The following is a 56,445-nucleotide window of genomic DNA, read 5'->3' as shown; positions in this document are numbered from 1 at the left end:
CGCCGCTATTCCGGAAAGCCTTGCAGAGAGCCAACTATTCGGCGTCAACAGCGGCGCCTACACGGGAGCCGTGCAGTCACGTGCGGGCTTTATCGAAGCGGCACATTTGGGCACCTTGTATCTGGATGAAATCGACAGCATGCCGCTTTCCATGCAAGCCAAGCTGCTACGTGTGCTGGAGTCACGAGGCGTCGAGCGGCTGGGTTCCACCCGATTCATACCGGTGGACATGCGAGTCATCGCCTCTGCGCAGCAATCCCTGCAGGAGATGGTCGAGCAAGGGAAGTTCAGACGCGACCTGTATTTTCGCCTGAGCGTGGTGAACATCAATCTACCGCCACTGCGCAACCGCCGTGACCGAATCGTCCCGATGTTCCTGAGTATGATTCAAGAGGAAGCCGAGCACTACAAGTGCCTGGCCCCAAACCCTTGCAGCGAGCTGGTTCAACAGTTGCTGTGCCACCCTTGGCTGGGAAATGTACGTGAACTGCGCTCCACCGCTAAACGTTTCGTACTGGGACTGGCGCCGCTATCAGGCTCCCCCTCCAACGCCACGAACGAGCCAACGAACCTGAAAGAGCGCCTGCAGCAGATCGAGAAGGCTCTGATTGAAGAGTCTTTGCGTCGCCATTCCTACTGTGTGGACGAGGTGGCGGCAGAGTTGGGCATGGCGAAGCGAACGCTCTACTATCGGATGAAACAGTTAGAAATACAGTAGCCGAACTGTCCAGCCGATATTCACCGAAGAAACCTCCAGATACATCCTCCAAGTAAACACCGGAACCATTTTCGAGCCTGAACCACATAAGTACGAGCCTGATATATTTAGTGCCTATTGGAAGTACCAATATTGCAACTAGAAAAACACGCTCACCTTTCATTCCTTAACTAGTGGAGTTTCACTATGGGCAATGTTTCTGGCGTCAGTGCAAGTACCTACCAACCCCCTATGGAAAGCTTCGGCGGAGGAGAAAACGAAGACCTTAAAAAAGAAAGGAAAGCAGCGGCCCGCGAATCTTTGAAGGATAGCATCGAGGCTTTCAAGATCACCGAGCAGAAAAAAAACATCGACGCAATACGTTAAAACGCTTGACCGCCCTTTTCATTAAAAGGGCGGTTTTCCCCAAGAGGTCTATATGAAAATAGAAGTCGACGTATTACGCGAATATCAAAGCGGCCTGACAACCCGTAGGTCCCCTACCCCGCCTACGCCCCAAGGCGAAGACGTGAGCTTTTTCAGCTCGCAATTGGAACCCTCGATGCAACGGGTTAGCGCCGCGCCGACATCGAATGCCCTGACCGACGCTTTGCAGCATCTGGACAAGGCGAAAAGTGGCATGAGCAAAGGCCTCAAGGACTTCAACAATGAGTTCAAGGAAAAAAATCGACTCAATTATGCCTCCCATCTTTCAGACTCCGTCCTGCTGACCCAAACCCTGGTGAAGTGCGTCGGCAAGGGCGCGCAATGCCTCGAAAAAGTCAGCAACCTGCAGTAGGAAAAAATGATTCGTTTTCTCTCGATCGGACTCGTTCTCTCGCTGTCGCTGATACTGGGCGGCTGCAGTGAAAGTGTCGAACTGCATCGCCAACTGTCCGAACAAGACGCCAATGAAGTCATCGCGGAACTGGCTGACAAACACATACGCGCACAAAAAGTGCCTGCCAAGGACGGTGTGGTGATCCGGGTCAATGTAGCCGACATCAGCCGCGCCGTTCGCACGCTTGAAGCCGTAGGGCTGCCCAAGGTCGCCCGCGCCACAATGGGAGATACTTTCCGCAAGGAAGGCGTCATCTCCACGCCGCTGGAAGAACGTGCCAGGTACATCTACGCCCTGTCCCAGGAGCTGGAGGCGACCCTGTCAAACATCGATGGCGTCATCGTCGCTCGCGTGCACGTCGTGCTGCCCGAACGCGTGGCTCCCGGTGAGCCCGTCCAACCTGCTTCCGCCTCGGTGTTCATCAAGCATGACCCGCGATTGGAGCCCGACAGTATCAGGGCCCGTGTACGCAGGATGGTAGCCAGCAGCATTCCCGGCATGAGCACTGCATTGGATAACGCGCAAAAGCTCACGGTCGTTTTCGTGCCGGCTTCGGTCTATCAGGAACAACAACGATTGATCTATTTCGGCCCTTTCCTGATCCCTGAGGAGGACGTCGGTTTTTGGCGCACCAGTGTCGGCCTATTGATTGCCGGCGCGATACTGACGCTGGTCGCTGTGCTGTTTTGGCGTATCAGAGTCCAACGGTCAAGGCCAGCTGTAGCCCCGGCTCAACTGTCGAATGAGTGATCACCTGGCTTGGGCACAATGGTGGGCCAACCCCTGGCAGTCTTCGCACCCGGACGCAACCAGCGCCCACGTCTATGACGCAGTGCTGCCCTTGTGTCGCAGCCGGCCCGGGCTGGCATGTGCCGCCTTGGGCATAGAGCCGTGCCTGCCTCCTGCCCCCTGTGCAACGGTGCTTGGATTGGCACTGGCATCACCGGAGCAGATTGATCTGGCGGTCGCGCTACTGGACTTAACGTGCCATCCCAACCTCCACAGCCCCCTGTGCGACGAACACCGCAAGTGGTGCGAGCGCCTTGCCAAGGCGCTGCACCCCGAGGCCTTGCTGCAACCGGACGATGATCCACTGCAACTGCTGCGGGCCTGGGTCAAACCAGCTGTATGGCAGCGTCTTCGGTTGCGCCTGGCCCCCGATCGTGTGCAGTCAATTGAAAGGACATACCTGTCACTTGACGACGCCCATGGCCGGCTCAATACGCTTTGGCAAGCGATTGCCTGGCGTATTGCCGCGACGAATAGCGAAGTCACGCATCATTAACCGCAACAAATCAGAGCCGTGTCCATGCTGACCCTACGCAAAATTGAGCTGCACAACGGTGCCCCCGGGCAGCCAAAGGTTTTGATCACCCGGCAGATGCTTGCCGATTGCTCACGGCACGGGCAGATACTGGGTAGCGCCCAGGCCCAAGCCGAAGAACTCTTGCGCCAGGCGGCCGAACATCGCGAAGAACTGCTTGAACAGGCCAGTCTCGACTTCTGGTCACGTGCCAACGCGCAACTCAGCGCCTGGGAGCGCCAGCGCCAGGAGATGTGCGACAACCTCGAGCACTACGCCACGTCCATCGCCAACCAAGCCTTCCACTGCCTGTTGGAGGAAGTGCCTCAGCCCCAACGCCTTTCGGCATTGATCAAACAGCTGGTAGCGACGCAAATCCCCCCGATCAAGGCAACGCTGGTTTGCCACCCCCTTGAGCACGATCACATCGCCCAAGCCCTGGCCAAGCTGAACGTTACGCTTTGGAGGCTTCGCCCTGATGAACAGGTCAAACCTCAAACATTGCTGTTGGAAACAGACGAAGGCGACTTTCGCATCGACTGGGCATCGATGCGCGAAATTTTGTTGGCGAGCGCGTAGGAAACATCAACGAAACGGCAGTGAAGGCAGCGATATCTTTAAAAAACATGTCCGCCGATGGAACTGGTAGCAAACAACCCGCCACACAGTTCAGACACATCTGGAGTAAAACTCATGGACTTCTACGGAAACCTGAACGCTCACCTGTTGAAACAGGTTCAATCTGATACCAAGCGTGTGAATACTGCCTATAAAGACACGGAAGCGTTCGATGGCGACATCGAATATTTCAGCGATCTCGTGAAACAACAGAAACTCTCCATCATCGCTTTCAACGAACAAGTTCGCTCCAGGCATACGCTGCTCAAGACAGCTCTGGATGGTGTGCAGTAAGTTGCACGCACTCATTGGCGGCTGGTTGAACGGCCAAGAAGAGCAGCTCACATTGTTCGAGAATGACGACGAAATCAACTTTCGGCGTGTCTCGAACAAACTGCTGATAGAGGTCCAGTTGACAAAGGCGGGCGCGGACAACGCCTCGCTACGGACTTGGATGCGCCTGGGGGGCCCCAGCCTGAGCTATTTTCACGGTGCTCTGGCGCAGTCACCCTTCACCGGTGCTCTTTGGCTTGTTCAATGTGTGGAGATGGGCCACGGCGAACAGCCCGTGAAGTGCCTCGAATCCCTTCTTAACCAACGCGACACTTGGCGCGCCATCGTTGCGCGCCAGGCCCGGCCTGCACGCGCATTCGTTCCCACGTCACTGCGCTCGATACCGCACTAACAAGAGACCTTCCCATGCCTGATAAAATCGACAAGCACAAATGCTTGCGCCCTCACCTATCTACTACCACACGTCGCGCCGCCTGGGGCTGGCTCATCATGCTACCCGGATGGCTGCTGCCGTTGGACAACACATTGGCCGCCATTCCGCCCGAATGGAAAAACACTGCCTACGCTTATGAAGCACAGCATAAGCCCGTACGCGAAGTGCTGGAGGATTTTGCCCAGACATTTGGCACGCAACTTCAAGTTGAGGGTCTGCTCGAAGGTAACGTCAATGGCAAGATACGCGCCAATACGCCGCAGTCATTGCTCGACCGGCTTGGGGTCGAGCACCGTTTCCAATGGTACATGTACAACAACACACTCTATGTCAGCACCCTCGACCAGCAAGAGTCCGCGCGCCTGGAGGTCTCGTCCGAGACCATTTCCGATCTCAAGCAGGCGCTCACCGACATAGGCCTGCTCGACAGTCGGTTCGGCTGGGGCGAGTTGCCGGAGGACGGTGTCGTGCTGGTCTCCGGCCCCAAGGTTTATATCGAACAGATCAAGCGATTCAGCAGCCAGCGCCGTTCCGCGGATGAAAAACAGAGCGTGTTGAGCTATCCGCTCAAATTCGCCAGCGCGGCGGATCGCCAGATGGAATACCGTAACGAAAAAATCATCATCCCTGGTGTAGCCACCATGCTCCGCGGGTTGCTGGAGCCGCGCTCACCCTCGACATCTTCGGCGCAGGCACAACGTTCCACCACCCAGCCCCCTTTCGTTACCCCGCTGGCTCCACGCCTGAACAACCCGTTGTTGGGGCAAATGCTCGGGTCGTCCGCGACAAACGGGGTGAACGGCTCGCCCGATGCAGGCATCTCAATCACCCCGCGGGCCCCCGTCAGCCCAGCCCGTATCCGCGTCGAAGCCGACTTACGCAATAACGCCATCCTGATTTATGACGTGCCGGAACGGCAGGCGATGTACCGAGAGCTAATTACCCAACTCGATGTGGCGCGTAAACTGGTCGAAATCGATGCGATCATCCTCGATATCGAGCGCACGCAACTACGCGAATTCGGGGTGAAGTGGGGCTTTCAGAACAGTCGCTTCAGTGGCGGAGCCGATGTGGCTCCCGGCAACACTCAGTTGACCATTAGAAACCGTGACCGCTTCGAGGCTGACATACGCGCACTGGAGGCCAAGGGCCTGGCAACCATGGTGTCCAATCCGTCAGTGCTGACGCTGGAAAACCAGCCAGCAGTGATCGATTTCAACCGAACCCAATACCTGTCTCGCGGCAGGGAAAACGCAACGATTCTACCGATTACCGTAGGGACCAGCTTCCAGGTAGTGCCACGCGTGATTACTAGCCGTGGAGGCCACCAAATCCAGCTGCTGGTAGATATCGAGGACGGTAACTTCGAAGAAGCCAACCCCACCCCCGACAGCTTCGATGTGCGCCGAGGCAAGGTCAGCACCCAGGCCATCATGGCGGAAAAACGCTCACTGGTAGTCGGCGGTTTCCATGTCACCGAAAGCACGGACAGACTCAGCAAGGTACCGCTGCTGGGTGATATCCCGCTATTAGGCAAGGCACTGTTTTCCTCGACTGAACGACAGAACAATCGACGTGAACGCTTGTTCATCCTCACGCCCCGCGTCATTGGCGACCAGGCCGACCCGTCACGCTACCTGCCGCAAGCCGACCAGGTCGAATTGCAGGCCGCTCTCGCGCCACTGGTCAGGCGCTATGACCCTCACCAGCCGGTGATCAAGCGCAGTGACATTATCAGCACCCTGGCGCACTTGGTCAGCGGTGAGGTGCCCAAGGCCTTCAAGGCAGCGCCGATGCCCCTGGGGCTGAACACCCTATGCAGCACTCGCAACTTGCTGGCGCTGAACACCGAACGCAGCCAGTGGTATACCGGCTCGCAGTACAACGTGGCAGTGGTCGTGCTGCGCAACCAGTTCAATCGCAATGTGCGCATCGACGAAAAGGAATGCAGTAATGCACAAACCCTGGCCGTCAGTGTCTGGCCACGGGCCTGGCTCAAGCCAGGCGAAGAAGCAGAAGTGTTCATCGCCATGCGCCCGGTGGTGAAGGATGAACACCTCAGCGTGCCCCGCCCCTCTCTGATCACTCCAACCCAGAAGGCTAAGCCATGAAACACCGCTTGCTATACGCCTCACTGATCGGCGCGGCACTGCTCGTCGTCGGCTGTACGCCCACCTGCAAGGGCGACTCCTGCTCACGCCCCCAATCGACCGAGGATAAGCTGGTGATCTGGTGGCCGCCGCAAATGCGCGTCGAACCCGGCCCCGCGGGGGAACGGGCGGACTATCAGACAGTGTCACTGGAACGATGAGCGCTCAAGGAATGCCGGACGATCAGCGCCAGGTCTTCCTCGACAGCCTGGTGGGCGGCTCTGCCGCTCACCTGACACTCGCTCCAGGCGTGACAGTCAGTGGCATGCAGGCCGGAGCCTGCCAAGGACTGGCCCTGCACGTGACACGCGAAACATTGCGACCGTTACAATTACAGCAGGTGCTGGAGCGTCGTTTCGAGCAAGCCGTGACATTCGATGGTTGCTTCATCTACATCGACGCGCAGGACGCCCTGGTGATCTGGCATGCGCTGCCCCCGCAGCGCACCCTGTTCGACAGGATCCTCAGCCGAATGTTGTCGCTGGCCAGCCTTGTAACCCTGGATGCACGCACCCCGCGCTAGTCAACGTAGATCAAGCTCTGGCAACTCCAGGGTCTCACGCTTGGCTTCATCATCAAGCTCGCGCAAGGTACGGTAGATCAACGCCACGGCTTGCAAGGTTTCGCGAGGAATATTCGCCCCCAGCTTCTTCGTATACAGCGTACGCGCCAGCCAGACGCACTGGATCACGGGAACATCCGCCCTCTTGGCCCGGGCGATCAACGCACGGGCGTTATCATCGGTCCCTTTCTCCACCAACAAAGGCAACGGCGTTTCGCCGGCACGGTAATACAAAGCCACGGCAAAGTGCGTCGGGTTGACCACCAGCATGTCGGACTCCTCCAGCTTGGGCAGCTTGACCTTCGGCTCCTCCTGGGCCAATTGCTGTGCCAAGGCGCGGCGTTGTCCCTTCACATGCGGGTCGCCTTCCATATCCTTGTACTCTTTGACGACTTCCACTTGAGTCATGCGCATGCGCTTGGCAAAGAAGTACTTCTGCATGGTCAGGTCAATAAGTGCCAGCACCAGCAATAACCCCAGGCAGGCATGCAGCAAATGGCGGAATAAAGCGATCAACGCCAGGATATAGCTTTGCAGGTCGCTGGTGGCCAGGTTGATCAATACTCCCAGTGAAGGCCAGATCACCACGTACAGGATCAGGCCCAGGAGCGTCGCCTTGATCACACTCATCAACAGGTTCATCAGTGACTGTACAGAGAACATTTGCTTGAGTTGATTGAGCGGATTGAGACGGTTGAAATCGAGCTTCAGGGTGTCCGGGGCGAACAGGATCCCAAACTGCATCCAACTGCTGACCAGCTTCGTAATAATCGCCACCCCGGCCATCAGCAGCGCGAATGAAAAAAACATCATCACGCCTTCAACCATCACTTCTTCCAGCGCCTGCGGGAAAGGCAGGGTCGAGCGTGAAATCGGCAGCAACATCAACTGCTGAAAACGTTGCAGGCTGGTCTCGGCGGTGAACAAGGCGATCTCAGTGATGGCCGTCAGCACCAGCAGCTTACCCACATCCTGACTTTGGGCGACCTGCCCTTTCTTACGCTGATCACGCAGTTTCTTGGCTGACGCGGGGTGCTTTTTTTCCCCTGAATCACTCATGGTACCGAGACCTTGAACATTACTCCCAGGGAGTGCTTGAGGTCGGTGAGCGAGCCCATGCGCCCGACGATCAGGTCCTGTAACAACGCAAAATACAGCAACAGGATACCAATACCCGCCAGGCACTTGAGGGGCGGCGCCAACGTACTCACCTGTAATTGCTGACTGTAGACCCCAAGCAGCGCAATGCCGAATTCCAACAACAGCAGTACCGCAACGAAGGGGGCGGCATAGAGCACCATGTGCGTAAAGGTGTCCCCGAGCAGGTCGACAAATGTACTGAACCCCTCGGCAGCGGGCAGCGGAAACCACACCGTCGGTGGCCACACCAGGTAGCTGTCCCAGATCACTTGGGTCAACGCTCCCAGCCCCAGGCTGGCCATCAACAGAAAGATCGCCAGTTGCTTGAACAAGTGCCCGACCGGCGTTGCATCCGGCCCCAACGAGGGGTTGAGCTGGCCGCCGGCCAAGGCGCCACGCTGGTTATCCAACAGCGCACCAACCGACTCGAACATCCAAAACGGCATCGACAGCAATACGCCGAGCAAAATCCCCAAGGCCAGCTCTTTCAGAACCAGCCCACCAAGCAGCAGCGCAGAGAGTTCCTGGCCCTCCAGCATCGCATGAACAGCCGGCGCCGGCAGCAGTGCCATGACCATCACGATGGTGTGCCGGGGCATGCCTCGTATATGTTGGAAACAGAATGCCGCCACGAGAAAGGCACAGGGGTAGATACGCGCCATGGCGACCAGCAAGCTGGGCAAATACTCAAGATAAAGCAGCACAGGCGAAACCTCAGTGCAGGGCCGAGCGACCGATCATGTCGAAGGTCACGTTCATCAACTGGACCAATTCCACACCGATCCAGCGACCCGTCATGATCAAAGTGATACCCACTGCCACCAGCTTGATACCGAAAGGCAGCGTCTGGTCCTGCACTTGCATCAGCGCCTGGACCAGGGATGTCATGACCCCTACCACCACCGCCACAATCAGCGGCGGCGCCGTCAACATAACCACCAGCAGCATGCCCTGCTTGAACAGTACGATCGGTTCCATAAGCCACTCAGAGATAGGAAAGGAACAGGCTGTCGAGCAATCGCGACCACCCGGAAACCATCACGAACAAGAGCAATTTGAGCGGCAGGGAAATGGTCATCGGCGACACCATTTGCATACCCAGCGCGAGCAGGAGATTGGAGACGATCAGGTCAATCACGATAAAAGGGATATAGATCAGAAAGCCAATTTCAAACCCCGCCTGCAACTGTGACAGTACAAAGGCCGGCACCAGCAGGATCAGGTCCTCACGCTGGACTTCCTGCGCCATCTGCGCCGGCCACATGCGTGCGGAGTTCTCCAGCAGGTGGGTCAGAATATCCGGGTCAATATTGCGCAACATGAACGTGCGCAACGGTTTGATCGCCTCCGTCCCCGTCTGTTGAAGGGCGCTCACGCTGGTCAGGTCCAGGGGCGAAACCTTGACGATCTCGGCCATCTCGTAACCCACAGGCGCCATGATGAACAGGGTGGCCGCCAGCGCAATGCCGTTGATCGCCATCCCCGGAGGCACCTGCTGCACACCGATGGCGTTGCGGGTGATCATCAACACAATCACGATCTTCAGGAACGCGGTGCAGACGACCAACAACATGGGCATCAACGACAACGCCCCGAGAAATATTGCCAGGACGACCGGATCTATTCCCTGGAAACTAGTCATCGAGAAAAAATCACGCGAGACATCTGCAGCCCCAGCCGCCCGTCCACTTCAACCAACTGGCCCAGGCCGAGAGGGCGGTCTCCGTAATAGAGTCCGGCTGTGCCAGGGGCGTACCCGGAGACACCCAACACCGCGCCTGGTGCAAGATTACGTAATTCGCCGAGCGTCAGATTCAACGTACCGCAACGCACATTGAGCGCCATGCTCAATTCATCGAAGGGTTCATGCCCGAACACATCCGTAACCGCCGTCTCATCCTCATGCCCTGAGTAGGGCTGTGCTGCAAAATCCTCGTCCACAAGCATGTCCTCGAAAGAAGTAAGGGTCAGGCGCATCGGCCCGGATTCGGCGTCAATCCAGCCCACCAGGCGCCGTTTGCCAACCTGTACGTGACCAGTTCCCGACGCACTGAAAAAGGCCTGTTCAAGCACAAGCACGTCACCGGCCCGCACACTGCGCAGCTGGTGCATGGGCAATTGCAGGCGCCCCAGCGTCACATCAATGGCCAGTTGAAACTGCGTCGGCATTGGCTTGGCCATGGAACGCCAAGGCCCCGCCTGGCATAACGCCAGAAAGCTATCGACAGATAGCCACAGGTAGCCGACAACACGGGACGCACCGAGCGTCACGCAGAATCGGCAACCAAAGTTCAAGGGGCGGGTGCCCGGCAGCAAACGCAAATGACCAAACAGCGCCTGCACCTGGGGGCTCAGATGATGCTGGAACAAGGCCCAGAACCAGGCATCCGGATCGTTGCCGGCCTGCGCCAGTGTCACCGGGCATTCCCCCATCAAACTGAACTGCGGTCCCGGCTCACTGAAGGCCAACACCCCGCAGGCGGTTTCAAAACAGAGCGGCTGGACGCCCACAGGGGCGGCACCAGGCTCCATTTTCAACTCGCCACTTGAACCGGCGACCTCGAACGGCATACTCATCCCGTGTCCCAACCGCTGCCGGGCGATCGCGATATCGGCCTTGAATGCAGGAAATATCAGAGGTGGCAGCATCATGCCTGCGCCGAACTGGCCAAGTGCAAACTGACGGGCTGACCCAGGCTCGCAGCCAGCCGCCGCTCACATTGTTGGCGTACACCACTGAGCCAGCGCGCCGAAGCGTCTTGTTCCGCGTCAAGCTCTACGCTCCAGCTGCCTTGCTCTCGACGAATATCGGCATTGATTCGCCCAAGGCGTCCGAGGTGAAAGACCGCCAGCAATGGCCACTGCGAACCGACGAGCATTCGCGGCGCCAACTGCTCGGTCAACGCCTCGATCATGGCGACATCGCCCGACGCTTTGATCCCGTTCAGAGAAGCTCCGTATCCGCCCCCGCCCTGACCGTCATCGTCAAACAACTGGCTAAACAGTCGCCGTTGCTCCCAAGGCACCAAGGCAGTGAACTCGGGGACACGTTCATCACGAGGCTCGCGCGGGCGCTGACGTTCAGGTGTAGTCACTGAAACTTGTTTCATATCGGCTCCTGCCGCAGTAAATCAGACAGCTCTTGAATTTTTTCCACTTGGCGCAAGCATAAGGTGACCTGCTTTTGCGCCTGGTCGACCTGCACCACTTGCGCTTGCTGCTGCCCTTGCAGCCGTAGCAATTGGTGTTCTTCGCGCTGCGTGCCCGCCGACAATTCCTGCTCCTTGGCGCTCCAGTTCTTCAGCGCCTTGAACGTCACCACCTGCCCCTGGTACTCGCTCAATAGTTGCGCACATTGCCGGACCTCTTCCTGGCGAGTCCGCTCGAGCGCCTCCTGCATTTCGCGGATGTGCGCGACCAGCGCTTGCTGAGTCCGTTTTGCTTCGCGCAGCGCACGCTCCGCGCGATCGGCACGATGGCGGCGCAGACGCCGCAAGGTATCAATTTCACCCGATATAACTTCAGAATGGGACATGGGCAGTCAGCTTAGTCAGTTGGTCCATGGTGACGGCTAGCGGTGAAGGTTCTCGCAAGTCCTGGCGCAGAAACCCGTCCACTGCCTGCCGGCTATCGACTGCCAGGTCGGTGAGCGCATCGTTGCCAGACTGATACTCTCCCAACTTGAGCATCAGCTCGATCTGCTGGTAGGCCGACAGCAGGCGCCGCAACGCCGTACCGGCTCGGATATCCGCGGGATCAGCGACATTGCTTAGAATCCGCGAAAGACTGGCCAGAACGTCGACCGCCGGGTAGTGGCCGCGCTCGGCCAACTTGCGTGACAGGACGATATGACCATCGAGCAGCGAGCGAACTTCATCCGCCACGGGATCGTTCATGGAGTCCTGTTCGATCAGCACCGTGTAAATAGCCGTGATCACACCTTCGCGGGTCAACCCGGCGCGCTCCACCAACCGCGGCAACAAGCTGTAGACCGACGGCGGCAAACCACCGCGCCCCAAGGGTTCACCGGCAGCCAGGCCGATTTCGCGTTGCGCCCTGGCGAAGCGGGTCAGGGAGTCGATCAGCAACAACACCCGCTGACCCTTGCGCCGGAAACCCTCGGCCAGCGCGGTTGCCGTGAACGCGGCACGCGCGCGCTCCATGCTTGAACGGTCAGAGGTTGCGCATACCAACACCGCCTTGGCCCGCAACTGTTCATCCAGCTCGTGATCGAGAAACTCGCGCAATTCCCGGCCCCGCTCACCAATCAGACCGAACACGATCACATCGCATTCCACGTTACGGGCGATCTCGGCCAACAAGGTGGTCTTGCCGCAACCGGCACCGGCGAACAGCCCGACACGCTGGCCCTCCCCCAGCGTCATCAGCCCATCAATCGAGCGCACGCCAGTGGCCAGTGCGCGGTTGATCCGCGGCCGTTCCGTAGGCAGGGGCGCCTCGCACAACACCGGGGTCGCATCGGGTACGTCCGCTTCAACGAACGCGCCGGCACCATCCCCCGCAATCGGGCGACCAAAACCATCCAGCACCTGTCCCAACAACTCATCACCGACCCGTACCTGGTGTGGCACCCCCAGCCGCTCAACGCTGGCACCTACGCGCACGCCTTCCAGATTGCCCAGGGCACTGAGCACCGCATCGCGCTGATCGAACCCGATAATCTCGGCCAGCATGTAGTCACCTGGTGTTTTCTCGACCTGGCACAGATCACCGATACGGGCCTGCGGCAATCGGCATTGCAGCAGCATGCCATTCACGCGCTGGATGCGTCCGCGCATCGTGACCGGGGCGAAGCTGCTCAGCGCCTGGGATTGGTTCAATTGCCAAGCCTCCAGGCGCTCCTGCAACGCCCCGTTCACCAGCCCACCTCATAACGTTGCTCGCCGTCGAACACCACTTTGCTGTTGTCGATTAATACCAGGCGCAGGCCATCCACTTCATCGCCCACAAACAGCCGGGTTCCCTCTTCCAGTACCACATGGCCGTTCGGGCCACCGACAATCTGCAAGATCTTGAACGGCAACGTGCCGTCGCGGACCCGCACGCGACTGATCACCGGCACGACGGTATCGAACTGCTCGGCAAAACGGTCGAGCATGCGCGCGATCAGTTCGACTTCTTCCTGGGAAACGACACCATTGAGGGCTATCTGGTCATTGACAATCTGCAAGTTGACACGCTGGAGCAGCTCACGCTCGGTGAGCATCTTCATTAGCTGCTGGCGCACCTCGGAGGGCGAGTCCAACCCTGGTTTCTGAATCACTCCCGGCATCAGCGATGCCTGAGCCTCGCGCTCGCCACTGAAGATAATACCGGCCGCCATGATGATCACGGCGCATAACAGAAGCAGGCTGACCAAGCCTTTTTGCTGCGTCGACGAAATGGACGATAGGGTCAATGGCAACGGGGTCTGGGACTCAGGCTCCGCTACCTGCCTGTCCTGCTTGGGTGCCGGAGCTTGCAGCCAGGGCTGATCGGCCTGGCTGACACACAAGCGGACACTACCAATTACAAACGCAGTGTTGAGCGCCAGATCCCCGATCTGCGCCAACAGTTGCCCATCGCTGCCTTTCAGCAGCCCAGCTTCGGCCTGCACCGACCACCGGCCTTCGGCCAACAGCAGACGCGCGTGATGTTCGGCTATACCAGGATCATCCAGCAAAAGATCAGCATCCGCGTGGGCGCCAAGGCTCCATCGCTCGCCAAACAATGGCAGCGCAGCCCCTTGATGCAAACCGTCCAACACCCGGAGCTCGAACATCAGTACATCCCCCCATACTCTAGCGATGTGTTCATGCCAACGTCCCGTGCATCAACTCGTCCTGGCTGAGATCAAAACGCCCCAGCACCTTGACCTTGGAGTTGCTCCCCAGCTCGGCGAACGACAGCACCGGCACATGGTTGAATTCCTCAAGCAACAAGGTCCGCAAGGGGCTGCGCAGGTCTTGCGCCACCAACATCACGCTTTTAGTTTTGGCTCGGGCACTGAAGGCCTGGTTGAGCAGGCTGACCAGCGCCGCGCTGCTGTCGCTGTCGAGTGCAAAGAACACCCCTGTCTGGGTTTGGCGAAGAGCCTCGCGCAGGGTGTTTTCGGTTTGCGGCGATAACAACCAGGCGTGCAGGCCATCGGCCTCGCTGTACTGGTGAAAGATCTGCGACTTGAGGGCAATGCGCGCATAGTCGGCCAGCGCTTCCGGCTCGCGCTCATGCTGGCCGTATTCGATCAGCGACTCGACAATGAGCCTCACGGCGCGCAGTGGAACCCCTTCGCTGGCCAAGCGTTGCAACACCGCCGAAAAGCGCGATATCGGCATGATGCGTTGCAGTTCCTGCACCAACTCAGGTTGATTGTGTTCAAGCCAACTGAGGATTGCCTTGCTCTCCTGGATCCCCAGGAACTGTGGCCCGCTGAGCATCATCGCCTGCTTCATGCGCTCGACGATCAAGCTTGTCGCACTGAAACGCTCCAACTGCGAGTCATCGAGCAATGGGTCATCCGGTGGCAGCCAGAGCCAGTCCTGTTCATTGCGCTCGGCCAATCCCGGTACACCATGCTCAGGCTCAACCGTAAGCGCAGAGCGAGCCACGGCCACTCGCTGAACCACCGACGCCTTGACCATAGGCACTTCATGCACGCAGAAGCGCATTTCATCGTCGGCCAGTGAGTCATCAATCTCGACCTCAAACGGCGGCAATGTCAGGCCGATATTGGCAACCAGGGAGTTTCGCACCTGGCGGATCCCATGAATGAGGTCCGTCACCTCAGGGGTACCCCGCAAGGCCGAGGGAAACTGCAACAGATAAGGCCGGGACGGATCAAACCCGCGAAGATCCTCCCTGCCGTTTTCTTCGGGCCGCGGCGCCTCAACAGCTTCGGCTTCTGGCTGCGCTTGCCTACGGCGCCGACGGTCGAGGTAATAACCCAGGGCGCCTGTCATCATCGAGATCAGGATAAACACCAGGGTCGGCATGCCAGGCACGATCGCAAACACCAGCATCGCCACCGATGCGATCATCCAGCTCCTGGGTTCGCTGGTCATTTGCCGGGCGATTTCAGCCCCCATGTTCGTGACGCCCTTGTGCCTGTCCGGTGCCACACGGGTAATGATCATGCCGGCGGTCAGGGAGATCAGCAGCGCGGGAATCTGCGCAATCAAGCCGTCACCAATAGTCAATACCGAATACAGCGCCATCGAATCGCCAGCGCTCAATCCGTGCTGGAACATCCCCGTGGAAAACCCACCCAGCAGGTTGACCACCACAATGATCAACCCAGCGATAGCGTCGCCCTTGACGAACTTCATGGCGCCATCCATCGCGCCGAACAATTGGCTCTCGCGAGACAACTGTTCACGCTTGTCGCGCGCTTGCTCGCCGTCGATCAAACCGGCACGCAAGTCACTGTCGATGGACATCTGTTTGCCCGGCATAGCGTCCAGGCTGAAGCGTGCCGCCACTTCGGCAACCCGCTCGGAGCCCTTGGTGATAACCAGGAAGTTGACCAAAGTCAGGATCAGGAAGATGACCATACCCACCGCCAGGTTACCGCCTACCACGAAGTTGCCGAAGGCCTCGACGATATCGCCGGCGTCCTGTTCAAGCAGGATCAAGCGCGTCGTGGCGATCGACAACGCCAGGCGAAACATGGTGGTCAGCAACAGAATCGACGGGAAGGAAGAGAACGCCAAAGGGCCGGGCAAGTACAGCGCCAGCATGATCAACAGACAGGAAATACAGATATTCAGCGCAATCAGGATGTCCACCAGCCAGGTGGGCAGCGGTACGATGAAAATGAACACAATCGCCATGATCACCACGGCGCCCAAGACCTCGGCACGCTGCGCCAGCTTGAGCAGTACGCCATTGATACTGGACAGCACGTTCACGCCAGAATGCTCGAGTCGGTCAAGCGAGGGGTCATGCCTTCTTGACGAGCAAGCTCATCCATCACCAACAGGAAATTATGCAGCGCCTCTTGGCGAGACCGACTATCCGGCCATAGCGCCAGCGGCAGGCTTTGAAACAGCGGGTAAAGCATATTCAGAGACACCAGCGTGGACGTGTTGCCTTCCATGTCTTCGGCCAGGCGCATCACTTCATTTGAGGCAATGCCGGTGCTGGCGTAACCCAGCAGGCGCTGCAGCAGGTTTACCGCATGCAGCTCAGTCGCCAGGTTCTGGGTGAAGTCACGGCAGCTGCACAATACCCCGCTTAATGCCCCGCAACTACGCAGCCCCACCAACAGGGTGCGCAACATTGCCGTAGGCAGAGACGAAACATGGGCCGCGATGTCGGCGGTCAAGGCACTGGCCATCACATTCAGCCCATGGGCAAAACGGTCGTCGCCGTAAACGCCCAGCAGGGCCTGCATCATGCTCGCCAAGGATTGGCGCGTCACCACACTGGCGTAATAGAGCGCGCGCAACGCCTGGCGCTCCTGAGGATCGCCACCGGCCTGCTGCAAGGCCACGGCGATATTCAGGCCTGCCTGGATCTGCCCTTTGAAGCGGATTTCTAACTTGGCAATGGCATCCCGCGCCAGGGCAGCTTCGGACTTGCGCGCTTCAGAATCGGCCTGCTCCAACACCGATTTGAGTACCACAAAGGTACGGGCCGGGTCACCGCCTGTGGATTCCAGCAATGTTTCTACGCTGGGCTGCATCAGCAATTGCAGCCTGATCCGTCGCGCAATCGCCGAAAAACTTTCCTGGGCCGGATGACCCAGCTGCTCATACAACTGCGCGAACGCCTGGACCGGGGGCACACGCACCCCGATTTTGCGTTTGTCCAACGTGCGGCTGTTGGGTTCTACCTCCTGGCTGAATTGCAGAAAAAGCTCATCAACACCTTTGCTCGGCTCAGGCTTGGCGGCCGGGCTAAAGGTGTTCAGTTCCAATCGCGGAGTCGTTGACACTTCGTTGGTAGATTCGACTTTCATGGGCAGGCCAGTACAGGAAGAGATTGTCCCTGTGTGGCAGAGCCCGGACAGATGGTTCCATCGAAATCCGGTCCACCGATAGCGTGAAAAAATCTGCACGAGCCTCTGATGCCTTTTGCAAACTGCTGCACAAAATCGCCACCAACATAAAGTATTTATTCATATAAAACAGCTAGTTAGTAGCAGATTCTCCGTTGGCACAGGCGGTGCAAAAGAGGTAGCCGTCGAAATCATTTCGACAGCGTCTACCTTAAGGAAAACATCATGAATATCCCTATTGGAGCTTTAGCTCACCTTGTTGGCAGCTCGCCTCAATTCATGCTTCACCTGACAGACGACCAACAGAAAAAACTCCGTCGCTTCATTCACAAACGCGTGCTCAACCCGGAAGATGCGGATGACCTTCTACAACTGACTTACTTGGAGGCCTGGCGCAATCGCGAGCGCTTCAGTGGCACTGCAACGCTCAGCACCTGGATGTGCGGCATTGCGCAGAACCTGATCCGCAATCACTTTCGACGCTTGTATGCCAAGCCCGCGCATTGCGAGTTCGATGAGTCGCTGTGGCACGGCCAGGAAGAAAACAACAGTCTGGACTGGGAGTTTGAGATCAATCGTCGCCTGGAAAACACCTTGAGCGCTATTGATCACTTGCCGACCGAGATGCGCAAAACGTTATATGCCTCACTGGAGACCGATGGCAGCTACCAAGATACCGCCGACGTATTGGACATACCTATCGGCACCGTTCGCTCACGCCTGTCCCGGGCACGTGAGCAACTCAAGCGGGTCACGCACAACACAATGCCTCAGTAACCTGGTTTAACCGGTCAAGCGTTGGGCGACAGGGATATCTGCCCAACATCGTCAGGCCAGGCGCATTGCCGAACGAGCCAAAGCGTATCCGGCGCGGCCTCGGCAGCGACCAACACGATCCATGCCGCCTCCACGGATAATCAGAGCCGTGCCTGTAGAGAATTGGATTGACGAATGAGAGGCGCGCCCCCCTGCCGCCCGTCGCCAAAAGCGGCGCTTTCCTTTAAACAGTTGAAAGCGTAGAAAAATTTTCTATAAAAAGGCTTGACGCATTGCCGTTCCAGGCGAATAATGCGCGCCACTTGGCTACATAGCTCAGTTGGTTAGAGCATAGCATTCATAATGCTGGGGTCCGGGGTTCAAGTCCCTGTGTAGCCACCAAGTACTAAAAACGGCTTACCGAAAGGTAGGCCGTTTTTTATGCGTGCAAAAAAATTCCCCAACTGTGTTTTGACGCTCCACCACCCCACTGTTAGTGTCCAGCCTCTCTTCACACACGGAGTGCCTCACGGTGAAACTGGATATCTACCAGGTCGACGCCTTCAGCCAACACCCCTTCGGCGGCAACCCAGCGGCGGTGTGCCCGCTCACCGAATGGCTGCCCGATGAGCAACTGCAGAATATCGCTGCGGAAAATAACCTCTCCGAAACCGCATTCTTCGTCCCCCGTGGCGACTTCTATGAGTTGCGCTGGCTCACGCCCGAGGTCGAGGTGGACCTGTGCGGCCACGCCACGTTGGCGGCGGCATGGGTATTGATCCATAAGCTGGCCGATGCACCCGAAGTGCTTCGTTTTGCCACCCGCAGCGGCGAGTTGCGGGTGACACGCAATGGCGATGAATTGGCGATGGATTTCCCGGCCAAACAGCCTGAGTGCTGCGAGCCACCGAGCGGAATGTTGAGTGCGTTGGGAATTGAAAATGCCGAGGTGTTTGGCACCGATGACTACATCGTGCTGGTGGAAGATGAAGCGCAGGTGGCGGCGCTCACGCCGGATTTCGCACGACTTAAGGGCCTGCCTAAACGCGGGATTGCAGTCACCGCCAAAAGCACTCGGTTTGACTTTGTCTCGCGCTGGTTCGGGCCGAATGTTGGGGTCAATGAAGACCCGGTCACCGGCTCGGCGCACACCTCGTTGGCACCGTTCTGGGCCGAGCGCCTGGGTAAATCGCAGTTGACCGCCGAGCAAGGCGGCCAGCGCAAGGGCCAGTTGCGTTGTGAACTTAAGGGTGAGCGCGTGATTATTTCCGGTAAGGCCGTGCTGTATATGCAAGGCACGATTTATCTGTAAAAAGCAGTTCCCCAAGGACAACAGACCCTTCTCAAAATGAACGGAGTTCAGCGCGTGTTTTTGATTTCCCGCCGCCACCTGACGGTCATCGCGACAGCCCTGGCCCTTGCGGCCTGCCACACTGCCGTCAACGAACTACCACCGGCTCCGGAGCTGGGTTCGGGCTATCGCACCGACCTGAGCACCCGCCACGCCGAACGCCACATGGCCGCCGCCGCCAACCCGCTGGCCGCCGAAGCCGGGCGTGAGATGTTGCGCCAGGGCGGCTCGGCCATCGATGCGGCGATTGCCATGCAAGCGGTACTGACCCTGGTGGAACCGCAGTCTTCCGGTATTGGCGGCGGTGCGTTCATCATGCTGTGGGATGGGCAAAAGGTGCATGCCTACGACGGCCGCGAAACCGCGCCGGCGGGTGCGACCGAGCGCCTGTTCCTGAACGCCGACGGCACGCAGATGGCCTTCACCGATGCACAGATTGGCGGGCGCTCGGTGGGCACGCCGGGGGTATTGCGCGCGCTTGAGATGGCGCACAAAAAGAGCGGCCACCTGCAATGGGCCAAGCTGTTTGAGCCGGCGATTCGCCTGTCGGAGCAAGGCTTCGCTATTTCCCCGCGCTTGCACAGCTTGATCGCAGCTGACCGCTTTATCGCACAATCGCCGGAAATGGCGGCGTACTTCCTGAATGCCGACGGCTCGCCAAAAGCCACCGGCACGCTGCTGAAAAATCCAGCGCTGGCCGCGGTGTTCAAGCGCATCGCCAAGGAAGGGCCGGACGCGCTGTACCATGGGCCGATTGCCGATGAGATTGCACGCAAGGTGCAGGGCAATCGCAATGCCGGCAGCTTGTCCGTGGCCGACCTCAAGAGCTACAGCGCCAAGGAACGTGCACCGTTGTGTACCGACTACAAACAATGGAAGGTCTGCGGCATGCCGCCGCCTTCCTCGGGCGGGATTGCCGTGGCGCAGATCCTTGGGACTTTGCAGGCACTGGAAACCCGCGACCCTCGCTTGGCTATCGCACCGATGACACCGATCAAGAGTGCCTCGCCAGCCGGGCTTGAGCCGACACCCGAAGCGATACATTTGATTGCCGAGGCCGGGCGCCTGGCCTTTGCCGATCGTGCGCTGTACGTGGCCGATGCGGACTTTACCCCCGTACCGGTTGCCGGTCTCGTCGCGCCCAATTACCTGGCCCAGCGCGCCGCGCTGATCGGTGAACGCAGCATGGGCGTGGCCAAGCCCGGCCAACCCGCTGGCGTGCAGGTGGCCTATGCGCCAGACCGCTCGCCGCTGCGCATCTCCACCTCGCAAGTGGTGGCGGTGGACGATCAGGGCGGAGCGGTGTCGATGACCACCACGGTGGAAGCGGCGTTCGGTTCCCATGTGATGGTGCAGGGCTTTTTGCTCAACAACCAGATGACCGACTTCTCGTTCATTCCCGAAGAAAACGGCCAGCCTGTAGCCAACCGCGTGCAACCCGGCAAGCGCCCGCGCTCAGCCATGGCGCCGACCTTGGTGTTCGACCGCCAGACGGGTGAGCTGCTCGCTACCGTCGGTTCACCAGGCGGTTCGCAGATCATCGAATACGTGAGCAAATCCCTGGTAGCCATGCTCGACTGGAAACTTGATCCCCAAGCAGCCATCAGCCTGCCAAATTTCGGCAGCCGCAACGGGGCCACGGAGTTGGAAACTGGTCTGTTCAGCCCCGCGCTGAAACAGGCACTCAAGGACAAAGGTCATGCCCTCAGCGAAATCGAGATGACCAGCGGCGTGCAGGCCATCGTGCGCACAAGGGATGGCCAGGGCAAGGTGTCGCTGAGCGGCGGCGCCGACCCTCGGCGCGAAGGCGAGGCGCTGGGCGACTAGGGTGTTTTGATCAAAGGAGAATGCACGGTGCACAAAGCCCATAGCCTCAATGCCCTCCCCGGCGTCGATCACGGTTTTTGCTCGATTGATGATCCCCTGCGACCCGGTGACGTGTTCATTTGCAAACAAGTGCACAGCGCGTCGGCGATCGAGTGGCAACCGGGTCAGTTGGCCAACACGATTGAGGCCGACGGGGTGCTCACACACAGCCGCCAGCCGATTGCGGTCATCACGGCCGATTGCTTGCCCATTCTGATCGCAGGCGGTGAGTGGGTAGCGGCCATCCATGGCGGCTGGAAGGGCTTGCAGCGCGGAATCATCGACAATGCCGTGCAGCGCTTCATAGATAAAGGCATTAACGCAGACCAACTGCGAGTAGCGATTGGGCCGTCGATCAAACCGTGCTGCTATGAGGTGAGCGCGGCGTTTATTGCCGAGTTCCAAGCCGATCAAGGCCACGTTTGGCAGCACGGCCAGGCGCCCTGGAGCGTTGAGCAACCGACACCGCTACAAGCCCCGCACATTACACCGCCCCATGCCAGGCAAACAGGAAGTGCCTGGTTTGACTTGAGCGGATATGGGCTGCTGCTACTGCACGCGGCCGGGGTCAAGCGCGAACATATCGAGGTGAGTGACGTATGCACCTACTGCACCTCGCCGGCGTTTGCCAGCTATCGCAGGAGGACTCATCACCCGGCGGAGAACAGGACGTTGATCTATTCGTGGATTGCTCGTACATACCGATAAAAAAACGCCTACAAACCAACCTCTCAGGCCCCCTGCCTATCGCCCAAACTCAAAGTGGCCTGTCATTTTGCGATAAAAACCCTCTTGAGCAGTGCCTTCTCACCTGCGATTTTCTGGCCCGCCCTTTCTTGCCAGAGGCTACGTCAAAGACGTAGAGTTTCGCGTGTTGACCATCATAGAATCGCCTTTATTCAGCAGACTATGGCCCGACTATTGGACTGAAGAGGAAAAAGGTATTTTCATGGCTTTCCTTGCCAGCCATCCTGACTCAGGGAATGTTATTCCGCGTTCAGGTGGCTGCCGAAAGATACGCTGGAGCATGGAGGGCCGGGGCAAAAGTGGATCGGTGCGAATTATCTACACCACTCAATTGGAGTGCGGAGCAGTAGTAGCACTTCTGATTTATGGCAAGGGCACCACTGAGAGTATTCCGGCACGTGACGCCAAACGCAATATCGGCGAAGAATTACTGGCCGCCATTCAGGATGTCAAAGCGGGAAATTACGGTGCAGTGCACTACGTTGAGGTCACCCAAGCTGCCGAAGCAAGAAGCAAGACGGGGCTGTCGCAACAAAAATTTGCGGAGCTTCTGGGTGTGTCAGTAAGGACCCTTCAAGAATGGGAACAAGGGCGTCGGGCACCTTCTGGTGCAGCTCGCTCGCTACTACACATTGCGGCCATAAGGCCGGACGTTTTTCGCGAAGTTCTCAGTAACGCCTGATGGCGTTACTGACCCGGGCCTATGATCAGCGACTGATCTTCAACCCCTTGCGCCCCGCATGCCGCTCCAGCGCCAGTTCAATTAACCGGCTCACCAGCTCGCTGTAGCTCATGCCCGCTGCCTGCCACAGCTTGGGGTACATGCTGATGCGGGTAAAACCGGGCAGTGAGTTGACCTCGTTGATCAGGACTTCGCCGTCATCGGTCAGGAACACATCCACCCGCGCCAGCCCTGCACAACCCAACACTTCAAACGCTTCAATGGCCAGGCTGCGAATGCGCTCGCTGGCTTCATGGCTGATAGCCGCAGGCACGACCACCTGGGCTGCCTGGTCGTCGATGTATTTGCTGTCGTAGGAATAGAAGCCGTTGCTCACCACGATCTCGCCGCAACCGCTGGCAATGGGCTGGTCATTGCCCAGCACGGCGCATTCGATTTCACGGCCCTGGACGGCGGACTCCACCAGCACTTTTTCATCAAAACCCAGCGCCAGCTCAACCGCGGCGAGGTACTCGGCTTCGCTGCCGACTTTACTCACGCCCACTGAGGAGCCCTGGTTGGCGGGCTTGACGAACATCGGTACGCCGAGCGTGTTCACAGCCGCCTCAAAAGAGGTGCGTGCCGCGTTTCGACGCGTAAGGGTGATGAACGGCGTGACCGCGATCCCGGCGTCACGCAGCAGGCGTTTGCTGATGTCTTTGTCCATGCACACCGCCGAGCCGAGCACGTCGGAGCCGACAAAGGGCAAGTCAGCCATGCGCAGCAAGCCTTGCAGGCAACCGTCTTCGCCAAGGGTGCCGTGGACGATGGGGAAGATCACATCGATGTGCTCCAGCAGCCCCTGGCCGGAGGTTTCCACCACCTGCTGGCTGGCCTTGCCCGGCACCACCGCCAATTCACGGTTGGATTGATTGAGGGCGATCAGCGCCGGGTTTTCCTGGTTGATCAGGAAGTTCGACGTGTCGTTGAGATGCCAGTGGCCGGCCTTGTCGATACCGATCAGGATGGGCTCGAAGCGTGAACGGTCGAGGGCATCGACGATGTTGCGCGCCGATTGCAGCGAAACCTCATGCTCGGCCGAACGACCACCAAAAATAATCCCTACCCGCAACTTGCTCATAACCCGGCCTCACTGTTGAAAGTAAGGCTTCTTACCACGGGCGGTCAGCGATTCGCTACCAGATGTGCACCGAACAACAGGTAACAACTGCCGGCAAAGCGGTCGAGCCACTTGCGCGAACGGCTGTAGAGGTTGGCCATGCGCTCGCTGGAAAACACCAGGGCGACGCTGGTGTACCAACTGAACGACAAGGTCGCCATGGTGATGACCGCAAGAGTCAGCAGCGCAGGCGATGGGGACGGCGGCATGGTCGAAGCAAAAGCCGTAGCGACGAACAGCGCAGCCTTGGGGTTGGACAAATTGCCCAGCAAGCCGAAGCGCCAGGCGGAAAACAATGAGCGTCGTGGCTCGTCGGGCAACTGCACCGACGCCGGCGCCGAGCGCTTGAAAAGTTTCAGCCCAAGGTAGATCAGGTAGCAGCCGCCGATGATCTTGAACGCCAGGTACAACATCGGTGCGGCGGTAAACAGCGACTTGATACCAAGGCCACCCGCGAGCCCCCAGATAAGCGTGCCGGTCGCCACGCCCGCCGATGCCACCACGCCGTGACGTCGCGAACAGCTGGCGGCCAACTGCGCCGTATTGAAGAAGTTGGGGCCGGGCGTCACCACGGCGACCGTCCACAGCAACGCGAGCGCCACCAAGGGCGTTACATAGGCAGGGTTGAAAAAATCCATGGAAGGCTCCGCCAGCGCAGTAGACGAACCGCGATCATAGGCCTCGGCCGACGCCTGCACAATCGTACAAGACCCCAGGCAGACAAGCGCGGCAGACTCGGTTAACGTGTTTCCACCTCCTTTTGTGACAAGTCAACATGGGCAACCCCACCCACACCCTCGACTGGCTGCATCGCGCCCCGCACGCCAGTGGCCTGGACCGTATCGAGGCGTACTTTGCCGGCTTCGCGTTCGACCCCCATCGCCATGACACCTACGCCATCGGGCGCACCTTGTTAGGCGTGCAGAGTTTTCATTACCGCGGTGGCATGACCCACAGCCTGCCTGGTACCACCATGGTGATTCACCCGGATGAAACCCATGACGGCCGCGCGGGCAGCGATGAAGGCTTCAAGTACCGGATGATTTATGTGGAGCCGGCGCTGATCCAGCAGATTCTCGGCGGCAAACCATTGCCGTTCATCCCCGGCGGCTTGTCCACCGATCCGCGGCTGCACCGTGCCAGCGAAGTGTTGCTGCAGAACCTGGAGTGCTCGATTGACCCGATGCAAGAACAGGACGCCATGTACGACCTGGCCCAGGCGCTGAGCATGGCGTCCGGCGCCATCGTCAGCCGCAAATCCTTCGACTACATCGCTGCCGAACGCGCCCGTGAATTTATCCACAGCGCCCTGGGCCGCAGCATCACCCTGGATGAAATAGCCGACCACGCCGGCCGCGACCGCTGGGCGTTATCACGGGATTTTCGCTTACTGTTCGGCACCAGCCCCTACCGCTACCTGACCATGCGCCGGCTCGACCTGGTGCGCCACTTGTTGGCCCAGGGCCAACCCTTGGTGGATGCGGCGATGACCGCCGGCTTCACCGACCAGAGCCACATGACCCGTCAATTTCGCAGCACCTACGGCATGCCTCCATCGCGCTGGGTAAAGATGCTCGGCCGCTGACCCAAGGCTTGGAATGCATTCAAATGTGGGAGGGGGCTTGCTCCCGATGGCGGCGGTTCAGCTAATGCATCTGCTGGCTGACACTCCGCTATCGGGAGCAAGCCCCCTCCCACATTTGGACGGTGGTGTTGCTGGCATTTGGTCATGGTTTGTAAAGGGCCAGCAAGCTGTGTCTCTTTAAATTGCAGGACGTTTCCGAGACAATCCCCGCCGCCTTGTGCCTGTTGGAATCGATGGCTAGTCTTCGGTCCGTCACTGGAGTTCAGTGATCGGGTTTAGCAGCCCGAACTCAATAGGCACACGGTCCACATCTGCGTTTATGGTGGCTGTGCGCGGGGCATCTTCGGGTGCGCTGGTTTTCCTATTGACCGGTCTGCTAACCCGCGTACAGCTGCCACCTTACGTTTAGCAGCGTTGGTGGTTGCTCCCTTGTTCAATAGGAGTTACACCATGACCAAAGCACTTCCCGATCCACCCATGGACTGCCTCGTCGTCAACGAAGAACTCAGCTTCGAAGACGCCCAACTCTATATCTCCCACTTGATCCACAGCGCCTCAGCCACGGTGTGGGACTGCTGTGATCACCTGCAACCCCATGACCGCGCCAGAATCCATGCCGCGTGGCACTTGCTGGAAATGGCCAAGACCGTGGTAAACCGCACCATCGAGTGCATGCCACGGACCTGAAAATACTACAAAACAATGTGGGAGGGGGCTTGCTCCCGATGAGGGTGTGTCAGTAATACATCTATGACTGACCCACCGCCATCGGGAGCAAGCCCCCTCCCACATTGAGTTCTGTTGTATTCAAAACCGAGTTCAGCGTTGGAACATGCTCTTGAGCTAACCAGTTAACTCGACAGCTGATTGGCAAACTGCCCAACCGCACTCACCACTTTTTGCGCACCGTCCTGGATTTCCACAATCACCGTGCCGGCCTCCGCCGCCAGGGCCAGGCCTTGTTCGGCTTGCAGGCGACCGTCGGCCATCAGCGCAACCGCATCACGGGCCATGTCCTGGTTCTGGCGCACCACACCGACAATTTCTTCAGTGGCTTTGCTGGTGCGCGACGCCAGTTGCCGCACCTCATCAGCCACCACCGCAAAGCCACGCCCTTGCTCGCCGGCACGCGCCGCTTCGATGGCTGCGTTCAGCGCCAGCAAGTTGGTCTGTTCGGCAATGCCGCTGATGGTCTTGACGATGCTGCCGATCACTTGGGACTGGGCGTTCAGCGCCTCGATGCCTTCGCCGGCCTGTTGCATGTGCTGGGCCAAATCACGCATCACGTCCACCGCCTGGGTCACCACCGTGGTGCCGCGCTGGGCGCTGTCGTCGGTTTGCAGGGAGGTGCTGTAGGCAATGTTTGCAGCGTCGGCCACCGCCTGCTCACGGTTGACCTGGTCGGTGATCACCGTGGCGAACTTGACCACTTTGTACAGTCGCTCGTTGGCGTCCAGCACTGGGTTGTAGGTGGCTTCCAACCACACCAGGCGGCCATGGCTGTCCACGCGTTTGAAACGTGCAGCGACGAACTCACCGGCGTTCAGGCGTTTCCAGAACTGCTGGTACTCGGGGCTGTTGTATTCCTGCGGCTCACAGAACATGCGGTGATGTTTGCCCTGGATCTGCGCCAGGCTGTAACCCATGCTGCTGAGGAAGCGGTCATTGGCGGTGAGCACGTGCCCGTCCAGGTCGAACTCGATCAATGCCGTGGAGCGCATCAGCGCGGTGATCAGGTTTTCATGTTCTCGCGAACTCTCGATGGTGCGGGTGAGGTCGCTGGAGAACATGGAAAAATGCTTGAGGCGCCCCTGCGAACTGCGCACCGGCTGTACGATCGAGCGCAGCCACGCCTCCTTGCCATTGCCACGCATCAGGCGCACGGCACCGGCAAAATGTTCGCCGCGAGCCAACGCGTGCTTGAAGCGCAATTGGAACTCGTCCTGGCGCACATGAGCCGGCACCAAATCTTCAATCGCCCGCCCTACAATCTCACTCAGCGGATAAACCAGCTCCTGCAGGAAGTTGGCATTCGCCCACTCTACCCGCCCCTCGGCATCCAGCGTCAGGCACAACATCTCGTTCTCCAGGCTCTCCTTGACCTGCAACAAGCTCGACAATTCTTCGCGAAGAGCGGCCAGCTCCTGTTTCAAGCGGGTATTGAACATAGGGCACCGATGGGCAAATGGGCGGGACGATTACTGCTGCATCGGCGCTGCCGGCATTTTCTGAATAGCGCTTTAGCCCACGGCCTCATTATATTTTTTGATCCTTCAACCGCCCGTGTTTCGGCAAACACCCATCACCTGATACTCCAGGGTATTGAGCTTGCCGCTGGAATCCTCATAGGTCATGCGCGACGGCACGGCATTGCACGAGCGGACCGGCGGCGTCACGTTGACCACCTTGGCAATGTCCAGCTCCATGCCATAGCGATAGGTCTGCACCTCAGGCACTGGCTTGCCGTTTTTGATCGCGTAGGCGGCCATGGCTTTCTCGTTGCGCTCCATCATCAGGGCAAAGGTACGATCACCTCCGCCTTCGGCCAGTGCACCCAGGGATAAGACGGCGGTTAAAACACCTAAGGCCACTTTATAAAAGTTCATAACGGGTTCCTCGACTGAAAAGTTCAGTGTCGAGATTAACCAGCGAACCCTGACGGCATGTTCACCAGAACATTACTTATTTGTTAGACGGCCGCCAGTTTGCAGAATCGTAACCTTCATCAGCGTGTTACTGCACAGCATCTGCAGCAAATGACTACCGAATATCCATTGTTCGCGCTGTGAGCTTACATTCGCTCGCGGTTAACTAACATCTGTTCACAAATAGCCGTCTATCAAAATTGTAATATTGGCTCCAGCTTCTCGTTAAGTTGAAATTTCTATACTGGCTTCAACTTATTCACCGAGCACATTCATCTCTGAAGCTTTTGTGTAGCTCCTTTGGAAAGAGATGAGTTTTTAACGCCCCGCTTGGGGCGTTTTTTTTGCCCGTAGCACTGTGCGACCGAGGGTCGCAGTTGACCCTGAAGCTACTTCAGCGTTCAGACTTTTCCTACTCCCCTGAAAACAGCCGCCAAACGGAAATGGGCGCTTTCTCTCTCCAGACATTAGAGGTAACACCCCCATGCGTATCCTTGTGGTTGAGGACGAGCAAAAGACCGCCGACTACCTGCAGCAAGGCTTGAACGAAAGCGGCTATGTGGTCGACTGCGCCGCCAATGGCATCGACGGCCTGCACCTGGCCGGGCAGCATGCGTATGAGCTGGTGATTCTCGACGTCAACCTGCCCGGCAAGGACGGCTGGCAAGTTCTGCAAGAGCTGCGGCGCAATAGCACCCAGCGGGTGATGATGCTGACCGCCCGGGGGCGGCTGGCTGACAAGATCAAGGGCCTGGACATGGGCGCCGACGACTACCTGGTCAAGCCCTTCGAGTTTCCCGAACTGCTGGCCCGTGTACGCACCTTGTTGCGACGCAGCGAACACATTCCGCAGCCGGAAGTGTTCCGCGTGTCGGACCTGGAACTGGACCCGCGCCGCCATCGCGCCTATCGCGGCACTCGGCGTATCGACCTGACCACCAAGGAGTTCACCCTGCTCCACGTACTGATGCGCCAGAGCGGCGAAGTGCTGACCCGCACGCAGATTATTTCCCTGGTGTGGGACATGAATTTCGACTGCGACACCAACGTGGTGGAAGTGTCCATCAGCCGCTTGCGGGCCAAGGTGGATGACCAGAGCGAGGTCAAGCTGATCCACACCATCCGCGGCGTGGGCTATGTGCTGGAAGCGCGTCCATGAAGACCGGCAGCCTGTCGATGCGCCTGGGCCTGACCGTCAGCCTGATGGGCGCCGGCCTGGTGTTGCTGCTGGCCACCCTGGCCTACCTGGCCCTCACCCATGAGTTGGAAAAACTGGCGCGCAAGAATCTGGAAAGCAAGATGGAACAGATCCAGCACAGCCTGGCCCTGGGGCTCGATGCCCAGGCCATCCGCGCCCGCCCTCATTCACTGTTGGACCTGGTCATCGGCCATGACAATTTCTACCTGACGATCGTCGGCACCGCCCCCAATAACAGCGTGTTACTCAACATCGGTGCCAAGCCCCAGGAACCCTTGCTCACCGACTTCAAACCCCGGGAAACCCTCGGCTACCTGAACTGGACCGACAACTATGGCAGCCAAGTGCTCAGCGCCTCCAGCCTGATGCGCCTGGCCAGCGGTGAACGCGTGCGGGTGCTGCTGTCCCTGGACCGCATGGATGACCAGGCGTTGCTCAGCGCGTATCTGCGCGCCACGCTGATTGCGCTGCCGTTGCTGTTGATCCTGATCGGCATGGGCGCATGGTGGTTGGTGCAACGCGGCCTGGCACCGTTGAAGCAGTTCAGCCAGGTGGCGGCGAAAGTCACCACCCAAGACCTGACCCACCGTTTGTCCGTGGACAACTTGCCCCACGAACTGGGTGAACTGGCCCAAGGCTTCAACGTGATGCTCAACCGCCTGGATGCGGGCGTACAGCAGCTCTCGCAATTCTCCGATGACCTGGCCCACGAACTACGCGCGCCGCTGACCAACCTGATGGGCAAGGCCCAACTGACCCTGTCGCGCCAGCGACCGCCCGAGGAATACAAGGCGGTGCTGGAATCCAACACCGAAGAGCTTGAACGCCTGGCGCGTATCGTCAGCGATATGCTGTTCCTGGCCCAGGTCAGCCATCCGGCGGCGCGGGCATCATTCACTGAAGTGTCCCTGGCCCAAGAAGCCCAGCGGGTGATGGAGCTGTTTGCCCTGAGCGCCGAAGACAAAGAGGTCACCCTGAGCCTGCGCGGCGATGCCCGGGTGACGGGTGATCGGCTGATGATCCAGCGGGCCATCTCCAATTTGCTCTCCAATGCCATTCGCCACACGCCTGAAGGTTCGAGCATCTTGTTGTTGGTGGAGGCCTATGAACAGAGCGTGTCGCTGTCGGTGGGCAACCCGGGTCGAGGCATCGACGCGCACCACCTGCCGCACTTGTTCGAACGTTTCTACCGCGCCGACAGCAGCCGTACCCGCGCCGAAGGCGGCAACGGGTTGGGGTTGGCGATCGTCAAGTCGATCATGCATTTTCATGGGGGGCATGCCCATGTCACCAGCCAGCCGGGGCGCTTTACGCGGTTCAGCCTGGTGTTTCCCCTGACCCTGAAAACAACACAGGTTCAGTGTGGGAGGGGGCTTGCTCCCGATGGCGGCGGTTCAGCTAATGCATCTGCTGGCTGACACTCCGCTATCGGGAGCAAGCCCCCTCCCACATTGGTCTTTGTGGTGAGTTCAAGGTTTAGGCAGTCTCTTCTTCGCGGCGATGGGCCCACTGGTAAAGCGCCGGCAACACCAGCAACGTCAGCAAGGTCGAAGAAATAATCCCGCCAATCACCACCGTCGCCAACGGGCGCTGCACTTCCGCGCCGGTGCCGGTGGCGAGTGCCATGGGGATAAACCCAAGGGACGCCACCAGCGCAGTCATCAGCACCGGACGCAGGCGGGTCAGCGCGCCCTCATGGATCGCCACCGCTAACGAGCGGCCTTCTTCGCGCAGGTTGCGGATAAAAGCAATCATCACCAGGCCGTTGAGCACCGCCACACCCGACAACGCAATAAAGCCCACCCCCGCCGAAATCGACAGCGGAATATCGCGCAGCCACAGCGCCATGATCCCACCGGTCAGCGCGAACGGAATCCCGGTGAACACCAGCAAGCCATCCTTGAGGTTGTTGAACATCATGAACAGCAAGCCGAACACCAGCAGCAACGCCACCGGCACCACGATGCGCAGGCGCTCGGAGGCTTCTTTCAACTGCTCGAATTGCCCGCCCCAGGTGGTCCAGTAACCGGCGGGCACTTTCACCTGGGCCATGAGGGCGGCTTGGGCTTCCTCGACAAACGAGCCGATATCACGCCCGCGCACGTTGGCGCTGACGATCACCAGGCGCTTGCCGTTCTCGCGGCTGATCTGGTTGGGGCCGAGCACCAGGTCGAGGCTGGCAACCTGGGACAAGGCGATAAAGCCCAGTTGCCCCGACGTGTTGCTGTCCAGCGCCGGCACCGGAATCAACAGCCGTGACAAGCCTTCGATGTCCGTGCGCAACGCGTCGGACAGACGCACCACCATGTCGAAGCGCCGATCCCCTTCGTACAACGTACCAGCCTGGCGCCCACCGACGGCAACGGCGATGGTGTCCTGCACATCACCCACATTCAGGCCAAAGCGCGCGGCTTTGTCGCGGTCGATATTGATGGTCAGCACCGGCAGGCCGGAGGTCTGTTCTACCTTCACTTCCGAGGCGCCATTAAGCTTCTGCAAGGTCTCGGCGATTTCCCCGGCGGTGCTGTTGAGTACCGCCATGTCATCACCAAACACCTTCACCGCCACATCGCTGCGCACCCCGGAAATCAGTTCGTTGAAGCGCAGTTGGATCGGTTGCGACAGCTCGTACACGCTGCCCGGCACAATCGCACTGGCCCTTTGGATGTCAGCAATGATTGCCTCGCGGGACTTGTTCGGATCGGGCCATTGGGCCTTGGGTTTGAGCATCACGTAGCTGTCGGAGATATTCGGCGGCATCGGATCGGAGGCGATTTCCGCGGTACCGGTACGCGCAAATACCCGCTCGATTTCCGGCACCTCGGCCAGCAAGGTTTTTTCCAATTGCTGCTGCATCTGCACCGATTGCGTCAGGCTGGTGCCGGGTACGCGCAGCGCCTGCTGAGCAAAGTCGCCCTCGCTGAGGCTGGGGATGAATTCGCTGCCCATGCGGCTGGCCACCGCGCCCGACACGACTATGGTCAGCAGCGCCAGGCCGAACACCAGCGGACGGCGCGTCATCACCCAATTGAGCACCGGGTCGTACATCCGACGTGCGCTGCGCATGACGAGATTTTCTTCTTCCTTGACCTTGCCGGTGACGAACAACGCAATCGCCGCCGGTACGAAGGTCACCGACAGAATCATCGCGCCGAGCAAGGCAATCACCACAGTGAAGGCCATTGGGTGGAACATCTTGCCGGCCACGCCGGTGAGGGCAAAGATCGGCAGGTATACCACCATGATGATCAACTGCCCGAAGATCAGCGCCCTTCGCGCTTCCTTGGCGGCGGCAAACACTTCGTGCAGACGTTCACTGCGGGTCAGTAAACGACCATGGCGCTGCTGCGCGTGAGCCAGACGGCGGATGGCGTTCTCGACGATCACCACCGCACCGTCGACGATAATGCCGAAATCCAATGCGCCGAGGCTCATCAGGTTGGCGCTGACTTTGTTGCTGAACATGCCGGTAAAGGTAAATAGCATCGCCAGCGGAATCACCATTGCCGTGATCAGTGCTGCACGGATATTGCCCAAGAACAGGAACAGCACGGCGACCACCAGCAACGCACCTTCGAAAAGGTTTTTCTTTACGGTGGAGATGGCTTTTTCCACCAGGTTGGTGCGGTCATACACAGTGACCGCCACCACCCCTTCGGGCAGCGAGCGGTTGATCTCCTCGAGTTTTTTCGCCACCGCCTGGGACACGCTGCGGCTGTTCTCGCCGATCAACATGAACACCGTGCCCAGCACCACTTCACGGCCATTTTCCGTGGCCGCGCCGGTGCGCAGTTCGCGGCCTATATCCACCTGAGCCACATTGCGCACGCGGATCGGCGTGCCATCCGACGTGGTGATGACGATGTTGGCGATGTCGTCGATGGACCCCACTTGCCCCGGTGCGCGGATCAGCAACTGCTCGCCGCTGCGTTCGATATAACCGGCGCCGACGTTGGCGTTGTTGCGCTCCAGCGCGGTGACCAGGTCATTGAGCGTCAGGTTGTAGGCAGCCAGGCGCTTGGGATCTGGCGCAATCTGGTACTCCTTGGCGAAGCCGCCGATCGTATTGATCTCGGCCACGCCCGGTACGTTGCGCAGTTGCGGCTTGATGATCCAGTCCTGGATCACCCGTAAGTCGGTAGGTGTGTACGGCGTGCCGTCATCCTTGCGCGCACCGTCCTCAGCCTCCACGGTCCATAGGAAAATTTCCCCGAGCCCGGTGGAAATCGGCCCCATCGCAGTATCAATGCCATCGGGCAATTGCCCACGCGCCACTTGCAGGCGCTCGTTGACCAGTTGGCGGGCGAAGAACAGGTCGGTGCCGTCCTTGAAGATCACGGTAACCTGGGACAAGCCCGAACGCGACAGCGAACGCGTCTGCTGCAGACCGGGCAGGCCGGCCATGGCGGTTTCGATGGGAAAGGTGATGCGCTGCTCGGTTTCCAGCGGCGAAAACCCCGCCGCCGCCGAGTTGATCTGCACCTGCACGTTGGTGATATCAGGCACCGCGTCGATGGGCAGTTTCTGATAGCTGGCGATGCCGACACCGGCCATCAACAGCACCGCCAGCAGCACGATGATGCGCTGCTCAATGGCAAATTGGATAAGGCGCTCAAACATGGGAAATCACTCGCAGATCAATGGGCGTGTTCGGCCGAGCCTTTGCCCAGTTCGGACTTGAGGATAAAGCTGCCAACCGTCGCTACTTGCGCGCCGACCTCCAGGCCCTGGCGCACTTCGACGTAGCCGTTTTCACTGATACCCAGTTCAAGATGGCGGGTGATAAAACCGTTTGTGGTGCGTACGAACACCGAGGGTTTGTCCTCGACGGTCTGGATCGCGGCTTGCGGTACGGTGACCTTGGCCTGGTAGGTATCGGTGGCGAGCTCCACGGCCACAAACAAGCCTGGGCGCCAGGCGTCGTCAGGGTTGGGCACCGCCACGCGGACGGTGGCGGTGCGCGTCTGCTCACCGAGCAAATTGCCGACATAGGCCACGGTGCCGAGCACTTCGGTGCCCATTTCCGTGGAGCTGACTTTCACCGGCTTGCCCACGCGCACCTTGTTCAAGTCTTTGGGAAATACCCCGAAGGTGACCCACACCTGGGACAAATCCGAAAGCGTGAACGCGTTGCTGGTCTCACTGACCACCTCGCCCACGCCCAGGTGTTTTTCCACCACCACCCCGGCAAACGGCGCACGCAGTTCATAGCGATTGCCACCGGCCAAGACTGCGCTGCCGCTGAGGGCGGTCATTTTTTGCCGGGCATTGTTCAGGGCGATTTCGGCTTCTTGCAGGGTTTGCCGCGCCAGCAAGTAATCCTGCTCGGCGGAGATTTTGTCTTGCCACAATTGGCGCTCGCGCTGGAAGGTGGTGCGCGCCAGCTCGACCCGGCGCTGGCTGGCCGCCAACTCGCTGCGCTGATCGGAAATCTGCTGGCTGGCGATCACCGCCAGCAGCTCGCCCTTTTTCACTGACTGGCCAAGATTGACCTTCACTGCCTCCACCACACCCGCTGCGCGGGGCACGATGTGGGAGGTGCGGTCTTCATCGAAGCGCACCTCGCCCGGAAGCGTCAGCAGGGTACTGATCGAGCGCGGTTGAGCCTGGGCCAGTTGAATGCCGGCGGCCTGGATCTGCTGCTCGGTGAGTTCGAGCATTCCTTCTTCCTCGGCGCATGCGAAGCCCGATAGCAGCAGGCCCAGGGCGACGGCGAGCGCCATGCCATGTTTTTTGTTCATCAGGAGACTCCAGGAAAAAATCAAAACCGGGCGAGGTCGCCGTAAATGCGTTCGATGCGTACCCAGGCGTCGGTGGCTTGGGCAGTCGCGGTAAGATATTGGGTGCGGGCCGCGATCAAGGTGCGCTGGGCGTCGAGCACGTCGAGGAAGTTGAACTTGCCCATCTCGAAGCCACGGGTGGCGCTGTCGACCGCGCTTTGTGCGGCGGGCAGGATCTGCTGGTTGAATGCGCGCACCTCGGTAATCGCCGCTTGCCACAGATCCAGGGCCTGGCGGGTCTCGGTGCGCAGGCGCAGCTCGGCGGCGTTGCGCAGGTCGCGGGCCTGGTCGGTGCGGCGGCTGGCAGCGAGGATGTTGCCCTGGTTGCGGTTGAATAACGGGATCGGCATCGACACGCCCACCAGGTTGACACGCTCGCGCACGCTGGCGTCGTATTGGCTGCCGATGGACACATCCAGGTCCGGAATGCGCTGGGCTTTTTCCAGGCTTACGCTGGCTTCGTTTTGCACAATGCTCAGTTCGGCCAGGCGCAGCTCGGCGGTCTGCTCAAGGCGCGCCAGCAATTGTGCAGCGCCAGGTAACGCCGGTGCGGAGGTGTTTTGTGTGGCGACCGCTTCGAAGTCGATGGCGGCACTGCCGGTGCGGGCGGCCAGGCGCCGGTAGGCGTCACTCAGGCCAATCCGGGCGCGATTCAACTCCAGGCGAATTTCCGACACCTGCACCTGGGCGCGGGTGGCTTCCACCGGTGATGACTTGCCGGCGCTGACACGCCCATTGGCGACCACCAGGCCGCGCTCGGCCAGGGCCATTGAGCGTTGCGCCAGGTCGAGGCGTTCCTGGGCGCGCAGGGCGCCGTAATAACTCTCGATCACCTCGGCGCGCAGCACATTGCGGCGCTGCTCCAAGGTCAATGCGGCGGCATCCTGGGCGCGGGCGGCCACGTCGATTCGCGCACCGCGCTTGCCGCCCAGTTCCAGGGTCTGGCTGAGTTTGATGCTGGTGGTGCGGCTGTTACGGCGGGTGTCTTCGGCGTCCCAGGAGACCACCGGATTGGGAATCAAGCCGGCCTGCTGACGGCCGCCTTGGGCGATGTCGATTTCCCATAGTGCGGCCGCCAGGTCCGGGTTGTTGGCGAAGGCGGTTTGCAAGGCTGCATCGAGGGTGAGGGTCTGTGCCTGGGCGGCGTTTGCAGCTACCCACAACGCCGCCACCAACAGTGTTCTAACGGAGATTGCCATAACGAGAGTTCCACGCCCATGAAGTCGCTGAGGTTTCCCAGCGGGGGCAATGTAGCTGTCGGTACTTATCAGGGCCGTGGGGGGAAGATTACAAATCCGTTAGCCAGGCTCAGGCATGCACTTCTTCATGTTCGTCATGCTGGAAACCCTCGCCTTCGACCTGGATGGTGGCGTGGGCAATATCGAATTGCTCGTGCAGTAATTGCAGATCCACTGGCATGGTTTGCAAAATTGTCATCTATCCGCCAGCGCGTCGTTAGCTTCGGGCGCACCAAAATCGCCCATGGGCGCCCTGGGCCTGCTCTATCAGGTATGCTTTTCGCACCGAAACAAAAAGAAACATATTAGCCAACCTGCTCGATAAGGAGTCCTGTTTTGGGGTTATCGACTGCCGTATGGATGGTTCACGACACCCGTCTCATGCTTTGCGTCCTGATGGCCATCGTCAGCATCATCGTGCTGATCAGCGCGAGCAAATTGCCGCCCTTCCTGTCGATTCTGATTGGCACCTTTATCGCGGGCGTGGGCGCCGGCTTGCCACCAGAAGAAGTGGCGAAGGCATTCAGCAAAGGTGCTGGAGCAATTCTCGGTGAAGCCGGGATCATCATTGCACTGGGCGCGATGCTCGGCGCGCTGATGGCCGAATCCGGCGCGGCCGACCGTATCGCCACCACTTTGCTCGGGCTGGGCAAGGGCAAGTCATTGCCGTGGGTGATGGCACTGGTCGCCATGGTGATTGGCCTGCCGCTGTTTTTTGAAGTGGGCCTGGTGATGATGGTGCCGATCATCTTTGTAATGGCCAAGCGGTCGAACCAGCCGCTGCTGAAAATCGCCATCCCGGCGCTGGCGGGCATGACCACCCTGCACGCCCTGATGCCGCCGCACCCGGGGCCGCTGATTGCCGTGGGCGCGCTGCACGCCGACCTGGGCCTGACCATGTTGCTAGGCTTTTGCCTGGCGGTGCCGGCAGTGATCCTGGCCGGGCCGCTCTACGGCAACTGGCTGTCCAAGCGCCTGCACGTGGATGAACCCGCCGAGATCGGCGCGCTGTTCAGCGCACCGCCCAAGGCCCCACGCCAGCCCAGCTTTGGCGCGTCGCTACTGATCATACTGTTGCCGGTGATCCTGATGCTCGGCAGCACCTTGGCCAAAGTCGCGCTGGCGCCAGAAAGCACCTTTGGCCTGACTTTGAAGTTCCTCGGCGAGCCGCTGATCGCCCTCGGCCTGGCGGTTATCGCCGCCGTGATATGCCTGGGATGGGCCGCAGGCATGCCACGCGCCGACGTCGGCAATACCCTGCGCAAAGCCCTTGCCCCCATCGCCGTGTTGCTGCTGACCATCGGCGCCGGTGGCGGCCTCAAGCAAACCCTGCTGGACGCAGGCGTCAGCCAGACCATCAGCAAGGTCGCCGAAGGCGCACACATGCCTTACCTGCTGCTTGCCTGGTTGATCGCCGTGGCCCTGCGCCAAGCCACCGGCTCGGCGACTGTCGCCACCACCACGACAGCGGGCATCCTCGCGCCAATGATGGCCGGGTTGGCGGCGACGCAAAGCTCACTGGTCGCCCTGGCGATTGGCGCCGGCTCGGTGTTCTTCTGCCACGTCAACGATGCCGGGTTCTGGATGGTGCGTGAGTACTTTGGCTTGCAACTCAAGCAGACGATTTGGGTGTGGTCGGTATTGCAGACCATCGTTTCAGTCGTTGGGCTTGTGGGTACGTTGCTGCTCTGGCACTTCCTGACCTGATCTTCAGGCGGTCAAGGTGTGGCGCTTGCCAAACAACGCCACACTCGCCACCCCCACCGCCCCCATCACCACACAATACCCCACGCAGATCCACGGACTGGTCGGCATCAGCGCGATCAACAGCAAAGGCGTGGTACTCGCCCACAGCGCATAGGCGATGTTGTAGGTAAAGGAAATTCCCGACACCCGCACCTGCGCCGGAAACAGCCCGACCATCACCGACGGCACAGCGCCCACCACGCCACAGCTCAAACCTGCCACCGCGTACGCCGCGCCCAGCCATACGCCACCGCTGATCAGGCTGGCATACAGGATAAAAATCCCCACCGGCAACAGCAGACTGTAGACCAGCACCGCGCGCCAGGCGCCGATACGGTCGACCAGCAGCCCGGCGAGGACGCAACCGATATTCAGGAAGACGATGCCCAGCGCGCTTAGGGCGAAGGTGTGGCTGGGGCTCATGCCGAAGGTTTTCTGCATCATGGTCGGAGTGATGACCACCAGCACCACCACGGCAGATGTCAGCACGCAGGTGAGGATCATCGCCGGCAACAGTACGGCGCGATGGTCGCGCAGCACGGTACGCAACGGCAGTTCGGCGGCCGCTTGGCGGCGTGCCTGCATTTCCAGAAATACCGGGGTTTCGCTGAGCCAGCGGCGCAGCCATACGCCGATCACACCGAATACGCCGCCGAGCAGGAAAGGCAAGCGCCAGGCGTAGTCGAGGATTTCGGCGGGGGTAAAGACTTGTGCCAGCAAGGTGGCGGTCAATGCGCCCAGCAGGTAGCCGAAGGTCAGGCCGGCTTGCAAAAAGCCCAAGGCGTAGCCGCGATGGTGACGCGGGGCGTGCTCGGCAACGAAAGTCCAGGCGCTGGGCACTTCACCACCCACCGCTGCGCCTTGCAGCACGCGCAACGCCAGCAGGATCAGCGGGGCGAAATAGCCGATTTGCGCGTAGGTCGGCATGATGCCGATCAGCAGGCAGGGCAAGGCCATCATCAGGATGCTCAGGCTGAACACGCGCTTGCGCCCCAGGTGGTCGGCAAAGTGCGCCATCAGGATGCCGCCCAGCGGGCGGGCCAGGTAGCCGGTGACGAAGATGCCGAAGCTTTGCAGCAGGCGCAGCCATTCGGGCATTTCAGGGGGGAAGAACAGTTGGCTGAGAGTCAGCGCGAAGAACACGAAGATAATGAAGTCATAGATTTCCAGGGCTCCACCGAGGGCGGCCAAGCCCAGGGTTTTATAGTCGGAGCGGGAAAAACGCTGCGCCCGTGGGGAAATGGTGGCAGTCATGTGCAGGCTCGGCAGGCAAACAAAATGGCGTGCAGGTTATGAGCTGAGCCCATTGATGGCAATCGCGACGGATATATTTGTTTTACTCATCGATCGTTGAAGATAACTACATTCCCAAATCAATGGGTGTAGAGGAACATGCCGTAAAACTGCCAAAACCCATAATAACTACAAGAGGAAAGACTCGTGGCCGATGCTATCGAAGACAGCCGCTATGCCCAATTTGCCCTGCGCTGCTCCAACTTTGCAGAGCGCTGGTTCCCGGACTCCTGGGTGTTTGCCGCCCTCGCCGTGATCATCGTCGCCGTGGCGACCCTGGGCATGGGCGCCGCCCCGGCCGAAGCGGCCAAGGCGTTCGGCGACGGATTCTGGAGCCTGATCCCGTTCACCATGCAGATGGCCTTTGTGGTGATCGGCGGTTATGTGGTCGCCAGTTCACCGCCCGCAGTGAAGTTGATCGACCGCTTGGCGCGCATCCCCAAGAACGGCCGCTCGGCGGTGGCCTGGGTTGCATTGATTTCCATGGTGGCCTCCCTGCTCAACTGGGGGCTGTCCCTGGTGTTCGGCGGTTTGCTGGTGCGGGCCTTGGCCCGGCGTACGGATTTGCGCATGGACTACCGCGCCGCCGGCGCTGCGGCGTACCTGGGCCTGGGTGCCGTGTGGGCGTTGGGGCTGTCGTCGTCGGCCGCGCAATTACAGGCCAACCCGGCCAGCTTGCCGCCGTCGATCCTGTCGATCACGGGGATGATCCCGTTCACCGAAACCATCTTCCTATGGCAATCCGGCGTACTGTTGCTGGCGCTGATCGTGGTGTCGCTGATCATCGCCTACGCCACCGCGCCTGGCCCCAACAGCGCCCGCGATGCCAAGGCCTGCGGTGTCGACCCGGCCTTCAACCTGCCCAAGCCACAGGCTCCGACGCGCCCGGGCGAATGGCTGGAACACAGCCCGTTGCTGACCATTCTGCTGGCCTTGCTGGCGGCCGGCTGGCTGTTCCATGAGTTCTCGACCAAGCCGGCGATCAGCGCCATTTCGGGGCTCAACACTTATAACTTCCTGTTCATCATGGTCGGCGCGCTGCTGCACTGGCGCCCGCGCAGCTTCCTCGATGCCGTGGCCCGTGCGGTACCGACCACCACCGGCGTGCTGATCCAGTTCCCACTGTATGGCTCGATTGCCGCGCTGATGACCGTGGTCAAGGGCGGCGACGGCCAGACCCTGGCCCACCATATCTCGACGTTTTTCACCTCCATCGCCTCCCACGACACCTATGCGCTGCTGATGGGCGTGTACTCGGCGGTGCTGGGTTTCTTCATCCCATCGGGCGGCGGCAAGTGGATCATCGAAGCGCCTTATGTGATGCAGGTGGCCAATGACCTGCAATACCACCTGGGCTGGGCAGTGCAGATCTACAACGCGGCCGAGGCGCTGCCGAACTTGATCAACCCGTTCTATATGCTGCCGCTCTTGGGGGTATTGGGGTTGAAGGCACGGGATTTGATCGGGTTTTCGTTTGTGCAGTTGCTGGTGCACACACCGTTGGTGCTGTTTTTGTTGTGGGCGTTGGGGACGACGTTGAAGTATTTGCCGCCGGTTATGCCATAAGTCACGGGGGACCGCGCCTGCTGTTACAGTAGGTGTGGTCATGGTTTTGTAGGAAGACGCGCTAATAGATCAGGCAATGCGCTCTGTATCGTGTCCCAGACAACATCAAGGTTGATATCGAAGTAACCGTGAGCGATACGGTTGCGCATCCCCCGCATATTGCGCCAAGGAATGTGTGAATGGCCCGCAGCGAAGTCCGGATACTGGTCCATGATTTTAGTCGACGCTTCACCAATTATGATCACGGCTCGTTGTGTTCGTCTGTCCTCCAAAAAATCGTCTTTACTCAACCCCTCGACAAACGTCATAGCGTCAGTGGCCGCTTGCCCTATGTGCTCGAGATAATCCCCTAAGCGATTTTCTGTCATACAGGACGGGCCTCAGCCAACACCTTAGCGCGAAACTTCAAAGGCAAGTCGCCAGGCGTCAACAGGTCGACATTGACGCCTAACAAGTCCTCAAGCTCGACCTGCAACCCGCCAAGATCAAAAAGAGTTGTTCCCGGCGGCGCATCAACCAGCAAATCAAGATTACTGCCTTCTTGGTCGGTACCCGCTAATACAGACCCAAATATTCTTGGGTTTGATATTTGGAACCGTCCAATCACCTCTCTGACAGCTGCTCGTTGTAGATCAAGTGCAGTTGAAGGTTTCACGACTCACCTCGGTGATGTGCATTAGAAGCTCAGTCTAGCAGCGCTTACTCTGTGTAGACACGCCCCACCCATCACTTGTGTGCCTTCGTTCCGTCACATTCCATTGCTACCGTCCTGCGAAATATCTTGCAACATCTCGCCAAGGACTCTGCCTGCAATGAGTGACGAACACGAAGACCGCCCCTCCCCCGATTCAGCCACTCCACCGCCGGTAGACACCAGCCGCCGGCGCTTCCTTGGCGGTGCGGCGGTGTTGGGGGTCGGTGCGACCTTGAGTGCCTGCGGCAATACCAGCGAAGCACCCAGTACGCCGGTACCTCGACCACTTACGCCTCAAGAGTTGGACAAGGCGTTGCACGACCAGGTGAAGACCGTGGTGGTGGTCTATGCCGAGAACCGCAGCTTCAACAACCTGTTTGCCGATTTCCCAGGATTGGAGAAACCGCTTTCAGCGTTATCCGCCACGGACTTCCAGCAGCGTGACCGCGATGGCAGTGTACTGACCACCCTGCCGCCCACGTGGGGCGGTGTGTTGCAAGTCGGCCCGCAAACCGTGGATGGGGTGACCTATCCCAGCGAAGTGCAATTCCAGCAAAACCTGCCCAACGCGCCGTTCGCTCTCAAGGGTCCTAGCGCCGAAGACCTGCCATTGAGCCTGGTGACCCGCGACTTGTGGCATGTGTTCTATCAGAACCAGATGCAGATCAACGGCGGCAAAAACGACGGTTTTGTCGCCTGGGGCGATTCCGGTGGCCTGGTCATGGGCCATTATGCCCAGAGCCGTTATTCCTTGCGCCTGTGGGACGTGGCCAAGGAGTTTGTACTCTGCGATAACTTCTTCCAGGGCGCATTTGGTGGCTCGTTCCTGAATCATCAATACCTGATCAGCGCCACGGCGCCGTTCTATCCTGATGCCGCACAGTCGGTGGCCAAGGCACAGATCGCCACGCTGCAAAGCGATGACCCGACCGACACGCGCCTCAAGCCTTTGGACAAGTCCCCCGCCAGTGCCATGACCGGCCCGCCGCAATTCGGCCCCAGTGCGCTGACACCGGATGGTTACGGGGTGAACACCCTCGCCCCTCCGTATTGGCCCACTTGGATTCGCGACCCGGAAAATCCGGACTATTCCAAACCAGACCTGCCCAACGTACTGGTGCCGCAAACCCACGAGCACATTGGCGACAAGCTCTCGAAAAAGAACGTCGACTGGGCCTGGTACGCCGGCGCGTGGCAAGCCACTTTGGAGCAGTTCAAGGATTCCGGCGGCATCCCCAAGATTCCGAACTTCCAGTATCACCACCAGCCGTTCAACTACTTCAAGCAGCAAGGTCCGCAAAACCGCGCTGAACGTGACAAGCGCCTGCGTGACGGTGGCTTGGGCGATGAGTCGACGACCAACAAGTTCTTCGCCGATGCCCAGGCTGGCAAGCTGCCTGCCGTGAGTTTCTACAAGCCCCAGGGCAATCTGAACATGCACGCCGGCTATGCCGATATCGCCTCCGGCGACCGCCATATCGCCCGCGCCTTGAAGGTGCTGCAAGAAAGCCCGCAGTGGAAAAACATGGTAGTGGTGGTCACCGTCGATGAAAACGGTGGCTGGTGGGACCATGTGGCGCCGCCCAAGGGTGACCGCTGGGGCCCGGGCACGCGGGTGCCGGCCCTGGTGGTGTCGCCGTTTGCGCGCAAAGGCACGGTGGACCATACGGTGTATGACACGGCATCCATCCTGCGCCTGATCACCCGGGTGTTCCAATTGGAGACCCTGGACGGCCTCAAGCAGCGTGACGAAGCGATGATCGCTCGCGGCCAGCAACCCATGGGCGACCTGACCAACGCTTTGCAATTTCATCCGTAGGGGCTTATCCAATAACGACATGCCTGGCGATTTAACACGCGCATTTCCTGATCAGCCGCTACTGTGTGCAAGTGGGCTTTCATCCCGCGCAGACGGGCTTCGCTGACAAGGAACCAACTATGTTTAAACCGACCAGGCTGTCCTTCACCCTGGCCGCGCTGCTGGCGAGTGCGGTCGTACAGGCCGACATCGAGGTGCCACTGGGCAGTACGCAGCGTGTCACCCAGCTGTTTGCGTTCCCCAATAATTGCAATGTGATCTGCTTTCGGCCGTGGACGCTGGAACAGACCGCCGAGCACTATCTAAACCAGAGCCTGCAGCGTGACGGTTACAGCCGGGCCAAGGTCAGCGTGAAAACTCACGATGGCCAGGTCGCGGCGACCTTCAGCGGCGTACCGGATACCTACGGCCAATCCTTGACCTCCTTGCTCAACACTGCGGACCTGGCTTATCAAGGCGCCAGCCAACTCAATAGCGACGGCAAGTGGGCTTATAACTGGTATTTGTTCATGCCGCTGGGCATGGCCCTGGAGAACCGCAAGAGCATCGAACTTCTGCACTTCCCACCGGATTACTCGCTTACCCAGGCCCAGGACTACCTGGAGTCGGCCACCACTGACCGCTGGGCGGCGCTGCTCACCGACAACGGTATCCCGGCCAGCGAAACGCCGGCCTACCAGACCATCATCGATATCGCCCCCATCGCCGCGCCGTCCAATGCAGGTAAAGACCTGGAAAAAGTCTATAGCTATTTCACCGATTACCAGACTCGCATGGTCAAGGAACTGAGCCTGCGCGCCAACGGCTCGCTGCCGATGGTGGCATTCGGCGCGCCGGTGCGCAGCTGGATCAAGCAACAATACGGCCAGAATGTGGGCGTGCTGGAACTGGCACAAATCAGCCCGGCAGCCGGCAAAAACGTATCCGTGCTGGGCGCCAACCACCCCAGCTACATCTGGTATGCGGCGGACCCGGCAAGCTATGACGGCGATGAACAAAAGGCCGACGACGCCGGGTTGAAAGTGATGGGCCAGGATTTGAGCGTAGCCTGCTGGCAGGCCGGCATGGGCCAGAAACCCGCCAGCGATGCGAACGTGTTACTCAAGGCGTGCATGAACACCTGGCAAGTCACACGCAAGGAGCAGACCTGTGAGTTGTTCTACACCTCGGTGCGCCACCTGACGCCGGAGCAGGCCAATGCCAAGTGCGCTACACCGTCTATCAAAGCGCAGTTGAAACAGCTGAAAAATGTCGCCCCAGTGCCCACTATCATGGCGCCTGTGCTTTAACGCGAACAAACCGTCTCTACTGTCAAGATTGACAGTAGATATCGGGTCCAACTTCGGCGAATCTTAGGCCGCGCCCATTTGCTGCAAGACTGGCACTCAGGTAACACCCGCAGGTCCATGCAGTCCGTTCAGGAGAGTGATGAAAACTCAAGCCATGGATAAGGCTAAAACCGCGGTGAGCAGCTGCCTGTATCCCTTCAAGACGCTGCTCGTGGAGCAAGGATACCCCTCCACCGAGCACTTCCAGATCAAGCGAGGCGCCCATGGGAAGACGGCCGGTGTCATGGCGCGCATTGCCTTTGACAGCCGCGTGCGCATTGCCCAGGTTTCAGGCTATGCCGTCAGCGAGCGACGCACGCGTACGTTGCAGCTCTCGCCACGTATCCACTTGTACGATTGTTGGTTCTGCGGCCTGCTGCAGCACTCCTGCAACCCGAACGTGTTCCTGGACACCACGTACCTGGAGCTATGGACGGTGCAACCCATCCTCGCCGGTAGCCTGCTGACCCTTGATTACGCCATGACCGAAGACGCGCTGGCCCGACAGTTCGCTTGCCATTGCGGCGAGCTGAACTGCCGGGGTTGGATCACCGGCAGCAAGGAACCGCTGAACGCCGAAGGCCAGGTTTTCATGGCCTGGTGGCGCGAACACAAGCGGTCTTAGGCTTCGCCCAGCGGACGTAGGCGGTACTGCGGCGGGAGCTGCTCGAAACCACTGATGGTGGTGTTCAAGCTCTTCCAGCGGCCATCCTTGATGCCATAGATGCAGCCATGGATCGACAGGCTCTGCCCACGGTGCCAGGCATTTTGCACAATGCTGGTGTGACCGACATTGGCCACCTGCTGGATCACATTGAGTTCGCACATGCGGTCGACACGTTCTTCTTCCGTCGGCAACTGAGCGAGCAAGTCGCGATTCTCATAGTAGAGATCGCGAATAGTGCGCAGCCAGCCGTCGATCAGGCCGAACTGGCGGTCCTGCATCGATGCACGCACGCCGCCACAGCCATAGTGGCCGGTAACGAGGATGTGCTTGACCTTGAGCACGTCGACGGCGTACTGGATCACCGACAGGCAATTGAGGTCGGTATGCAGCACCACGTTGGCGACGTTGCGGTGCACGAACAGGTCACCTGGCAACATGCCGACGATCTCGTTGGCCGGTACACGGGCATCGGAACAGCCGATCCACAAGTATTCCGGAGTCTGCTGGCGGGCGAGCTTGGCGAAGAATTCGGGATCTTCCTGTTTGATCGCATCCGCCCAGCGTTCGTTGTTATCAAGCAGGTCTTGTAGTTCGTTCATCAGGGAAAGCCTCAGGAATGATGCGCAGTTTTGTGACTGACAACCCCTCGTTCAGGTCACGCCGAGTGCGAATTAGCTTGAATCTTTAGGGAGCCATGCCTGTCCACACACTATAAGCCCCACAGTATGAGGATTGGCCATGACTGAATCACGACGTCCCTACGGCGCAACGCAGCCGGAACCTATTGATGATAACGAAGACCGCATGGGTGAAATGCGCGAGCTGGATTTTGACCAGCAAGACCAGACCGCAGAAATCGGCGACGAGTTGCCTCGCCGTGAGCGCGATCTTTTAATGCCCGATGAACGGGTGCGCGAAGCCGGGCTTACCGGGGCTTCGACGGATGATCATGAATCGACCGATGATGATATGAGCCCGGAGACCCTGATCCATGAAGATGGCGCACGGGATGCCCGAGAAGCAGGTGAAGATGACCCGGCGGATTTTGACCTGAGTATCGTCGACGAGGATGAAATAGGCGGCGGCAATGGCCTGGATGAGGCCGAGCTGGCCGATATTGACCCTGTAGACGGTAACCGCTGAAAAAACGCGGTTCAACATGTGGGAGGGGGCTTGCTCCCGATGGCGGTGTGTCAGGCACTTAATAAGCCACTGACCCATTGCTATCGGGAGCAAGCCCCCTCCCACATTGCTCTGTTTGTTCAGTCGACCAGGGTGCAGGCCATGACGACAGCGTCTTCGCGGCCACCGACAGCCGGGTAATAATCCCGGCGGCGACCGATCTCGTTGAAGCCATAGCGCTCATACAACCGGAACGCCCCAGTATTGCTATCACGCACTTCCAGGAAACATTCCCGGGCATTGGCGGCATAGGCGCGGGACATCAGGTGTTCCAGCAGCGCCAAACCCAACCCGCGCCCCTGGTTTTCCGGTTTAACGGTGATATTCAGCAGGTGCGCTTCATCGAGAATGATCTGCACCACCCCATGGCCCACCTGCTGCTCGCCTTCGAACATCAGCCAGATCTGGTACTTGCCCAGCCCATCGAGGAAGATCCCCCGGGTCCAGGGGTGGCTGAACGCCGCATATTCGATTTTCAGCACGGCGTCGAGGTCGGCCTCGGTCATCGGGCGGAAGGATAAAGCCTCACTCATCAGTTGTTTTCCAGCGCGCCATCAGCCGGCGCATGGCTTGCCAGACATCAGCCTTACGCTGTGGCTCTTCCATTAATAATTCCAGGCCCGGCAGGGCCCACACCGAGCCCAGGCTGTCGACCTGCAGTTCGCGGTACCAGGACTCGGCATTGGCCTCGCCGGCAAACCGCACGGCGGGCAGGCCGATCAGCCATAGGCACACGCAGGGTTCGTCTTCCAGGCGCGCCGAGACAAAACCCTGGACGAAATCCCGTGCAGCCTCGGGGCCCTGGTCCATGGTGCCGCGCACCAGCAGCGGCCAGCGCACCGGCTCACCGATGATTTGCGGGCTGTCGGGCAGGCCGGCTGCGCGCAGCATGTCCTTGAGCAGAAGGTAGGCGGGGTCGCGTGACTGGAAACGCTCGCCGGTGGGCAGTTCCACCAGCAAGAGGCAACGCCCGGCCCGCAGCAATTGCAAGGCAAAGCGTGGCGGCGGCACTACCGGCGCCTTGACTACCGGGGCTGCCTCTTCGGCGACCTTGACCGCCTTGGTCACCGGCGAAGGGCGTGGCACTTCGATCTTGGCCCGTTCGACTGCAGGGCGCGTCTCGGGGGCAGGTTTGACCACTGCCACGGGCGCAGCCGCTTCCTCTCCCGAAGTCTCGAACACCTCATAGGGTTCGAGCGCCTGCAACAACTCGGGCCGCGACGGCGCGGCAAACGGCAGTTCGGTGCGGGGCAGCCAGTTGACCACCTGCATGGCGGTCAAGTAAGCGCGACGTCGGGACTCGATAAGCACAGCTCGGCCACTTGTGGATAAGTAAAGAACGGGATTCTACCGCTGTTCGGTCACAATCGCCCACTGCGCACTGACCGGCTGTGGATAAATCCCGCGCCTGATGCAGTACAATCGCGACTTTTAATCGCCAACCAGCCGGCCATTCCCATGATCGAACCCAAGCGCGTCCTGCGCGCCCTCGCCGAACACTGGGCCTTACTCGAGCCTCTGTGCGAACACTTCGACCAAGGCACACTGAGCCTTGCCGAGCTGCGCGCACAATTGGCCGCCCAACAACTGGACAGCACGCCCCAGGACATCACCAGCCTGCTGGACGTGTGGATTCGCCTGGATATCCTGGTGCCTGTGGCCAAGAGCCCGAACCGTTTCGAGCTCAACGCGCAGATCCACGATTTCCTGGCTTATCTGCGCAAGGAGCACCGACTTGGCCTGTGCCTGGAAATCGAAGCCTACCTGCGCCACCTCGAGCGTCTGGCCGGTTATATCCAGGACGCCTTCGACATCCGCGACGGCCACGACCTGGCACGGCAACTGCGCCTGCTGGACATGCGCGTACGCGATGTGCTGAAAAAGCTCGCCAACGACGAACAGGCCCTCGCCGCCGTGGCCGACCGCGCCAAGACCAGCGACCGCCAGATTCCGTTGCGCCAGCGCTACGCCGAGGTCTTGGCGACCTGGGACGAATACGTCGAGCCGATGATCCAGCTGGTGAACGCCGACGGTGCCTTCGAGCAAGGCGTGCGCAAGGTCGAGAACGTGCTGCTGCGCATGCTTACCGAACAACAGCGTCTCGGCCACCTGGTGGACGACGACATGCTGCTGCGCACCCACGCGCGCATCCTCGAAATGCAGACCAGCGCCCAGTTGACCTTGCGTCATGCACGGGAGCTGCTGTTGCCGCTGCGCGAAGAAGCGCGCCGGCACAACGCCGTGACCCGTGGCGCGGCACTGGCCCTGTCGGCGATTCGCCGCAAAGGCCTGGACGCGGTGCCGCAGGCTGCGATGCCGATGTTTACCCGACCACAAAGCACCTTCCTGGGCAGTGCCAGCCAGGTCGAGGCTTATGTGTATGCCTTGGCGAATTTCGAACCGAAACCGGCGCGTTTTCCCAAGGCGCACAAATCCCACAAGGGCGAAGCCCAACGCGCGCCGCGTACGGTCAAGGAAATGCTCGAGCGCTGCGAAGACGCACTGCCGATGCCCGACCTGATGACCTGGCTGCTGGAGCAGGAACCGGACGGCGCCACCGACGAATTGCTGTACTGGTTTTCGCGCCTGTCCCGGGAGAAACGCTTCAAGCGCGAACGCCTGGAACGTCGCGATTATCACACCCACGAGCACCAGGTCAGCCTGCGCTCCTTCGCCCTGCTCCCGGCCGGCAGCGACGCCACCGAGAATTCTGCGAGCACGCCTTATGCATCTTGATCTATCCGAACTGTCCCAGCTGGCGCCGATCTTTCGCGAGCTGTTCAAGGGTTACCACGTCAGCCGCCGTGATCCGGAGCTGTACGCGCAACTGTCGAACTTCCAGGACCAGTACCGCACGCTGTTCAAGGCCCTGGGCTTCGAGCTGGTCTGCGATACCCGCGGTTTCTATTACTTCGTGCCGGATTCCGCCATTGCCAGCGCGCAGGTCAACAAGACCGCCCAGCGCCTGGCCTTGTTTACCTTCATCCTCGTCGAGCATCTGGCCGATCAGGGCCGCGACCCGATTGCCGTGCTCGACGGCGGCAGCCTGGGCCGCGATGAATTGCCTTCGCTGCTGGAGAAGTACCGCGACCTGTTTATCCAGGCCGAGGTGCAGACCCAGGAAGAGCTCGAAGAAAAAATCATGCGCCGCATGACCCAACTGGGTTTTGCCAGCGAAGACAATGGCATCTACCGCTTCCTGCCGCCGATGCACCGTTTCCTCGACGTGTGCCTCTCCGTGCAGCAAGACCGCGACCTTGCCGCCAGCGTACACAGCGTATTGCCGCTGCCGGCACCGGTGATTATCGACGAAGACAGCGATGAGAAACTGCTGAAGACCGATGACCCGCTGGACCTGAGCGCCTTCACTGAAGAAAGCGAAGAAGATGCCCTGGCCCGTGCCATTGCCGAAGAACAGGAGACCGACGCATGAGTAAGGAACGCTACGGCATCCGCCGCTTCGCCCTATTGAACACCGCCGGTTACAGCCTGGGCTTGTTCCCGCTGGAAGAGCCGCTGTCGGTGTATGGCGCCAACAACCTGGGTAAATCCGCCTCGATCAATGCCTTGCAGTTCCCGATCCTGGCGCGCATGTCGGACATGAGTTTTGGCAAATACACCCTGGAACAATCGCGGCGCTTCTACTTTGCCACCGACACCAGCTACATCCTGGTGGAGGTCTCCCTGCCCCACGGCCCGCACGTCATCGGTGTGGTCGGGCGTGGGCCAGGCGGCGGTTTCGGTCACCAGTTCTTTGCCTATGCCGGCAAGCTGGACCTGGCCCACTACCAGAAAAACGACACCTGCCTGCGCCAGAAAGAATTGTTCACCAACCTTGAGCGCGAGGGTCTCAAAGCCTACGAACTCAAGCCTGATGAACTGCGGCGCTTGCTGGTGGGCGGCCATACATCTATCCCGCTGGACCTGACCCTGATCCCGCTGCGCTCCACCAGCGAACAGAGCCTGAAGACTTTCCGTGCGCTGTTTATCAACCTTCTGCACATGCGCGAAATCACGGCGGCCAAGCTCAAGCAACTGTTCCTTGATGCCTTCGAGCACAGTCTGCGTTCCGGCAGTGTCGACTACATCGCAGCGTGCGAAGAAGCCTTCCGCGATGTGAGGCGCATGGAGCAGGACTACAACTCGCTGGTGGCTGCCGGCCCGTTGGTTGAAGCCTTGGCCAATGGCGTGAAACAGCGCGACGCCTTGCGCGGCAAACTGCATCGCCTGTCGCCGCTGCTGGATTCATTGCTGGGCACCTGGTCGGACTACGCCAGTGCGCGCAAGGAAGAGCTGACCATCCAGGCCGAACACTACCGCAACGAACAGGATGCGCTGCAGAACGACCAGCGCGGCGGCACCCAGGAACTGATGCGCCTGGAACGGGAAATCAGTGGCATCCAGCGTTGGTTGGGCGAATTGTCGGTGCTCAAGCATCGCTTCGCGCTGGTGAATGACGTCAAGGTGCTGGAGCAGCAATTGCTGGCCGCTAAGGATGCCCACGATGAACTGGCGGGCGCCCTGGCGCAGTCGCGGCAGTTCAGCGCCGAGGACCTGGACGAGCGCCTGCGCGACCTGGAAAAACGTTTGAAGTCGGTCAAGCAGCAGCTTGATCACGCCGACAACAACAGCTACGCCAAGCTGCGCGAAGAATTCTCGCAGCAGGATGTCGAGCGCCTGATGCGCCTGTTCAACAGTTCGTTGTTCAGCCTGCCGCTGGGTGAGCATGGCATCACGCTGGACGAGGACGGCCAGTGGGTCAAATCCCTGGAACAGATCCTCGATGGTTTCAAGGGCGAACGCTTTGAAGTGCCGGGGCTGTCCATCGATATCTCGCACATCGAGCCTCCGGCCTTGCAGGCCCTGGCGGATCGCGCCGCGTTGCGTGACCAGAAAGAGCGCCTGGAAAAAGAACTCAAGCAACTGAAAACCCAGCAGGCCGTGGCGTCCGACCGCGCCGCGAGCAAGACCCAGACCGAAGCGCTGTACCAGCAGGTACTGGACGCCCAGAAGGCCTTGGAAGACTTCCGTCGCACCCAGACCCTGAGTGCCGAAGAAGGCGAGAAGCTCGAACAACTGGCGCAGATGGAAGCCGCCCAGGACGAGTTGAAGCGCTCCAGCGATGCGTTTACCGAGCGCGTGCAACAACTGTCGGCCAAGCTGCAATTGGTCGGCCGCCAGATCGGCGACATGGAAGCCAAGCAACGCACGCTGGATGACGCGCTGCGTCGTCGCCAGCTGTTGCCGGCAGACCTGCCGTTTGGCACACCATTCATGGACCCGGTCGACGATTCCATGGACAACCTGCTGCCGCTGCTCAATGACTATCAGGACAGCTGGCAGGGCTTGCTGCGCGCCGATGGCCAGATCGAAGCGCTGTATGCCCAGGTACGCCTCAAGGGGGTGGCCAAGTTCGACAGTGAGGATGACGTCGAACGTCGCCTGCAACTGCTGATCAACGCCTATGCGCACCGTACCGACGAGGCGCTGACCCTCGGCAAGGCACGGCGTGCGGCGGTCACCGATATTGCTCGGACCCTGCGCAACATCCGCAGCGACTACGACAGCCTGGAACACCAGCTGGCGCTGTTCAACCGCGAGATCAACAAGCGCCAGGTCTCCAACCTGCAAAGCTTCCGCATCGTGTTGGCGCCGAACAAGGAAGCCCTCAAGCATATCGACCAGATCATTCACAGTGCCGGCCAGTATGAAGAAGGCGAGACGCTGTCGGTGTTCGACCTCAGCCAGACCGCCGAGCAGGACAACAAGAACGAAGAGGCCAAGGAATACCTGGCACGCCTGGTGGCTGCCAATCATAACCAGTTGGGCCTCAAGGACCTGTTCGAGCTGGCGTTCGAGATCACCAAGGTGCATGGCCAGCCGGTAATTCATACCGACATCGACGGTGCGGCTTCCAACGGCACCACCATGACCATCAAGGCGCTGACCAACATGTACTTGTTGTTGCACCTGATGGACCGCGACCAGGCCGGCCGCGTGCGTTTGCCGTACTACCTCGACGAAGCGGCGGACATCGATGAGAAGAACCAGGCGGCATTGCTGGAAACCAGCCTGCAACTGGGCTTCGTGCCGATCCTGGCGAGTGTGAAGCCGCAGGTGTCCGCCCAGGTGGCGATCGACCTCGAGGGCGGCAGCGGGCCGAACGGAATCTACATCGATGAGGCGGACTGGAAGTACATCCGTCGCCATGATGTGGTGAAGGCGACAGTGAATGTGCAGGCGGACGAGCCGGAGCTGGATGAGGTCTGACGTGTTGCGCTGAAATGCAAAAAGGCCGCGATCTTATGGATCGCGGCCTTTTTTTAGCTTTGCAGTGATTTTGAGGGCCTCATCGGGGGCAAGCCCCCTCTCACACTCTGATTTGTGAATACAGTCAAAATGTGGGAGGGGGCTTGCCCCGATGGACGCGCCTCGGTCTATTTACCCAGCGGGATCTTAGGCGCCCACGTCAGCCACTCATCTTCAAACTTGTCGAACAGTGGGAACGTCTGCTGCGGCCGTGCGGGGTTGCCCATGCGCTCGCCATCAGGCGTGGCAAAGGCGATCCCGCCGGCCACCAACGTCTCCAGGGACTCGGTGCGCACCGTCGCACCTTTGAACAGGCCGAAGTCGAGCCCGAAGCCGCTGGTGTTCCAGAAGCGGCTGCCACTGCGTACCAGTGGCGCGTATTTGGGTTCGATCAGGATGTGCACCAGCACACGGTCGGCGGTTTGGCCCAACTCATAGCCGGTAACTTTGCCCACGGTGACTTCACGGTAGGTGACCGGCACGCCTTCCTTCAACGAACCACGGCGAGCGGCGCTGAGTGTCAGGCTCAGGCCCGCTGCCTGATGCACTGCTTCAGGTGGCTGGGCCAGGGCGACAAAACTCTTCTGCGGGCCGGCATTTTTCGTCGCCGGTTGCACCTCGATGTATTGGCCGGTGACCAGGGTTTCCAGGTTGGCCGTCTTCATCAGCCCCAGTTCAGGCTTGACCACCCAGAACTGGCTACCAGAACGAGCGATGCGATCCGCCACCTGGGTGATACGCGCTTTGAGCAGCACCGATTGCATGTCCGCACTGAGATCGACGCTCTCGATCTTGCCCACATCCAGGCCCTTGAAGCGTATCGGCGTGCCTGGGCTAAGGCCGTCGGCGCGGTCGACCTTGATGGTCACCAGGGTCCCGTGCTGGTTGGCGGCTTCACGGTCAGCAAACAGACGGAAGCGCGGGATGCGGCGTTTGAGCGGCGCATTCGGTTCCGGCGTTTCGAAGGCGATACCGCCCGCCATCAGGCTGGCCAGGGATTCACTCTTGACCTGGATGCCGCCGGTAAGCCCGCCGGTAAGGGTGACACCGCTGGCGTTCCAGAAGCGCGTGGAGCCGTTGACCAGGCTTTCATACTCTTTCTCGATATGAACTCCGATCACCAATTGCTTCTTCTTGCGCGAAAATTGGTAGCTCTGCACCGAGCCGACCTTGACCTGCTTGTACAGAATCGGGCTGCCGACATCCAGCGAGCCCAGGCTGTCGGTGAGCAACACCATATGCAGGCCCGGGGAGCGCAGGTCCAGCGGCGGTGCCTTGGCGCGGGCCACGTATTCCCGCTGGGGCGGCGTACCTTTGTCACCCGGACGGATGGCGATGTAGTTGCCTTTGACCAGTGCCTCCAGGCCAGTGATACCAGCCAGGGAGATGGACGGCTTGACCACCCAGAATTGCGTGTCCTGAACCAGGTAGTCTTCGGCCAGTGGGTCGAGGGTCAACTCGGCGCTGGCGCTGGACAGGTCCGGGTCGATCTTCAGGGTTTTCAGGCTGCCGACCTGAATGCCCTTGTACATGACCGGAGTCCGGCCGGCTTGCAGGCCTTCGAAGTCGGTGAGCTTGACCTTGACCTTGATACCCGCTGCGGCAGCATCGAAATCTTCGTATAGGCGGAACGGCAGGCTCGGGTCGGTGGGCGGGCTGTCTTTGCGATTCTCCGGCGTGGCGAAGGCGATACCGCCGGCGACAATGCTGGACAGCGATTCGCTGCGCACTTTCACCCCGGAGAGGTTGGCGTCGATGCTGATGCCGCTGGCGTTCCAGAAGCGCGTGTGTTTGCGCACGAGATTGGCGTAGGTCGGTTCGATGTAGACCTTGATCTCAACAGTGCTCTGGTCTTCAGACAGCAGGTAGCTTTTGACCTGGCCGACCTGGATCTGCTTGTAGAACACCGGGCTGCCGCGGTTCAGCGAGCCCAGGCGGTCGGCCTTGAGGGTCAGGTGCAAGCCGGGCTTGGCATCGGATAACGGCGGTTCTTCGGAGAGTGCCTTGAATTTGCGCGTGGGCTCGCCATCGCCTGGGCTGGCTGCGATGTAGTTACCCGAGACAAGAGTCTCCAGGCCAGTGATGCCGGCCAGGCTGACGCTGGGCTTGACCAACCAGAAGCGGGTGTTGGTCTTGAGGTATTGCTCGACATCCTTATTCATCTCGATGGTAGCAATCACCCCGCGATTGCTGCCCTCGTCATCCAGGGCCAAGGCTTTGACCTTGCCTACGGTCATGCCTTTGTAGACCACTTCGGTTTTGTTGACCTGGATACCTTCGCCGCTCTCGAAGCGAACCTGGATCTCGATGCCTTGCTGGGAATAGGCACGCCATCCCAGCCAGCCGCCGATGATCAGGGCAATCAGGGGCAACACCCAAATGGCCGACCAATTGGAGGCTGGGCGGGTTTTAGCTTTAGGCAATTCACTCATGGTCGTCGTCCGACTCCGTGTTATCCCAAATCAGTCGGGGATCGAAAGTTACTGCGGCAAGCATCGTCAAGATCACCACACTGGCGAATGCTGCAGCACCGAGATTGGCCTCGACACTGGCAAGTCGCCCAAAGTTAACGACCGCCACCAGGATGGCGATCACGAAGATATCCAGCATGGACCAGCGGCCAATGAATTCGATAAAGCGGTACATCACAATGCGTTGTTGCGCGGACAGCGGTTGGTGACGCTGCACCGAGAACAGTAGCAGGCCGATGCCTACCAACTTGAACGTCGGCACCAGAATACTGGCGATGAATACCACGGCGGCGATGGGAAACATCCCGTGCTGCACCAGCTGGATCACACCGGCCATGATGGTACTGGGATCGCCTTGGCCGAGGGAGTTCACGGTCATGATTGGTAACAAGTTGGCGGGGATATATAGAATCGCCGCGGTTACCAGTAATGCCCAAGTACGTGGAAGGCTGTTGGGACGCCGCGCATGGATCAACGCACCGCAACGGGTGCAGAGTTGCTCGTCGGCATCCGCTTCTTGTTTGTTCAATTCATGGCATTCGGTACACACCAGAATGCCTGCATCAATCGCCCGCATGATCATCCTCTCCTGAGAGTGCTCGCCAGACCTGGTGGGGCGACATCACCACCTCCAGCAGTACTTGAACCATTAATAGACTGATGAAACAGGCCAGGCCCAGGCCCACCGTAATAGAAGCCATGTCGGCAAGTTTTACGATTGCCACCAGCACGCCCATCAAGTAGACCTCCAACATCCCCCAATCCTTCATGTGGTGGTAGATGCGGTACAGCAGCAGCCCATAGCTGCGGCCGGTCCGCCAGCGAATGCTGAGCAGCACGGCTAATTGGCAGAGCAGCTTGAGCAAGGGAATGCCCATGCTGCACAGGAACACCACTACGGCAACGCTTTGCATGCCGGAATCGAACAGGCCGACGACGCCGCTCCATACAGTGTCCTCTGAGGTCTGTCCGAGCAGATTGAGCTGCATGATGGGCAGAAAGTTCGCAGGGACGTACAGCAGTAGGGCTGCGAGCACCAAGGCCAGGCTTCGCTCGACGACATTGTGGCGATGAGCGTACAGCTCGTAACCACAACGCGGGCATTGGGCTTTTTCGCCGCGGGCGAGCGTTGGCTTGCGCATCAGCAAGTCGCACTCATGGCATGCCACCAGGTCGTCCAGTGGTAAGTCTGACGCCTCAATGGCATCAACCGGATCGGGCATAGATAGGGCTCTGACTCTAAAAATGGTTAGGTGGCTATTCTAGTGGTCTGGTTCAGAAATAACTGTGCAATTTTGTCGGGGCTGGGTGGGAGGGAATGTAAGGC

The 56,445-nt window shown here is 59.7% G+C and carries 55 protein-coding genes, 1 tRNA gene and 3 pseudogenes (1 of these 59 only partly in view); 30 read left to right on the top strand and 29 right to left on the bottom strand.

Annotated features, from left to right (window positions below; translation table 11 throughout):
• The 11 genes from KVH01_RS26750 to KVH01_RS26705 form a co-directional block, all read left to right on the top strand.
• Positions 1-718, top strand: the 3' portion of a protein-coding gene (locus KVH01_RS26750; RefSeq protein ID WP_217883513.1) for a sigma 54-interacting transcriptional regulator. 200 nt of this gene lie to the left of the window's left edge; only the last 718 of its 918 coding nucleotides appear in the window; its start codon lies beyond the left edge, outside the window; the stop codon is at positions 716-718.
• A 186-nt stretch (positions 719-904) separates the two neighbouring features.
• A complete protein-coding gene (locus tag KVH01_RS26745; RefSeq protein ID WP_217883512.1) occupies positions 905-1,084 on the top strand; it encodes a type III secretion effector protein in 180 nt (59 codons plus the stop codon).
• A gap of 52 nt (positions 1,085-1,136) precedes the next feature.
• Positions 1,137-1,496 (top strand): hypothetical protein, encoded by a 360-nt coding sequence (locus tag KVH01_RS30135; protein ID WP_225924384.1) that lies wholly within the window; start codon positions 1,137-1,139, stop codon positions 1,494-1,496.
• Positions 1,497-1,502: 6 nt separating this feature from the next.
• On the top strand, positions 1,503-2,288 hold the full coding sequence (gene sctJ / locus KVH01_RS26735) for a type III secretion system inner membrane ring lipoprotein SctJ (RefSeq protein WP_217883511.1): 786 nt from the start codon (positions 1,503-1,505) through the stop codon (positions 2,286-2,288).
• 178 nt (positions 2,289-2,466) lie between these two features.
• Positions 2,467-2,823, top strand: coding sequence for a type III secretion protein (locus KVH01_RS26730; protein WP_225924383.1), 357 nt, complete (start codon positions 2,467-2,469; stop codon positions 2,821-2,823).
• A gap of 24 nt (positions 2,824-2,847) precedes the next feature.
• On the top strand, positions 2,848-3,420 hold the full coding sequence (sctL, locus tag KVH01_RS26725) for a type III secretion system stator protein SctL (protein ID WP_217883509.1): 573 nt from the start codon (positions 2,848-2,850) through the stop codon (positions 3,418-3,420).
• Between the two features lie 114 nt (positions 3,421-3,534).
• Positions 3,535-3,753: a hypothetical protein gene (locus KVH01_RS26720; RefSeq protein ID WP_124399271.1), complete on the top strand. Its 219-nt coding sequence runs from the start codon at positions 3,535-3,537 to the stop codon at positions 3,751-3,753.
• A gap of 1 nt (position 3,754) precedes the next feature.
• Entirely contained in the window at positions 3,755-4,144 is a 390-nt protein-coding gene (locus tag KVH01_RS26715; protein ID WP_217883508.1) for a type III secretion system chaperone, read from the top strand.
• A gap of 14 nt (positions 4,145-4,158) precedes the next feature.
• Positions 4,159-6,297: a type III secretion system outer membrane ring subunit SctC gene (gene sctC / locus KVH01_RS26710; RefSeq protein ID WP_217883507.1), complete on the top strand. Its 2,139-nt coding sequence runs from the start codon at positions 4,159-4,161 to the stop codon at positions 6,295-6,297.
• A complete protein-coding gene (gene hrpT / locus KVH01_RS30130) occupies positions 6,294-6,497 on the top strand; it encodes an HrpT family type III secretion system protein (RefSeq protein ID WP_124399268.1) in 204 nt (67 codons plus the stop codon). The genes sctC and hrpT overlap by 4 nt, the downstream gene beginning before the upstream one ends.
• Complete coding sequence (locus KVH01_RS26705; RefSeq protein ID WP_217883506.1) at positions 6,494-6,859, top strand: transcriptional regulator; 366 nt, start codon at positions 6,494-6,496, stop codon at positions 6,857-6,859. Before hrpT ends, KVH01_RS26705 begins: the two co-directional genes overlap by 4 nt.
• Here KVH01_RS26705 and sctU read toward each other — a convergent pair whose 3' ends face one another.
• From sctU to sctW, 11 genes are read right to left on the bottom strand one after another with little or no spacing between them, the layout of a single operon-like run.
• A complete protein-coding gene (gene sctU / locus KVH01_RS26700; RefSeq protein ID WP_217883505.1) occupies positions 6,860-7,957 on the bottom strand; it encodes a type III secretion system export apparatus subunit SctU in 1,098 nt (365 codons plus the stop codon).
• Positions 7,954-8,742, bottom strand: coding sequence for a type III secretion system export apparatus subunit SctT (gene sctT / locus KVH01_RS26695; RefSeq protein ID WP_217883504.1), 789 nt, complete (start codon positions 8,740-8,742; stop codon positions 7,954-7,956). Before sctT ends, sctU begins: the two co-directional genes overlap by 4 nt.
• Before the next feature lie 10 nt (positions 8,743-8,752).
• The gene (gene sctS / locus KVH01_RS26690; RefSeq protein ID WP_046070782.1) at positions 8,753-9,016 is read right to left on the bottom strand and encodes a type III secretion system export apparatus subunit SctS; all 264 of its coding nucleotides are present in this window, start codon (positions 9,014-9,016) and stop codon (positions 8,753-8,755) included.
• A gap of 7 nt (positions 9,017-9,023) precedes the next feature.
• Positions 9,024-9,680 (bottom strand): type III secretion system export apparatus subunit SctR, encoded by a 657-nt coding sequence (sctR, locus tag KVH01_RS26685; protein ID WP_124399264.1) that lies wholly within the window; start codon positions 9,678-9,680, stop codon positions 9,024-9,026.
• Complete coding sequence (locus tag KVH01_RS26680; protein ID WP_217883503.1) at positions 9,677-10,690, bottom strand: FliM/FliN family flagellar motor switch protein; 1,014 nt, start codon at positions 10,688-10,690, stop codon at positions 9,677-9,679. Before KVH01_RS26680 ends, sctR begins: the two co-directional genes overlap by 4 nt.
• The gene (locus KVH01_RS26675; protein WP_217883502.1) at positions 10,687-11,148 is read right to left on the bottom strand and encodes a type III secretion system HrpP C-terminal domain-containing protein; all 462 of its coding nucleotides are present in this window, start codon (positions 11,146-11,148) and stop codon (positions 10,687-10,689) included. The genes KVH01_RS26680 and KVH01_RS26675 overlap by 4 nt, the downstream gene beginning before the upstream one ends.
• Positions 11,145-11,573, bottom strand: a complete 429-nt coding sequence (gene sctO, locus KVH01_RS26670; protein WP_217883501.1) for a type III secretion system stalk subunit SctO — start codon at positions 11,571-11,573, stop codon at positions 11,145-11,147. The genes KVH01_RS26675 and sctO overlap by 4 nt, the downstream gene beginning before the upstream one ends.
• Positions 11,560-12,918, bottom strand: a complete 1,359-nt coding sequence (locus KVH01_RS26665; RefSeq protein ID WP_217883500.1) for a FliI/YscN family ATPase — start codon at positions 12,916-12,918, stop codon at positions 11,560-11,562. The genes sctO and KVH01_RS26665 overlap by 14 nt, the downstream gene beginning before the upstream one ends.
• A complete protein-coding gene (locus KVH01_RS26660; RefSeq protein WP_217883499.1) occupies positions 12,915-13,820 on the bottom strand; it encodes an FHA domain-containing protein in 906 nt (301 codons plus the stop codon). Before KVH01_RS26660 ends, KVH01_RS26665 begins: the two co-directional genes overlap by 4 nt.
• 31 nt (positions 13,821-13,851) lie before the next feature.
• Positions 13,852-15,945: a type III secretion system export apparatus subunit SctV gene (gene sctV / locus KVH01_RS26655; RefSeq protein WP_217883498.1), complete on the bottom strand. Its 2,094-nt coding sequence runs from the start codon at positions 15,943-15,945 to the stop codon at positions 13,852-13,854.
• Positions 15,942-16,997 carry a type III secretion system gatekeeper subunit SctW gene (gene sctW / locus KVH01_RS26650; protein ID WP_217883497.1) on the bottom strand — a complete coding sequence of 352 codons (1,056 nt, stop codon included), beginning with the start codon at positions 16,995-16,997 and terminating at the stop codon, positions 15,942-15,944. Before sctW ends, sctV begins: the two co-directional genes overlap by 4 nt.
• Positions 16,998-17,261: 264 nt before the next feature.
• On the opposite strand from sctW, the gene KVH01_RS26645 reads away from it, so the two are divergent.
• The 6 genes from KVH01_RS26645 to KVH01_RS26615 all read left to right on the top strand — a co-directional run bounded on the left by KVH01_RS26645 (position 17,262) and on the right by KVH01_RS26615 (position 22,438).
• On the top strand, positions 17,262-17,813 hold the full coding sequence (locus tag KVH01_RS26645) for an RNA polymerase sigma factor (protein WP_124399256.1): 552 nt from the start codon (positions 17,262-17,264) through the stop codon (positions 17,811-17,813).
• A gap of 304 nt (positions 17,814-18,117) precedes the next feature.
• Positions 18,118-18,194 (top strand) — tRNA-Met (locus tag KVH01_RS26640).
• A 130-nt stretch (positions 18,195-18,324) separates the two neighbouring features.
• The gene (locus tag KVH01_RS26635; RefSeq protein WP_217883496.1) at positions 18,325-19,104 is read left to right on the top strand and encodes a PhzF family phenazine biosynthesis protein; all 780 of its coding nucleotides are present in this window, start codon (positions 18,325-18,327) and stop codon (positions 19,102-19,104) included.
• A 36-nt stretch (positions 19,105-19,140) separates the two neighbouring features.
• Entirely contained in the window at positions 19,141-20,970 is a 1,830-nt protein-coding gene (gene ggt, locus KVH01_RS26630) for a gamma-glutamyltransferase (RefSeq protein WP_217883495.1), read from the top strand.
• 27 nt (positions 20,971-20,997) lie between these two features.
• A complete protein-coding gene (locus KVH01_RS26625) occupies positions 20,998-21,717 on the top strand; it encodes a polyphenol oxidase family protein (RefSeq protein WP_217883494.1) in 720 nt (239 codons plus the stop codon).
• 427 nt (positions 21,718-22,144) lie between these two features.
• Positions 22,145-22,438 carry a helix-turn-helix domain-containing protein gene (locus tag KVH01_RS26615; RefSeq protein ID WP_217883544.1) on the top strand — a complete coding sequence of 98 codons (294 nt, stop codon included), beginning with the start codon at positions 22,145-22,147 and terminating at the stop codon, positions 22,436-22,438.
• Between the two features lie 25 nt (positions 22,439-22,463).
• Here the strand turns inward: KVH01_RS26615 and ddlA are convergent, their stop codons facing one another.
• Complete coding sequence (gene ddlA, locus KVH01_RS26610) at positions 22,464-23,558, bottom strand: D-alanine--D-alanine ligase (RefSeq protein ID WP_217883493.1); 1,095 nt, start codon at positions 23,556-23,558, stop codon at positions 22,464-22,466.
• 44 nt (positions 23,559-23,602) lie between these two features.
• Complete coding sequence (locus tag KVH01_RS26605; protein WP_217883492.1) at positions 23,603-24,235, bottom strand: LysE family translocator; 633 nt, start codon at positions 24,233-24,235, stop codon at positions 23,603-23,605.
• A gap of 137 nt (positions 24,236-24,372) precedes the next feature.
• On the opposite strand from KVH01_RS26605, the gene KVH01_RS26600 reads away from it, so the two are divergent.
• The gene (locus KVH01_RS26600) at positions 24,373-25,182 is read left to right on the top strand and encodes an AraC family transcriptional regulator (protein ID WP_217883491.1); all 810 of its coding nucleotides are present in this window, start codon (positions 24,373-24,375) and stop codon (positions 25,180-25,182) included.
• Between the two features lie 450 nt (positions 25,183-25,632).
• Complete coding sequence (locus KVH01_RS26595; protein WP_065888068.1) at positions 25,633-25,869, top strand: hypothetical protein; 237 nt, start codon at positions 25,633-25,635, stop codon at positions 25,867-25,869.
• 164 nt (positions 25,870-26,033) lie between these two features.
• Here the strand turns inward: KVH01_RS26595 and KVH01_RS30725 are convergent.
• The 3 genes and pseudogenes from KVH01_RS30725 to KVH01_RS26585 all read right to left on the bottom strand — a co-directional run.
• A pseudogene (locus KVH01_RS30725) lies at positions 26,034-26,465 on the bottom strand (methyl-accepting chemotaxis protein); the annotation flags it as partial.
• Between the two features lie 108 nt (positions 26,466-26,573).
• A pseudogene (locus tag KVH01_RS30720) lies at positions 26,574-27,260 on the bottom strand (PAS domain-containing protein); the annotation flags it as partial.
• Positions 27,261-27,455: 195 nt separating this feature from the next.
• Positions 27,456-27,788: a DUF2790 domain-containing protein gene (locus KVH01_RS26585; RefSeq protein WP_217883490.1), complete on the bottom strand. Its 333-nt coding sequence runs from the start codon at positions 27,786-27,788 to the stop codon at positions 27,456-27,458.
• 523 nt (positions 27,789-28,311) lie between these two features.
• Here KVH01_RS26585 and KVH01_RS26580 point away from each other — a divergent pair.
• The gene (locus KVH01_RS26580) at positions 28,312-28,986 is read left to right on the top strand and encodes a heavy metal response regulator transcription factor (protein ID WP_043050853.1); all 675 of its coding nucleotides are present in this window, start codon (positions 28,312-28,314) and stop codon (positions 28,984-28,986) included.
• On the top strand, positions 28,983-30,443 hold the full coding sequence (locus KVH01_RS26575) for a heavy metal sensor histidine kinase (protein ID WP_217883489.1): 1,461 nt from the start codon (positions 28,983-28,985) through the stop codon (positions 30,441-30,443). Before KVH01_RS26580 ends, KVH01_RS26575 begins: the two co-directional genes overlap by 4 nt.
• Before the next feature lie 58 nt (positions 30,444-30,501).
• On the opposite strand, the gene KVH01_RS26570 is transcribed toward KVH01_RS26575, so the two are convergent.
• The 4 genes and pseudogenes from KVH01_RS26570 to KVH01_RS26555 form a co-directional block, all read right to left on the bottom strand.
• Positions 30,502-33,645, bottom strand: a complete 3,144-nt coding sequence (locus tag KVH01_RS26570) for a CusA/CzcA family heavy metal efflux RND transporter (RefSeq protein WP_217883488.1) — start codon at positions 33,643-33,645, stop codon at positions 30,502-30,504.
• 17 nt (positions 33,646-33,662) lie between these two features.
• Positions 33,663-34,766, bottom strand: coding sequence for an efflux RND transporter periplasmic adaptor subunit (locus tag KVH01_RS26565; protein WP_217883487.1), 1,104 nt, complete (start codon positions 34,764-34,766; stop codon positions 33,663-33,665).
• Between the two features lie 20 nt (positions 34,767-34,786).
• Entirely contained in the window at positions 34,787-36,004 is a 1,218-nt protein-coding gene (locus tag KVH01_RS26560; RefSeq protein ID WP_217883486.1) for a TolC family protein, read from the bottom strand.
• A gap of 109 nt (positions 36,005-36,113) precedes the next feature.
• Positions 36,114-36,209 (bottom strand): annotated as a pseudogene (locus KVH01_RS26555) (cation transporter); the annotation flags it as partial.
• Positions 36,210-36,379: 170 nt separating this feature from the next.
• On the opposite strand from KVH01_RS26555, the gene KVH01_RS26550 reads away from it, so the two are divergent.
• Positions 36,380-37,750 (top strand): GntT/GntP/DsdX family permease, encoded by a 1,371-nt coding sequence (locus KVH01_RS26550; RefSeq protein WP_217883485.1) that lies wholly within the window; start codon positions 36,380-36,382, stop codon positions 37,748-37,750.
• A gap of 3 nt (positions 37,751-37,753) precedes the next feature.
• Here the strand turns inward: KVH01_RS26550 and KVH01_RS26545 are convergent, their stop codons facing one another.
• Positions 37,754-39,043 (bottom strand): MFS transporter, encoded by a 1,290-nt coding sequence (locus tag KVH01_RS26545; RefSeq protein ID WP_217883484.1) that lies wholly within the window; start codon positions 39,041-39,043, stop codon positions 37,754-37,756.
• A gap of 186 nt (positions 39,044-39,229) precedes the next feature.
• On the opposite strand from KVH01_RS26545, the gene KVH01_RS26540 reads away from it, so the two are divergent.
• Positions 39,230-40,648 carry a short-chain fatty acid transporter gene (locus KVH01_RS26540; protein WP_217883483.1) on the top strand — a complete coding sequence of 473 codons (1,419 nt, stop codon included), beginning with the start codon at positions 39,230-39,232 and terminating at the stop codon, positions 40,646-40,648.
• A gap of 38 nt (positions 40,649-40,686) precedes the next feature.
• On the opposite strand, the gene KVH01_RS26535 is transcribed toward KVH01_RS26540, so the two are convergent.
• Positions 40,687-41,016: a HepT-like ribonuclease domain-containing protein gene (locus KVH01_RS26535; protein WP_217883482.1), complete on the bottom strand. Its 330-nt coding sequence runs from the start codon at positions 41,014-41,016 to the stop codon at positions 40,687-40,689.
• A complete protein-coding gene (locus KVH01_RS26530) occupies positions 41,013-41,303 on the bottom strand; it encodes a nucleotidyltransferase family protein (RefSeq protein ID WP_217883481.1) in 291 nt (96 codons plus the stop codon). The genes KVH01_RS26535 and KVH01_RS26530 overlap by 4 nt, the downstream gene beginning before the upstream one ends.
• 157 nt (positions 41,304-41,460) lie before the next feature.
• On the opposite strand from KVH01_RS26530, the gene acpA reads away from it, so the two are divergent.
• From acpA to KVH01_RS26515, 3 genes are all read left to right on the top strand, one after another.
• Positions 41,461-43,161 (top strand): acid phosphatase, encoded by a 1,701-nt coding sequence (gene acpA, locus KVH01_RS26525; RefSeq protein WP_217883480.1) that lies wholly within the window; start codon positions 41,461-41,463, stop codon positions 43,159-43,161.
• A gap of 119 nt (positions 43,162-43,280) precedes the next feature.
• Entirely contained in the window at positions 43,281-44,450 is a 1,170-nt protein-coding gene (locus KVH01_RS26520; RefSeq protein WP_217883479.1) for a hypothetical protein, read from the top strand.
• Between the two features lie 139 nt (positions 44,451-44,589).
• Positions 44,590-45,114, top strand: a complete 525-nt coding sequence (locus tag KVH01_RS26515) for an SET domain-containing protein-lysine N-methyltransferase (protein WP_217883478.1) — start codon at positions 44,590-44,592, stop codon at positions 45,112-45,114.
• On the opposite strand, the gene can is transcribed toward KVH01_RS26515, so the two are convergent.
• Complete coding sequence (gene can, locus KVH01_RS26510) at positions 45,111-45,755, bottom strand: carbonate dehydratase (protein WP_046070813.1); 645 nt, start codon at positions 45,753-45,755, stop codon at positions 45,111-45,113. The genes KVH01_RS26515 and can overlap by 4 nt on opposite strands.
• Positions 45,756-45,894: 139 nt before the next feature.
• On the opposite strand from can, the gene KVH01_RS26505 reads away from it, so the two are divergent.
• Positions 45,895-46,299, top strand: a complete 405-nt coding sequence (locus KVH01_RS26505) for a hypothetical protein (RefSeq protein ID WP_043050867.1) — start codon at positions 45,895-45,897, stop codon at positions 46,297-46,299.
• Positions 46,300-46,418: 119 nt separating this feature from the next.
• On the opposite strand, the gene rimI is transcribed toward KVH01_RS26505, so the two are convergent.
• The gene (gene rimI / locus KVH01_RS26500) at positions 46,419-46,871 is read right to left on the bottom strand and encodes a ribosomal protein S18-alanine N-acetyltransferase (RefSeq protein WP_003188286.1); all 453 of its coding nucleotides are present in this window, start codon (positions 46,869-46,871) and stop codon (positions 46,419-46,421) included.
• Positions 46,864-47,610, bottom strand: coding sequence for an energy transducer TonB (locus KVH01_RS26495; protein WP_217883543.1), 747 nt, complete (start codon positions 47,608-47,610; stop codon positions 46,864-46,866). Before KVH01_RS26495 ends, rimI begins: the two co-directional genes overlap by 8 nt.
• 186 nt (positions 47,611-47,796) lie before the next feature.
• Here KVH01_RS26495 and mksB point away from each other — a divergent pair, with 186 nt between their 5' ends.
• From mksB to mksF, 3 genes are read left to right on the top strand one after another with little or no spacing between them, the layout of a single operon-like run.
• Positions 47,797-49,074 (top strand): Mks condensin complex protein MksB, encoded by a 1,278-nt coding sequence (gene mksB, locus KVH01_RS26490; RefSeq protein WP_057024816.1) that lies wholly within the window; start codon positions 47,797-47,799, stop codon positions 49,072-49,074.
• Entirely contained in the window at positions 49,064-49,771 is a 708-nt protein-coding gene (mksE, locus tag KVH01_RS26485; protein ID WP_217883477.1) for an Mks condensin complex protein MksE, read from the top strand. The genes mksB and mksE overlap by 11 nt, the downstream gene beginning before the upstream one ends.
• Positions 49,768-52,608 carry an Mks condensin complex protein MksF gene (gene mksF, locus KVH01_RS26480; protein WP_217883476.1) on the top strand — a complete coding sequence of 947 codons (2,841 nt, stop codon included), beginning with the start codon at positions 49,768-49,770 and terminating at the stop codon, positions 52,606-52,608. Before mksE ends, mksF begins: the two co-directional genes overlap by 4 nt.
• A 167-nt stretch (positions 52,609-52,775) precedes the next feature.
• Here the strand turns inward: mksF and KVH01_RS26475 are convergent, their stop codons facing one another.
• The 3 genes from KVH01_RS26475 to KVH01_RS26465 are packed head-to-tail and all read right to left on the bottom strand — an operon-like array spanning position 52,776 to position 56,341.
• Positions 52,776-55,079 carry a PqiB family protein gene (locus KVH01_RS26475; protein WP_217883475.1) on the bottom strand — a complete coding sequence of 768 codons (2,304 nt, stop codon included), beginning with the start codon at positions 55,077-55,079 and terminating at the stop codon, positions 52,776-52,778.
• Positions 55,072-55,695, bottom strand: a complete 624-nt coding sequence (locus KVH01_RS26470; RefSeq protein WP_217883474.1) for a paraquat-inducible protein A — start codon at positions 55,693-55,695, stop codon at positions 55,072-55,074. Before KVH01_RS26470 ends, KVH01_RS26475 begins: the two co-directional genes overlap by 8 nt.
• Positions 55,682-56,341 carry a paraquat-inducible protein A gene (locus KVH01_RS26465; protein WP_217883473.1) on the bottom strand — a complete coding sequence of 220 codons (660 nt, stop codon included), beginning with the start codon at positions 56,339-56,341 and terminating at the stop codon, positions 55,682-55,684. Before KVH01_RS26465 ends, KVH01_RS26470 begins: the two co-directional genes overlap by 14 nt.
• Positions 56,342-56,445: the final 104 nt, after the last annotated feature.

Source organism: Pseudomonas khavaziana (genome assembly GCF_019145205.1).
GTDB lineage: Bacteria > Pseudomonadota > Gammaproteobacteria > Pseudomonadales > Pseudomonadaceae > Aquipseudomonas > Aquipseudomonas khavaziana.
This window is presented reverse-complemented; position numbering and strand designations above follow the sequence as displayed.

Bases quoted from the DNA above. Each gene is read 5' to 3' on its own strand.
- rimI (WP_003188286.1), bottom strand. From the start codon at position 46,871: ATGAGTGAGGCTTTATCCTTCCGCCCGATGACCGAGGCCGACCTCGAC.
- KVH01_RS26575 (WP_217883489.1), top strand. From the start codon at position 28,983: ATGAAGACCGGCAGCCTGTCGATGCGCCTGGGCCTGACCGTCAGCCTG.
- KVH01_RS26580 (WP_043050853.1), top strand. From the start codon at position 28,312: ATGCGTATCCTTGTGGTTGAGGACGAGCAAAAGACCGCCGACTACCTG.
- KVH01_RS26600 (WP_217883491.1), top strand. From the start codon at position 24,373: ATGGGCAACCCCACCCACACCCTCGACTGGCTGCATCGCGCCCCGCAC.
- KVH01_RS26570 (WP_217883488.1), bottom strand. From the start codon at position 33,645: ATGTTTGAGCGCCTTATCCAATTTGCCATTGAGCAGCGCATCATCGTG.
- KVH01_RS26470 (WP_217883474.1), bottom strand. From the start codon at position 55,695: ATGCGGGCGATTGATGCAGGCATTCTGGTGTGTACCGAATGCCATGAA.
- ggt (WP_217883495.1), top strand. From the start codon at position 19,141: ATGAACGGAGTTCAGCGCGTGTTTTTGATTTCCCGCCGCCACCTGACG.
- hrpT (WP_124399268.1), top strand. From the start codon at position 6,294: ATGAAACACCGCTTGCTATACGCCTCACTGATCGGCGCGGCACTGCTC.
- KVH01_RS26595 (WP_065888068.1), top strand. From the start codon at position 25,633: ATGACCAAAGCACTTCCCGATCCACCCATGGACTGCCTCGTCGTCAAC.
- sctO (WP_217883501.1), bottom strand. From the start codon at position 11,573: ATGTCCCATTCTGAAGTTATATCGGGTGAAATTGATACCTTGCGGCGT.
- mksE (WP_217883477.1), top strand. From the start codon at position 49,064: ATGCATCTTGATCTATCCGAACTGTCCCAGCTGGCGCCGATCTTTCGC.
- KVH01_RS26560 (WP_217883486.1), bottom strand. From the start codon at position 36,004: ATGGCAATCTCCGTTAGAACACTGTTGGTGGCGGCGTTGTGGGTAGCT.
- KVH01_RS26675 (WP_217883502.1), bottom strand. From the start codon at position 11,148: ATGAAACAAGTTTCAGTGACTACACCTGAACGTCAGCGCCCGCGCGAG.
- sctC (WP_217883507.1), top strand. From the start codon at position 4,159: ATGCCTGATAAAATCGACAAGCACAAATGCTTGCGCCCTCACCTATCT.
- KVH01_RS26660 (WP_217883499.1), bottom strand. From the start codon at position 13,820: ATGTTCGAGCTCCGGGTGTTGGACGGTTTGCATCAAGGGGCTGCGCTG.
- KVH01_RS26520 (WP_217883479.1), top strand. From the start codon at position 43,281: ATGTTTAAACCGACCAGGCTGTCCTTCACCCTGGCCGCGCTGCTGGCG.
- can (WP_046070813.1), bottom strand. From the start codon at position 45,755: ATGAACGAACTACAAGACCTGCTTGATAACAACGAACGCTGGGCGGAT.
- acpA (WP_217883480.1), top strand. From the start codon at position 41,461: ATGAGTGACGAACACGAAGACCGCCCCTCCCCCGATTCAGCCACTCCA.
- KVH01_RS26605 (WP_217883492.1), bottom strand. From the start codon at position 24,235: ATGGATTTTTTCAACCCTGCCTATGTAACGCCCTTGGTGGCGCTCGCG.
- KVH01_RS26545 (WP_217883484.1), bottom strand. From the start codon at position 39,043: ATGACTGCCACCATTTCCCCACGGGCGCAGCGTTTTTCCCGCTCCGAC.
- KVH01_RS26745 (WP_217883512.1), top strand. From the start codon at position 905: ATGGGCAATGTTTCTGGCGTCAGTGCAAGTACCTACCAACCCCCTATG.
- KVH01_RS26565 (WP_217883487.1), bottom strand. From the start codon at position 34,766: ATGAACAAAAAACATGGCATGGCGCTCGCCGTCGCCCTGGGCCTGCTG.
- sctR (WP_124399264.1), bottom strand. From the start codon at position 9,680: ATGACTAGTTTCCAGGGAATAGATCCGGTCGTCCTGGCAATATTTCTC.
- KVH01_RS26515 (WP_217883478.1), top strand. From the start codon at position 44,590: ATGAAAACTCAAGCCATGGATAAGGCTAAAACCGCGGTGAGCAGCTGC.
- KVH01_RS26705 (WP_217883506.1), top strand. From the start codon at position 6,494: ATGAGCGCTCAAGGAATGCCGGACGATCAGCGCCAGGTCTTCCTCGAC.
- mksF (WP_217883476.1), top strand. From the start codon at position 49,768: ATGAGTAAGGAACGCTACGGCATCCGCCGCTTCGCCCTATTGAACACC.
- sctW (WP_217883497.1), bottom strand. From the start codon at position 16,997: ATGAAAGTCGAATCTACCAACGAAGTGTCAACGACTCCGCGATTGGAA.
- sctL (WP_217883509.1), top strand. From the start codon at position 2,848: ATGCTGACCCTACGCAAAATTGAGCTGCACAACGGTGCCCCCGGGCAG.
- KVH01_RS26465 (WP_217883473.1), bottom strand. From the start codon at position 56,341: ATGCCCGATCCGGTTGATGCCATTGAGGCGTCAGACTTACCACTGGAC.
- KVH01_RS26720 (WP_124399271.1), top strand. From the start codon at position 3,535: ATGGACTTCTACGGAAACCTGAACGCTCACCTGTTGAAACAGGTTCAA.
- sctS (WP_046070782.1), bottom strand. From the start codon at position 9,016: ATGGAACCGATCGTACTGTTCAAGCAGGGCATGCTGCTGGTGGTTATG.
- KVH01_RS26495 (WP_217883543.1), bottom strand. From the start codon at position 47,610: ATGCAGGTGGTCAACTGGCTGCCCCGCACCGAACTGCCGTTTGCCGCG.
- sctU (WP_217883505.1), bottom strand. From the start codon at position 7,957: ATGAGTGATTCAGGGGAAAAAAAGCACCCCGCGTCAGCCAAGAAACTG.
- KVH01_RS26645 (WP_124399256.1), top strand. From the start codon at position 17,262: ATGAATATCCCTATTGGAGCTTTAGCTCACCTTGTTGGCAGCTCGCCT.
- KVH01_RS26585 (WP_217883490.1), bottom strand. From the start codon at position 27,788: ATGAACTTTTATAAAGTGGCCTTAGGTGTTTTAACCGCCGTCTTATCC.
- KVH01_RS30135 (WP_225924384.1), top strand. From the start codon at position 1,137: ATGAAAATAGAAGTCGACGTATTACGCGAATATCAAAGCGGCCTGACA.
- KVH01_RS26475 (WP_217883475.1), bottom strand. From the start codon at position 55,079: ATGAGTGAATTGCCTAAAGCTAAAACCCGCCCAGCCTCCAATTGGTCG.
- KVH01_RS26505 (WP_043050867.1), top strand. From the start codon at position 45,895: ATGACTGAATCACGACGTCCCTACGGCGCAACGCAGCCGGAACCTATT.
- sctJ (WP_217883511.1), top strand. From the start codon at position 1,503: ATGATTCGTTTTCTCTCGATCGGACTCGTTCTCTCGCTGTCGCTGATA.
- mksB (WP_057024816.1), top strand. From the start codon at position 47,797: ATGATCGAACCCAAGCGCGTCCTGCGCGCCCTCGCCGAACACTGGGCC.
- KVH01_RS26680 (WP_217883503.1), bottom strand. From the start codon at position 10,690: ATGATGCTGCCACCTCTGATATTTCCTGCATTCAAGGCCGATATCGCG.
- ddlA (WP_217883493.1), bottom strand. From the start codon at position 23,558: ATGAGCAAGTTGCGGGTAGGGATTATTTTTGGTGGTCGTTCGGCCGAG.
- KVH01_RS26535 (WP_217883482.1), bottom strand. From the start codon at position 41,016: ATGACAGAAAATCGCTTAGGGGATTATCTCGAGCACATAGGGCAAGCG.